Here is a 51,771-nt window from a genome sequence, read left to right on the forward strand (position 1 = left end):
TACGCCCGCGAAGCGCCTCGATTCGCCGGAGAAGGTCGACGGCACCGCGCAGTTCGGGCTCGACGTGCGCCTGCCCGGCATGCTGTACGCGGTGATCGTGAACAGCCCGGTGTTCGGCGGCACGGTCGCGAGCGTCGACGACACGGCCGCGAGGAAGATCCCCGGCGTGCGCCAGGTCGTGCGCGTCGACAACGCGGTGGCGGTGGTCGGCGATCACACGTGGGCCGCGAAGCGCGGTGCATCGGCGCTCGTCGTGAAGTGGAACGAGGGCGCGGGCGCGAAGGTGTCCACGAAGGACATCGTTGCCGACCTCGCGCAGGCGGCGGTGAGCGGCAAGGGCGCGGTCGCGCGCAAGGAAGGCGATGTCGGCCACGCGTTCGCAAACGCGAAGACGCGCGTCGACGCTGTCTACGAACAGCCGTTCCTCGCGCACGCGACGATGGAGCCGGTGAACTGCACGGTGCACGTGCGCGGCGACGGCTGCGAGATCTGGGTCGGCACCCAGGTGCCGACGCGCGCGGTTGACACCGTGCAGCAACTCACGGGCCTGTCGCCCGACAAGATCGTCGTGCACAACCACTTGCTCGGCGGCGGCTTCGGCCGGCGGCTCGAAACGGACATGATCGACCAGGCCGTGAAGGTCGGAAAACAGGTCAACGCGCCGGTGAAGGTGATCTGGACGCGCGAGGAAGACATCCAGCACGACATGTATCGGCCGTACTACTACGACAAGATTTCGGCCGGCCTCGACGCGAACGGCAAGCCGATCGCGTGGCAGCACCGGATCGTCGGCTCGTCGCTCATGGCGCGCTTCGCGCCGCCCGCGTTCCGAAATGGTATCGATCCTGACGCGGTCGAAGTCTCGGCTGATCTGCCGTACGACCTGCCGAACCAGCTCGTCGACTACGTGCGCCAGGAGCCGCGCCACGTGCCGACCGCGTTCTGGCGTGGCGTCGGGCCGACCCGGGGCACGTTCGTCGTCGAGAGCTTCATCGACGAACTGGCCGCGCAGACCAAGACCGACCCCGTGCAATACCGCCGTGCATTGCTCGGCAAGGCGCCGCGCGCGCTGAATGTGCTCGACGTCGCGACGAAGGCGGCCGGCTGGGGCCCGTCGCTGCCGAAGGGGCAGGGGCGCGGCGTGTCTGTGATGTATGCATTCGGCACTTTCTTCTCAATGGTAGTCGACGTCGCGGTGGATAACGGCGAGGTGCAGGTCAAGCGCGTCGTGTGCGCGGTCGATTGCGGCATGTCCGTCAACCCGAACACGATCGAGGCGCAAGTGCAGGGCGGCATCATCTTCGGGATCACGGGCGCGCTGTACGGCGAGATCACGATCGAGGACGGCCGTGTCGTGCAGAGCAATTTCACCGATTACCGGATGCTGCGGATCAACGAGACACCGCCGATCGAGGTGCATCTGGTGAAAAGCGGCGAAGCGCCGGGCGGGATCGGCGAACCGGGCACGGCCGCGACGGCCGCGGCATTGTCGAACGCGATCTTCGCGGCGACCGGCAAGCGGCTGCGCAAGCTGCCGGTCGGCGATCAGCTGAAGACGGCTTGAGGGGAGGCGACGATCATGCGAAACCTCGCCCTGAATACGTTCCGTGCATCGCTGCTCGCGCTGTCCGCCATGCTGGCCGGCCCGGCCGCGCAGGCCGCGCAGACGGCACCGGCCGACAGCGCGCTCGTCGCTCGCGGCGCATACCTCGCGAAAGCGGGCGACTGCGTCGCGTGCCACACCGCGCCGCGCGGCACGCCGTTCGCCGGCGGCCTGAAGATGGTCACGCCGATGGGCGCGATCTACACGACCAACATCACGCCCGATCCGGAAACGGGCATCGGCGGCTATACGGAAGCCGAGTTCGCCGGCGCGCTGCGCAAGGGCGTCGCGAAGGACGGTCACAACCTGTATCCGGCGATGCCGTATCCGTCGTACGCGAAGCTGAAGGACGAGGACGTCAAGGCGCTGTACGCGTACTTCATGCACGGCGTCGAACCGGTGAAGCAGGCGAACCGGCCGTCCGACATCCCGTGGCCGCTCAACATGCGCTGGCCGCTCGCGTTGTGGAACATGGTGTTCCTCGACACGACGCCTTACGCCGACAAGCCGGCCAAGGACGCGATGTGGAACCGCGGCGCGTACCTCGTGCAGGGGCTCGGGCACTGCGGGTCGTGCCACACGCCGCGCGGCGTCGGCTTCCAGGAGAAGGCGCTCGACGAAGGCGGCGCGGCGTTCCTGTCGGGTGCGCCGATCGACAACTGGTTCGCATCGAACCTGACCGGCGAGCCCAACACGGGGCTCGGCCGCTGGAACGAGGCCGAGGTCGCGCAGTTCCTGAAGACCGGCGCGAACCGCCATGCGACCGCGTTCGGTTCGATGGTGAGCGTGATCAACCACAGCACGCAGGCACTCACGGACGACGATCTGGCGGCAATCTCCCGTTACCTGAAATCGCTGCCGGCGGCAGGCGGCACGGGGGCGCCGCCGTACCGCTACGATCCGAAGGCGACGCAGGTCGCGCTGGGCCGGCCGGCAGCCGATCCGGGCGCGAAGGTGTATAACGCTTACTGCCTGCATTGCCACGGGGTGGACGGACGCGGTTATGCGCCGCTGCTCGCGCCGCTCGCCGGCAATCCGAACGTGCTCGAGGCCGATGCGTCGTCGCTGATCAACGTGACGCTGAACGGCAGCGACACGCTCGTGATCGGTGGCGTGCCGTCCGCGTATCCGATGCCGGCGTTCTCGAACCAGCTGAACGACCAGCAGATCGCCGACGTGCTGACCTTCATGCGCGCCGGCTGGAACAACGGTGCGCCGGCCGTGCAGGCGGCGGACGTGGCGAAACTCCGTAAGGAGACGGCGAACAACCACTGAATGGCTGAGTCACTGTAAGGCGCCCTGAAGTGATCGGTATTCCCGTTGACCGAGATCGACGGGGCCGGTCACGAGACATAGTAATCGTACGCAATGCTAATGGATTGCAGGAAGACGAGATCCTGTACGCAATTCAGCATGTCCGCTTCGTAGGCGGCGTCGGTCTCATGCGAGTCGGTGTGCCATGTCCGCACGCGGTTGCCCGCGAGCGAATTCGGGGATGCACAGTGCTTCTACTCTCCGGGGGGGCGATGGCGGCCGCGGGACTTCTACCATTCGCGGCAGCCGGGTGGGGTGATCACGTCGACCGCAGGTTGGCCCAATCACGGCCGAGAATATCGAATAGCCCGTCGTATATCGTTGAGCAGTTCGGCCGGACCGTTGCCATCAGCAACATCCTATACGCCGGTAGAATTCGAGTCGTTCTCTATAGGCTGATCAACGGGCGGCAGCCCCATTTCGGGTAGTACGGCTCGGTTGCCGTCAGCAATCTCGACCACGGATCGAGTTTTTACACCCGCCCGAGGAAACGCGGACACCGAGTCACACGTATTCCGTTTGCGCAAAAATTGGCTTGCCGTTTCGTCGTCGTGGGCATGTTCCGTAAAACATCTCCGACAACGCTCTCGGCTGCGTCGAGGATGACTATCAAGCTAGGCGAATCAGTGCTTCGTTAGTGTGGTGTTCTGTGGGCGTCGAGCGATTGTGCACCGAACGAATCGGGATTACTGATCTGATGCAGCATGTAGATTCCGGTGGACGCTTTGATTACCACGCCAACACACAGCACGCCAGCGAGGACGGGAGAGATCGTCGCCAAGCATGGCAGTGAAAAACCAACGGTAATGGCGCTGATTCCGCATGCGAATGCAAGGATTCGGATCGCAACTACATACCTGGAAAACGCGCCGATGATCAGCGCAAGCCAGATTGCGCGCGCGACAATCATGGGAGCGAGTTCACTCTCATTCTGCATATAGATCGCGTCGAGCAGAGATTCAACGCAGAAGAACAGCGTGAGTGCAATGAGTAACCAAATTTCGTATATGCGGAATACGGTCTTTGTGGTTTTCATTCCCATGCCTGACAAGATGTTGGGATATGGCAAGGTACCAATACGGATTGTGATTGACTATTGTGCAAATGTTCTGTTGAACATATCCTAAAGAATTGTGTGATATATACCATCGTATATCCGTGAGAGAGGATGGTTTGGGGCAATCGACCTCGACGCTGGTTTGGTTGTTGACGAATTGAGTTTTCGACGTGGACGTATATAAATCGTGAGCAACGAATCTTATGATTCACGTGGTCAGCGAGAAAGCACTAGGAAGCTCTAAGGCTGATTTGTCTATCCATTGTTGAAACTAGGGAACCAGCATGAAAAATACATTTACCTCAATTCTCGCGATCACTTGCCTGGCATTTTGCGTCAACGCATCTGCAGAGAGAGGTCCGGATACGGGCTACGTTCCGGCTGTCGTGACGGGCACTGCGCATGCGGCAAATCCTCGGAAAGAACAGCGCGCAGCGGATCGCCTATTGGCCAAGAAGGTGCGGCGCGCTCTGTCGGCTACGCCGCACCTTGCGTCGTCAGACATTACCGTGCTTGCTCGACACGGCATCGTGACGCTGATCGGCCACGTCGATGAGGAAGCTCAGATTCAGCTCGCAGAAGCGAGTGCGCGCCAAGTCGTCGGTGTCACGTCGGTAACCAACAATCTGAATATCGGCATCGAGACTCGGAATTGAACAACGTTTGCTTTTGCCAGTGATGTCGTTCAAAAACGACATCGTTGTATTCGAGACCGGGTCCGCGGGAGCGAACCCGGCTGCACGCCTGGCAGGTATTCAGTTCAACACAGGTTCATTTGGTTGCAGGAACCTGGAGCCGCTGCCCGGCGAAATGGCACCTGACGCACAGCCTCAAATTCGGGCTGGACTTGCTGTCCGCGGGCATCGCGAGCGAAGACCCGCTGTGGCTGTTTTCGACGTCGTGAGCGCGCGAGGATGTCGTCCGGCCGTCCACGCAGGTATTCGATAGATTTCGCTGCACGCAATTGTTCGCGCCACCACTCATTGCGCTCGTCTTACCTTGTCAAACTCCACGCCCGGGCAAGGTCTCGCGTCTCGCGATGGGTTGTGACGTGGTGCGGATACACGTCACGTTGGCAGACGGATGTCGGACCGAAGCCGGGTGGCGTTTTCGCGCGACAATGAATTAATGACTTAACACCATCGTATGTGACATTGACTCCCGCGAGGTAATGGAGTGAGCGGCCGCTGTTCCATAGACTGGATTCGTGTTTCTTCACTCACGAATCCAGGAGAAAAGTATGGACCGAATCCTGCAGGCAATGTCGATCTTCACTCACATCGCGCGCGTCGGCAGCTTTACAGCGGCGGCTGAAATTGCGGGTATGAGCGCTGGATCGGCCAGCACCCTTGTTCGCCAACTGGAAGCCCACCTCGGCGTGACATTAATGCAGCGCTCCACTCGCTGTATTCGATTGACGGCAGAAGGCAGTCAGTATTTCGAGCATTGTGAGAGGATACTGAGCGAAATTTGCGAAATGAAGGAGCAGCTCAGTGGGACGGGTAAGATTGCGCGCGGCCACCTGACTGTGGACGTCGACCAGGAAGTGGCCCATGCGATTCTGCCTTTTGTCCCGGAATTCAAGGCGGCATTCCCGGAGGTGGCGCTGCGCATCAACGTCGGAGGCGATCCGGACGGTTTGATTGCCAACGGCGTCGACTGCGCTGTCGTGGTTGGCCAACTCGCGGATTCGTCTCTCCGCAGTCGGCGCGTCGGTAGCTTTCACGCGCTGACGGTTGCGAGCCCTTCGTATCTCGCGCGGCATGGGATACCGCGGGATCCGGAAGGGCTGCGAGATCACGAGATAATTCATTACACGCCACGACGCTTCGGGCCGACGCGCGAATTTCGATACATGGTCGGAGGAGAGGAGGTGCGTCTGAAGTTCCCCGAGCGCATCTCTGTAAACGATGCCGGATCCGCGATTCGTTATGCGGTCGGCGGAGTCGGAGTCGTTCAAGTTTGCGAGCGAATGGTATCAGAAGAAATTTCCGCCGGTCGACTGGTAAGCATCCTCGAAGAGAACTCTCCTCCGCCGCAGCCGATCTCGGTTCTCTATAGCGATCGAAAGCATGTTCCCATGTCCGTCAGGGCGTTTCTTGATTGGATCCAGGAACAACTTCAGCGGCAGGGTGCGGAGGATTCGCGGGTGCAGATATCGGCGCAGGCTGAATCATTTGATGCGCCCCTTCGTAGGGTTGTCGGCATGAGCCATATGGGTGCGTTGCCCATTCGGCATGTTGGCCACGACGCATTGGTGCATCGTATGTGATGGACATGGGCAAGCGTTGAGGCCGGATGGATTGTGACGGGTGTTGATCTCGTGTGCCGTGAGAGGCTGACCGCCTTGCGGGCGGCCGTCGGCGGCTTCTGCGCCGCCTCATCGTTTCATCGGATAACGCCGAGGGTAGCGCTCATACATACGTATAGTTACCGTGATCTCGACCGCGAACTACCATTCGCATGGGGCATCGACGCTGGGCGCCGAATTTGCGCCATCCTTAAGGCATGGAGGTAAGGAACGTTGCTCTTATGGCAAATCAATCAGTAGTTTCAATTATCGACGACGATCAATCAGTTCGTAGAGCAACCGGCAGTCTTGTGCGTTCGCTCGGGTGGGAAGTCAGAACCTACGAATCGGGGGAAGAGTTCCTGAGTGCAGAACGAATCGCGGACGTTGCGTGTATCATTTCGGACGTGCAAATGCCCGGTATCTCGGGGTTGGAAATGTACGAGATGCTGCTTGAAAGAGGCGTAGCTCCTCCTGTCATTTTCATTACATCGTTTCCATCCGAAGCCACTCACAGGCAGGCGATGAAGCTTGGCGCGATTTGCGTTTTCAGCAAACCTGTTGATCCGGTTCAGATCGAACTTCGCCTCGACGACATCGCCTCACCGAGTGCATGAAGTTGATCCTCAGGATATCGTTTTGAAGCAAAAGGTCATATGGATGATGATCGTCGCAGGAGCGAAAGCAGCACCATAAGTGCGGGATTTGCGTCGCGCTCTGATGCGAACATGGGGGCCGCGAAATTCAGCGACAATGAGGAAGATGTCTTGGAGAGAAGACAGCGGGTCGTCTACCTCATTGCTACGCTCCTCGCCGTTTGTATCTTTATCGCCGATGCATTCACGCCAATCGATGTTGCGGTGGCTGTTCTTTACGTTGTCGTGATACTACTAGTCGCGTCGGTCGCGTCCCAGGCCGTGACCGTTGTAGTGGCATGGTCATGCGTTTCCATGACTGTCCTGGGTTTTCTGCTTGCACAAAGCGATCAAACGGCGATCAGTTCCCTGGCGCGTTGCGGGCTGAGCGTGCTAGCCATCGTAACGGTGTCTGCTTTGGCGCTGCGCAACCAGAGCAATCGACTCACCCTCCAGAAGCAGATCGATCTGCTCAACCTTACTCACGATGCGGTCGTCGTGTGCGGACTGGACGGTCTTATCAGTTTTTGGAGTCGCGGTGCCGAGCGTCTTTACGGCTGGAGCGCAGCCGAAGCAGCGGGCAAGGCGTTCCATGAACTCACTGCCACGGAATCGCAACTGCCGGCGGCCGATCTGTTAAGCAGAGCCATAGAGGATGGTAGCTGGCAGGGGGAGTTCACGCGAACCTGCAAGAACCGCGCGAGAATCATCATCTCCAGTCGCTGGACGATATCGAGAGATAAATCGGGCGAACCCGTTGCGGTTCTTTCAACTGACAGCGATGTCACTCAAGCGAGATTCCTGGAAGCCGAATTGCGGCAGCAGAAGGAAGAGTTGATCGCGACGATCGATGCTATTCCGAGCATGGTTTGGAGTACATCCAACGACGGTCGCATCGTTTATTTGAACCGTCGTTGGTCGGATTACGGCGTCAAGGTTGCCAGTGACAAGGACGTCTGGCGCGACATTATCCATGCCGAAGATATCGGCGTGCTGGAAGCCGCTTGGCGTCAAGGAATTTCCGCCGGAAGTAGCTTTGAAGTGACCGTGCGTGTGCGGTTGGGCAACGGTGACTATCGGTGCATGATGATCGGCGCGGCACCGATGCGTGACGCTAATGGCGAGATCGTTCGATGGTACGGCGTCAATACGGACATTGAAGAGCGCAGGCTCGCGGAGCAGGCTCTTGAGCGCTCTAGGGCGGAGCTTGCTCACGTGACTCGTCTGACGATGCTTGGTGAACTTGCCGCATCGATCGCACATGAGGTCACGCAGCCGCTTGCCGCAATCGTGACAGCGGGCGAGGCGGGCATGCGTTGGATCAAGCGCTCGCCTCCCGACTTCACCGAGGTTCAGTACGCGCTCGGGCAAATGACTCACGATGCGAGGCGTGCGACGCAGGTCATTCATCAGATCCGCTCGATGGCGCAACGGCGGGATCCGGATATGATGTCAATCGACCTCGTTGCCGTGATCGAACAGTCGGTGGATCTGGTGCGACGAGAACTGCAAAGTCACCAGGCCGAAGTGTCGCTGTCGTTTTCGCAGTCGGTGCTCTGGATTACTGGCGATCGAGTGCAAATTCAGCAAGTCGTCATCAACCTGCTGATGAATGCAATTCAAGCGATGGCCGTTGTGACGGATCGCACGCGAAGGCTGAGTGTTTCAGTTCAGCGATACGAGGGCGACAAGACGCTCATTGCGATCGAGGATTCCGGGCACGGCATTAGCGAAGCAGATGCGAGTATGTTGTTCACGCCATTTTTCACAACTAAAAAGGAGGGGATGGGAATGGGGCTGTCGATTTGCCGATCGATTGTCGAGGCGCATGGTGGCCGTATCTGGGCCGAATCCCGGGGGAATAACGGTGCGACCATGTGGTTTGTTTTGCCCATTAACGGTGGGGGTGTCCATGAGTGAGGCGACACCACAGGTAGTGAAGCAATCGATCGCTTATGTTGTCGACGACGACGATTCCATGCGGTCGGCGCTCGGCATGTTGCTTCGGTCTGTTGGGCTGCGAGTCGAGCTATTCAGTTCGGCGCAAGAATTCCTCGCCTTCGACAAGCCGGACGTATCCAGTTGCCTTATTCTCGATGTGCGGCTCAAGGGGCAGAGCGGGCTCGTGTTGCAGGAGCAGATCGTTGCCGGCGACATGGGGTTGCCTATCATCTTTATCACGGCGCATGGTGACGTTGCCATGTCGGTCAAGGCGATGAAGAATGGTGCGCTGGATTTTCTTTCGAAGCCGTTTCGCGATCAGGAAATGTTGGACGCAGTGGAGGGGGCGCTACTGAAACACGAGGCTCGTCGCAGGACGGATGGACGGGTTGCGGAGGTGAGACGTCGCTATGAATCGCTGACCCCGCGTGAGCGGGAAGTCATGGGCTTCGTCGTGCGGGGGTTATTGAACAAACAGATTGCTGCGGAAATGGATTTGAGCGAGATCACCGTCAAGATTCATCGCGGGAATGCGATGCGCAAGATGGAAGTTCGCTCGCTGGCCGAGTTGGTGCTCGGGGCAAAACTGCTGGGTATTGCTCCCGCTGACGACTAAGTCGACACGCCGCGTGCCGGATATCGCTTGTCGATCATTCACGCCGCTAGGCGGCATGATTCAAATGCACATAGGCGATGATAATGTGGAAACGTAGCGCGGTTGCGCGGTGTTTCGGAGTTGAGCCCGCCTGCGGAGCGGGCCTTATTTCCTAGCGATTGACCAAGTGCTTCGGTAATAAGAGTGTGAGAATTAGCCCGAATAGAAGGCATGCGATGATGCAATAGATCGCCGGTACGAAGCTGCCCGAGGACTGTTTCAATAAGCCCACGACATAGGGGCCGAAGAAGCCGCCTATATTGCCTATTGCGCTGATCCACGCGATGCCGCTCGCGGCATTGCGGGGGGAGAGGACGGCAGTTGGCATACCCCAGAATATTGGGGGGATGGACAATAATCCCGCGTTGGCAATACAGAGCGCCGCAATGCTCAGCCAAAGCGTGCCGTGCCAGACAAGTGCGAGAGTCAGACCTGCGGCGGCCATCAGGAATAATGCGGCGACGAGCAGCCTGCGCTCCCTGCGACTATCGGCCTTCCGACCGGCAATTATCATTACGATAACGGCAACCGCATTGGGCAGCGCGGCGAGGAGCCCGATCAAGGAATTACGCTCTACACCGAGCGATTTGATGATGGTTGGCGCCCAGAGTGTGTAGCCGTAAATTCCAAAAACATCGAGAAAATAAATAATTCCAAAAATCCAGAAAATCTTGCTTGAAAAGATATTGTTCTGATTTATTGATGCGGCTATTGACTTGTCCTCTTCAAGCGCGCTAATAAGGTAGTTACGATCTGATTCGGATCGGTGGTTTCCTTGGGTGACGTCGTCTTCCAGATATTTCCAGCACATGATAGCGGCGACGAAGGCTGGAATTGCCTCGATGATCAACATCCACTTCCAGCCGGCGAGGCTCAGAAGACTATCGAGATATTCCATGATGAATCCACTCATGGGGGATCCAATCAGGCCAGCCATTGGGAGTGCCGTATAGAATATGGACAAAATTCGTGCTCTGTGGAAGCGCGGGAACGACTGAGAAATATAATATACGACACCCGGAACGAGGCCGGCCTCCGTTACTCCGAGGAGGTAACGCATGACATAGAACTGCTTTGGTGTGGCAATCAATGTGGTTAGAGCCGAGACGATCGCCCACGCCAATATAATGCGTGTCAGCCATCGTTTTGCCCCGACCTTCTGCAATAGCATGTTGCTCGGAACTTCAAATAGTACATAGCCCAACGCGAATGTGCCCGCACCAAAACCGAAAACGGCATCGGTAAATCCCAGGTCCTGGCTAAGCTGAAGTTTAGCGAAACTTACGTTGACGCGATCAATATAGGACGCAAGATACGCAAACATAAAGATCGGCAGAACTCGCAGCGCGAGTCGCTTGAAAATGCGATCGGCTCTGGCTGCATCGACCGTGGTAATCACGGGCAAGGAATCGGATATTCCCGTAGCGTTCAATTCCAAGTGGTGCTCCCGAGGGTCGAATAAGATGTCGTATGTCAGTTGTTGCAACAGACTCGGTAACGCGGTATCGGCGTGCCTCGTGATCCGATCGAGAACGGATGTCTGTATGTGATCCTTGTCACCACATTCTCAGACTGAATCCGTGTTCAGAGAATCGAGGGCCTGATGGGCGATTGTCATGCGGGGATGTGCTGGGCCATACATAAGGTAGCGTCGCTGTCGGCTGATAGCACACCAATAAAGTATGTGCCATGGTGAACAATAGGGCATGACGTTCGAGTCCTTAAGGACGGCAACCAGACCGTGCAACAATCGTAAGGCTAGTGGATTTTACTGGATCTTGGTGCACATTGGTTTGCGATCTTTGCTGCTTAGTACGATTTTCCTTAGGGCGCTTTCGACCACATCAGCAACGCAGGCATCGTTCCAATCCTTGCCGTGTATTAATGTTGGCTTGATGGTCGAAATCACAGCGTGCTGCATGGCTTACTTGAATGTGTCGACGAGTCGCCGGCGATCGCTGACGGCTCAATTTGTGCGTCGGACTCCCGTACTGTTGGAACGACGGATGCAGGAGCGAAGGGTACAAGGCGTGGAATGTGTGGGGCTTGACGCGGAGTCGTGCCATCACATGGGCGGCAGGACGTCAGCTATGTTATGAGCGTGACGCATCCTTTTCGATTCTCGGATTGTACGTATCTGACGAGTACGACCCAACAAGCCGAATAACGACTGCGCGCCAGACATGGGTCGATGATCGAAGCGACTAGACTGAGGCCGGCCTGTGCGCTGCGGGGGTGGATCGAAGCGATCGCTGGCGGGCTTATACCTAGGTATGTACGATGCGAAACCAACGTAAACACTGGCTGCTTCCTTTCGACGATATATCAACCATGCGATTGGATATAGAGTATCGAAGGATGAAGATAAAGGAAATTGTAGTTCGTGATTTTATTCTGGTATCCAAAATAACTTACCGTCACGACTTGTGAGTGCGCGAGAGTTCCTCTTCGTGGACACCGATGTATGAGGTCATTTCGTTGATGGGGGGGCTCGTGCTTGCTTCGAGTCGCACACGATCAATCGGACGGGCAATTTTCGGAGTTGATAATGTCTGACGTAAAGCACTACGAATATCTCTTTCTCGGTGGCGGAAAGGGGGGGAAAACTCTCGCGATGGATATGGCGCGCCAGGGGAGGCGCGTAGCACTCATCGAGCGCGGAATGATCGGCGGGTCGTGCATCAATGTCGCCTGCATTCCAAGCAAAACGTTGATTCAAAACGCTCGGCAGGTTCACGGATGGCGCGAAGCGGCCGGTGATGCATCGATCATGGCCGATATGGCGAACGTGTCCGAAAATGTGCGCGGTGTCGTCGACGGCATGATAAAGATCAATCGTGCGGCCTTCGAAAAGTCTGGTCTGGATCTGATCACCGGCACCGGTCGCTTCATTGCACCTCGTACGATCAGCGTCCGCACAGAAGACGGAAGCGAAGCAATCTACGAGGGCGAGAACGTTTACATCAATACGGGTACGGTTGCTCAGATTCCGAACGTGCCCGGCTTGCGCGACGCGCAGCCGCTGACCCATGTCGAAGCACTCCGCCTCGACGAACTTCCTGAGCATATCGTAGTGATTGGTGGCGGTTACATCGGTCTGGAAATGTCGCAGGCCTTTCGTCGGCTCGGGAGCGCTGTCACGCTGATCCACGATGCGCCGCGTGTCGCGATGCGAGAAGACGAGGATGTCAGCCGCGAAATCCAGCAAGCGCTCGAGGCGGACGGAATCAAGCTCGAACTCCAATCCCGAATTGCGAACGTTCGCGGGACAAGTGGCCAGCAAGTTACCATCGAGCTTGCTGATGGCCGTGTCGTCGAGGGGTCACACTTGCTAGTCACTACCGGTCGCAAGCCACAGACTGATGCAATTGGTCTCGACCTTGCGGGTGTGGAGGTGGATGGGCGCGGGATCATCAAGGTCGACGAAAAGCTGGCGACGACAGCCCCGCGCACATGGGCAATTGGCGAGATCGCGGGTACGCCGATGTTCACTCATGCGTCGTTTGATGACTATCGGGTGCTGAAGGCCGGCATCGAGGGGCGTTCCGTCAGTACTGCTAATCGTACGATCCCGTATGCACTCTTCATTGATCCGGAACTGGGTCGTGTCGGCCTGAACGAGGCCGATGCCAGGGCCGAGGGGATCTTAGTACGTGTCGCGAAGCTGCCCATGGCGGCGGTTCCTCGGGCCCGTACGAACGGGAACACGCGCGGTTTCATGAAGGCGCTGATTCACCCTGAGACTGATCGAATCCTCGGTTTTACGATGGTCGGTGCAGGTGCTGGCGATGTGACGACCGCCGTCCAGATGGCGATGCTTGGAGGCCTATCCTACCGAGCGGTTCGTGACTCGATTATCGCGCATCCGCTTTTGTCTGAAGGCCTCAATCTATTGTTTGCCACGCTCGACTGAATTGGCGAACAAGTTTGAAATGCCTGCTTTGCGCCCCAGAGTTCGTAAGGAAAGAGATGAGCGATTTTTCGCCCGATCAATAAAGAGAAGTATCGGGATGGAATTTTCTAAACCTAAGAGTCTGGGGCGTGGAAATTCGACAGAAGGTTATATTGGGCGTGCACAGGATCTGTGCTGTCGGAGGTGTCTGATAAGAGTGGTCCACTCGAGACTGTGGCAAGGTCAATAGTTCACCGATTACCTTTTGCTGAGTCGGTGAGTTAGAGCCTCTTGGTCGGATCTATCTCGCAGGCAAGTACCTTCCTGATCCAATGATAGTGAGGGATCTCGATCCTCGAGTCATCGCAACATAAAGTTCTTTTGCATCAAGCGCATCGGCATCGAGGATGACTGCATGGTCGTATTCCAAACCCTTAACCAATAGTGTTGTCCCAATGAGCTTTGGATGATTAATAGGTCGCCCAGTGTGCCTCATTTCGCGCTGGTACAGGTTCACGGCCTCCAATAGGGTTGTCGCTTCTCCGTCAATGTGGATCTTCAGTACATTGAGGAAGCGGTACAGCAGATCGCGACGGTAAGCTGATGTCTCAGGATTGGCCATTAACGCCAAGAAGAGTGACTTGAGATGGCCGCTTGTTGGTGTGGTCAGGTACCGGCCTCGACCTGCAGGGTGTTGTCCCGAACGACACACCGCCCCCCGCTGTAAACCTCGATTGGCCACCCCACGATCTCGCGTCCCTCATACGGCGTATCCGCACTCAAGCCGGTTACCCTGTCCGACTTCGGAAAGGTTTGACGTATCGGCATACTTGAGAAGATTGTGATGAACACTGTCACGCCTGCCCTTCGAGTACATCGCTCGTAAATTAGTGGGCTCGTCTGAACTGGGCAGTTTCAAGCACCGACGAGTTTCTTGACATGAAACATCACCTTCGCTGCGACTTCAAATAGATCGTGTGCAGTAATCCGATTCTCTTCTGATATCTGGAATATCTTGTCGTGCTTGCCAATACCCTTCTGGCCCGGATCGGGATAGCGGCCCGCCCAATATACGAAGTGTGTGAGAAGTTCAAGTGTTGCTAGTTCTTTGGGGGAGAGGTCATCGATAAAATTCGCGAGACGATGAAGTTCGTGATGCTTGTGGTCACGCTCAGCTTCAGAGTACGCGGCAACTCCTGCGCGGAGGATGATCATCGCTTTCAGGCAGACTTCCAAGCTATAACCAACCAACATGAGGGCGACTGCGCAGTACTGAGAATCGCAAATTCCCCGCAGTTCGGTCGGCATGTTGTCGAAATTCGGTTGCTGTTTTACGAGCGTTACCGCTGCCTGAGCCATCGCCTCGGCTTGAGTCAGCCACAAAATCGGACTCTTTAGATCGTCGCTGCTGGGAGCATTGGTCGGATCGACGTCAGCACCATGGGCTGCGGCCAGCATCGCCCAACGGCTCCATCCGGAGAGGCTGTACCCGGCTGGGTCCTGGATGAACATCTCTCGATTCGGCAACATTGGATCGAACATTCCGGTTTCCTTTGTAATTTGTGGTGATACGGTAGAACACGCACTAAGCTATTGGCGCGTCCAGTTCAATCCTTTCGCTCGTTCAGTCAGAAAGTCGGCCGCGTCAGAGGGCGCATCCTCGGCATGTTCGATATGTCCAGGCGACACAAATCGAACCAAGAAGATGGCGAGGTCGAACTGGTCGGAGACGATCAGAGACTCTTCTGCTTCGAACGATGGGTGCCACACGCCTGCGGGCACCGTAACGATCCGGTCTCTCGCGGCATTTGCTTCTGCCAAGCGCTCGACTGACGCGGAGGGTACGGGTGCTCCTGGAGGCATGTAGCAGCCCAACTTCGATGCGCGGGCACTGGGGTAGCTCCAGCATATGAAATCATCCCGCGCAACCACGAGCATGGCTGCTTCGTCCGTGATGTCCAGCCACTTCAATGTGGTGGCGGTGAACGATGTGTCGTACCGAGAAGCGCAGTGGCCGAGCAGATCAACCGTAATCGGCTGTCCGGAAATTTGTTGCCGAAAATCGTCCGCTGGCATGAGCAGGAACGACGCAAATTTGTTGGCTTCCGATTCCTGCTTTTTCGACTCCCCTTCGTTGTAGCCCATCGTTTCGAGTTGGCCACACGTAAAGGTATCGCGCATCGCTCGATGCAAAAAGTAGTGGCCCAGTTCGTGCCCCAGCGTGAAATTGATACGTCCGGGGATGGTTACCGCCGCGTCATATGAGATGCACCAGTCGCCCTTGCTTTTTCTCTTTGAGAGCATGCCGTCGATGCCGGCAACACCGTGAGGCTTGATGACGCCAACCGGGTCCGAAAATTTGGCCTTGGTTACCTCAAGCGCGAGCACCTGTACGTCGACCGGGAAAGATTGACCACTTTGCGTCCACAATTTCGACAACTGGATACCCCACGCGGCTGGCGTCGTCGGCTCACTCATCGTCGTCTATCGCCTTGAGAAATTTTTCCAACTGGGCACGTTTAGTCGCATCAAGGCGACCGATACGCCTGAAAAAAGCCTCGTCTACATCCGATTGCGATGCTTCCTGCTTCTCATCGTCCAGCAAGAATTCCACTGTCACGCCCAACACCGCCGCAATCTTAGAGATCTTGTCTGCAGACGGGCGCACTACGGGGCGATTTTCTAACTCCCAAATGTAGCTCTTACTTGACTCTGTCTTCTCGGCAAGCGCATCCAGTGTCAATTTCAAACGTTTGCGCTCGGCTCGAATCTTTTCGCCCAAGGGGGTTGCCACTTCACTCTCCTGTATAGATCGCACGCTCGCTGGCGGCCGATGATGGGAACGCGTCACGCGAATGGGTAGGGGCCCCCCATTCTTGACTACCCGATGTTCAGAGTAGGCGCACTTTTCATGCTTGACAAGTGAATTCGAGGCGCCTATATTTTTTGTGCGCCTACTCCGAACATTTTGTTGGCGCGTTCCTCAATTTTTGAAGAGGTGCCAACCATGGCAAGGACTTTGAAGTGCGTAGCGAAACGGATGGGCGGCGGTGCAGGCCACGAACACATCACGCATCTGTGGTGGCAAGTGTGGGACGGCGATCGAGCTGTCGGTGAAAGCGGGGTTTTCACTCGCGATCAAATGGTCTCGTACATCGAGCGTCAGGGGAACAATTCCGTCTGGTGCCCGGATCGCAACCCTCAACGACAAGGAGCATGGGTACACGTCAACAACAACGGGAGGACCAAGTATGTGCAAACGGTCGCCGATGGGCGCTGGACCGACAACTTGCTTGCGCTTCCTGACCGGTAAGCAACTTCAATCAGCTACGGAGTAGACCAATGACCAACAAGATCTTTGTTGAGCGTCGCCTCGATGAAGGCGATTACGCAGTTCGTCGTCCGAATTCGCAACGGGCAAGTGCAACTGCCACGACGCAACGCGAAGCGATTGAACGTGCACGCGAACTCAACCCGAGCGGCCCTGTGCTGGTGGAGCGGGTGCGTACTACGAGTGCCGGGAAGCCGGACAAGTGGCGGAAGCCTTGACGGATTTGATGATGGTTCCGGTCAATGCTAGTCCCGCCGACTAGAGTTGTGAGCGGAGGTGGCGTGGGAGGCCACTTCCGCTATAGTGCTCGGCCTATCTTGACGAAAATCGATCGATAGACCGCCCCATCTTGGGAAGAATCAAGCCTATTAGCGAGTGCTCGTATTTCTTGTCAATTCAGCGGCTTTTGCTCACCTTGTATGGCAAAATGAAGCGAGCAATCATGGCAAAGTTTTTTGCAAGCCATTGATTTTATTCATGTACACCGCTCAACTTTATTGACAAACGATAGCACGCCGGCCCGGCGCGTGTCACGCGTTCGTGTCGACCCAGAGGCGGCCCCAGCGTGATGCGTAGGCGAGGGCGTGCTCTTCCTCGAAGAAGAAATCGATTGCGTCGAACGACACGGAGCGCGGCGACGGGCCGCCGCTCGCGCGTTCGATCGTCAGGTTGGCGGCGAACAGCCCGTTCGGCAACCGGGCGGCAGCGGGAGCGACTTCATAGCCCTTGTAGCGGATCGTACGGTTCATGGCGTGCGCGGAAAAAGTTCGGACTTTCAGCGTACGAAAACCTGCCGGCTGCGTGAACCAATCTTTCGGCCAATGCAAATCACGCGTCGGGCTGAATCGTTATCGGGGCGGTACGCGGAAACGGTATGTTCGAGAGGCGAGACGATGCGCCCGGCATATCGCCACGCGCTGGAAGACGCGCCGCGCGCCCCGTCGAATCGTGTCGATCGGAGGCGCGCGGCGGAATGCGGGGGTTACTGGTTGGCGACCTTCAGTACGGGCGCGAGCGCATCGACCGATGCCGCGTGCGAGGCCGCGCGATGCGACGCGAACGCGAGCGCGAATTCGGCGGCTTGCGTGCCGACCGTCTCGAGTTGCGCGACGACCTTCGGGTCCGAGCAGCTGTCGGCGCTTTCGAAGCGCGTTTCCAGCGTGTTGACGGTGGCGCCGAACGGCGTCGGCCAGCCGCGCAGCGCATGGACGATCGAGCGCAGCGACGTCAGCACGGTGCCGGCCGCCTGCCAGCCGTACGCGGTGACGATCAGGCCGACCGCGCGGCCGTCGAGATACGGGCGTTCGTCCGCGCGCAGCTCCTCGAGCGTGTCGAGCGCGTTCTTCACGAGACCGGACACGCCGCCGTGATAGCCGGGCGTCGCGATGATGATCGCGTCGGCCTGGCGCACGGCGTCGATCAGCTCGCGCTGCGCGTCGGTCAGCGTTTTGTGTTCGGGGGCGTAGTGCGGCAGCGTATGCAGGAACGGGCCGTCGAACAGGCGCGTGCGTGCGCCGGCGGCCTGCGCGCCGCGCAGTGCGAACGACAGCGCGCGTTCGGTGGACGATGCGGCTCGGGTGGTCCCGCCGATGCCGACGACGAACGGGCGGCGGTGTTGATCGAATGCAGTCAAGGGGCGCTCCTGGGATTGGCTTGCCCGGCTAAGCACAGGCTTAAAACCAGATGGTAACGACCCCGTCGCCACTCTGAAAACGACTTTTCGTTCTATCGATATGCCGCGTGGCGGGGGCAATCGTGTGCGCGGCCCCGCAGATCGATAGCAGAAATGCTTGGTTGAGACGGTGCGCCACGGTCGATAAGATGGGCTCGTCTCCTCCATGATGTCTCTACTGACATGGGTTGGCCCCGCCGCGCGGATGCAGGCGGGGCTTTTTTTCGTCCGCCGCTGGAAAACGGGGCGCGATGCGCGGCGACGCCGCCCGTTACTCGAACACCGGCCGGAAGAAGCTGCGCTCGTAGCTGACGATGCAGCGCGTTTCCTCCGCGTAGCGGAACGCGGCCTGGCAGGCCGGATCGTCCTTCGAGCGTTCGCGGTAGCGTTCGTATTCGGCGAGGCTCGGGAACGAGAACATCGCGAGCGCGATGTTGCTCGCGCCTTCGGACGGCAGGAAGTAGCCGTGATGCGTGCCGCCGAACTGCTTGACGAGCGGAATCCACATCTTGCCGTAGGTTTCGAATTCGACGAGTTTGTACGGATCGACGACGTAGCGAAGGAAGCAGGTGATCATGGGCGCTCGCGGGGCGGTGACGGAGCAGCGAGTCTGGAGCGCGGGGCGGTACGTGTCAACGGCATGCGCGCGGATGTGGACATCACCACGCGACTTCATTGCATGGCGCGTTGCTTGCGCGAACAACGATCGGTGCTTCGATGCGTTCGCCACGACGTGCACGCAGCATCGGAACGATGCCGTATTCGCGACCTCCGCCCGCCGTCTTCGCCCGGAATTTTTACGACATTTTTTCTTGCGACGGCAACCGGCGCGCTCCTAGACTTCGTGCATCTTCACCACGGAGCATGGCCATGTCGATACCCTGGAACGCGATCGCCGACCCCACCCCTGCCGCGCTGCCTTCACGGTGCGTCGATCGGGTGATCGTCCGGCGTTTCGATCCGGCAATCGACAGCTATGCACAACTGACGCCGATGCTGCACCGCGCGTTCGCGCGGCTCGGTGCGATGGGGCTCAACTGCACGTGCGTCGATCAGGACGAAGACGTCACGCGCCGCCGCGCGGAAGCGGGCGAGTGCTATGTCGCCGTGTGCGGCGGGCGTGTCGTCGGTACGGCCACGCTGTATGCGACCGATCCGTCGTCGGCCTGCTCGCTGTACCGGCGCGAAGGCGTCGCGAGCGTGCGCCAGGTGGCGGTGGACCCGGCTTGCCAGAGCCGCGGAATCGGCGCGTTGCTGATGTCGTTCGCCGAGCAGTGGGCCGCGTTGCGCGGCTATGCGCTGCTCGCGCTGGATACGCCGCATCCTGCTGCGCATCTGCTGGCGTTCTACGGCGCGCAGGGCTTCGAGGTGGTCGACGTGATGCGCTTCGCCGGCAAGCGCTACGACAGCGCGATCCTGTGCAAGCGGCCCGTTGCCCATGCTGTGCGCCGCGTGTCTCCGGTATCGCGGCTGGCCGCGCGCGTGGCGGCCGTGCGGCGTGTCGTGCTGGCGTGGGCGCCGCAGATCGTCGCGGTGGCGCGGCGCGAGTCGGGCGTGCGCCGCGCCGGACGTTTCGCGGCGCGCCGCGCGGCTGGCGCGGCCAGTTGCCGGTCGTCGCCGTGGCGACCGCGTCAGCACGGCCGCTTCATGGCTCGATAGCGGCTGACGGACTCCGGCTCGGGCCGCTGGCGCGTCGTGCGGCCTTCACGCAAAGGTGGAAGGCGAGCCACTCGATGAATCGGTGCGGTCACGCGTGGCGATGTCCCAAAGAACGTACCTGCTCGATGAACGTGAACGCCGCGTCAAGCGGCACGCAAATGCACGTCGACGTCACTCGTCGCGGCCGCGCGTGTCGCTGCCGGCTTTCGCGACGCGCCATGCGATCGCGCCGAGCACACCGACCGCCACCACCAGCGCGCCCCACAGCACGTAGCGGCGCCCGGCATCCGCATCGGCGGCTGCCGCCGGCGCGACGGCCGATGCCGGCAGCGCCGCGCCGACGCGGGCGGGCCGCACTTCGGGCGCCATGCCGACCAGCAGTGCGTCGCGGCTCACGGCCGACGACACGAGCGACGCGTCGCCCACGCCGAGCGTAAACGGCGGCGTGCCGCGCGCGACGAAGGTCAGCGCGGCCGGATGCCACCCGATCGCGATGGCCGGCTGGCCGCCGCCGAGCCCGCCGTTGCGCATGTCGACGACGATGCGCCACGCGCGATCCGTGTTCGCGATGAACTCGAGCGGCGGATTGCGCTGCTCGCCGCCCTTGCCCTGCAGCCGGAACAGCACGGCGCCAGCGACGTCGCGCCACGGCGCCTGCGCATCGGCGCGGCTTTGCAGCATCGCGCGGGCGACGGTGTTCGGCTGCGGCAGGTCGATGCGCACGCGATCGACCGGATACGCGCCGTCGGTGTCGAACAGATACTCGCCCGGCGCGGCGCCGGCGCGTATCCGTACGGCGTCGCGCCACTGGCGCGGCACGGACGCCGTATCGGTGCCGCGTGCGTCGCGCGGATGCGTCTCGACGTCGATCGACGCGATCGCGGGTGCGCCGTCGAGCCAGTCGAGTCGCAGGTAGCGCGGCGCCGCGCCGTCGAGCGCGATGCGTTCCTGCACCAGCATGTCGTTGCCGCGGCCGACCTTCAGCAACTGCGTGCTGCCGAGCGGCCGCCAACTGCGCAGGTCGTCGCTGGCTTCGACGGCTACGCGCCCCTGGTAGCTGTCGTCGTTCACGTGCACGAGCAGTGCTTCGGTGCTGCCGTCGGTATGCGACAGGTCGACGAGGTCCGCGCCGTGCCCTGGGCGCGAAGGCGTCGCGACGGCCGCGCGCAGCGCGCCGTCCGGGCCGACCGTCACGCCGAGCGGCGCGTTGCCGTGCTCGGCGCGCGCGGGCGGCAGCGGGAACCAGTGCACCGGCGTGCGGGACGGCGGCACGGCGGGCGCGGCCGCGGCGGGTGCGTCGAGCGAGTACGGCACCGGCTCGCCCGCGCCGTTGAAGATACGCACGTCGCCGAGATCGTCGCGCCGGCTCGCCGCATACACGGGCTGCGGCACGGTGAGCTGGTAATACGCGGCGCTGCCGTCGAGGTCGAGCGCGAAGCGCTGCGTGACGCGGCCGGCGTTCGGCGCGCCGTCGGCGGCCGCGAACGACGCGAGCAGGCTCAGACCGAGCAGGGCGGCGAGTCGTTTCATGGCCGGCCGTCCTGTTGCGCGGCTGCCTTCGGCGGCAGCGGCGAGAAATAGCCGATCAACAGCAGCAGTACGCCGATGCCGATGAACGATACGATCCGCTCGATGCCGGTGACGTGCGACAGGTCGAACAGGAACAGCTTGACGACCGTCAGCGCGAGCAGCGCGGCGCCGACGAACCACAGTGGCCGCAGCCCGCGGCGCGTGGCCCAGATCGTGATTGCGAGCGCACAGACTGTCCAGTACACGGACACCGATGCCTGCACGAGCGTCGATTCGGCCATCGCGCCGAATTCGTACGGCACGCCGGCCCAGTGATGCAGCGTGCGCAGCAGGATCGCGTTCAGCCACAGGAACCCGGTCGCGCCGGCCGCACCCAGCAGCTCGACACGATGTGTGCCGAAGGTCCAGCCGAGTTTGCGCGCGCGCACGAACCACGAAGCGGCGAGCGCATAGACGACCGCGAGCACGAGATCGAGCGGGTTGAACAGCGGCACGCGCGCCCAGCTTCCGCCGTCCTGCGTGAAGTTCGCGTAGAAGGTCCACGCCCACATCACGACGATCAGCGGCAGCGACGCGAATGCGCATAGGCGCGCGATGCCGTCGCGGCGCGTGAGCCACATCCCGGCGAACGCGAACAGGCTCCACCCGACCATGAACACTTGCTGGATACCGAACGACGACAGCACGGTGTCGATGTCGTAGCCCAGGTGGAAGCGCTGATGCAGCGTGCGCAGCAGCAGCGCGTTGAACCACAGGAACACGGTCGCGATCGCCAGATAGTCGACGACGCGTGGATGCCACGCGACGCCGAGCGTCTTCAGGCGACGCAGCCACACGGCGAACGCGACGAACACGAGACCTTGCGCGACGTCGAGCGGATTGAGCAGCGGCAGCCAGAAGAGCGGAGAGGCGTCGCCGTCGCTTGCCGTGCTGGCGAGGCTCCACAGCCACAGCAGCGCGGCGAGCGGCGCGGCCCCCCACACCTGGTAGGCGCGCGGGAACGCCGCGACGGGCCAGCGCAGGCGCGAGCCGGGGCCCGACACGAGCAGGAGCAGCGCGCCGAAGCCATACGCCCATGCGCTCCAGCTCCAGGCGCCTTCCGGGACGAACGCGCGCAGGCGCCAGAAACCTTCGAGCGACAGCAGCCCGCACAGGGTCCAGAACGCCAGCGTATGCAGCGGCGCGAGGATGCCTGCTGCAACGGAATGCGCCGCACCGTTCACGGCAGCGGCGCCGGTCGTGCCGCGCGACTGGCGCCACAGCAGTGCAAACCCGGCGCCGACGGCCACCGGCCATGCGAACGCGCCCATGCCCGACAGCGGCGCTTCGTGCGCATCGAACGCGCGCAGTGCGAGCAGCGCCAGCACCGGCGTGAGCGCGAGCGCGGGCCATTCGGCGAGCGGCCACGCGAGCCGGCGGCGCACGACGTGCGCGAGCCACGCGGTGCCGGCCGCGAACAGCGCGGTCGTATCCATGACGAAGCGGTCGGCATGCAGGTCGACGTGACGGCTCGCGTGGACGAGGATCTCGTGCAGCCCGCCGCTGACCCACCACAGCAGCCCCCACGCGGCGGCCGCGACGCCGATCTCGGGCATCCACGCGTGCCATGCGCGCGCTTCGCCGCGCCCGTGCAGCCACCAGCCGGTGAACAGGCCGGCGAGCGCGATCAGCAGCATCGCGATATACGGGCTGTTGAGCACGGGCAGCGCGGTCGCGTCGGCCGGGCTCAGCAGGCTCGTGAAGAACGCACCGGCCGCGGCGACCTGCATCAGCAGCCCGAAGCCGAACGCGAGCAGGCGCTTCTGGCGCACGCCGAGCCACACGACGGCCGCGCCTTCGATGGCCCACGCGGCGCTGGTCGTCGGCCCCGAGAACGCGAGCGGCACCGCGAGCGTCGCGAAGATCACCGCGAGCGCGAGCATCGATTCGAACAGCAGCCCGAGGCGATCGCGGCGCCGCGCGAGCCATGCGGCGACCGCGACGTAGAACGCCGACAGCGCGACCGCGCTCCACGCGAGCCCGAACGGCATGCCTTTCACGAGCGACGCCTGCAGCGCGGTCGCGACGATCGGCGTGCCGAACACGAGCGTGCCGTCCACGTAGTGTCGCAGCGCGAGTTCGCGCTTCACCGCATACAGCAGCGCGATGCCGACATACATCAGGAAGAACAGGATGAGGAACGGCTCGGTGCTCGCGAACAGCGCGGGGCGATAGGCCGTCACGCCCCACGCGGAGCCGATCGTGAACGTGAACACGAAGCCGAGCAGGTTCAGCGGGCGCCACGCCTTGAACCACGCGATCGCGAAGATGCCCGCGTTCAGCAGTGCGTAGTAGCTGAACAGCGCGACGTGGTTGCCCTGTCCGGTCGACAGCAGGATCGGTGCGAGGAAGCCGCCCGCGCTGCCCATGAACGCGAGCGGCAGCGCGTTCTGCCGCACCGCGAGGAACGCGCTCAGCGCGCAGACCGCGACCATCAGCGGGAACGCGGCGCCGACGGGCAGCAGCGCATACAGCTTGGTCGCGGCGAAGATCGTCAGGTACAGGATGCCGACGCCGCCGCCTTGCAGCACGAGGCCGTATGCGGCGCGGCGCGCCCGCACGCGCCAGCCGATCGCGAGCAGCGCGGCCGCGGCGAGCGCCGTGCCCGCGAGGCGGAATTCGATCGGCAGCATGTCGTTGTCGGCCGCGTACTTGAGCAGGAACGCGACGCCGAAGAACAGCACGATGATCCCGACACGCACGACCGTGTTGCCGCCGAGCAGCCAGTCGCGCGCGGCGCCGAATGCGCGTTCGACGAAGCCGGGTTCGCGCGGCGCGGGTGGTGCGGGCGGGGCAGGGCGGGTCGAGGTGGCGGGTGCGCTGGCGGTGGTATTGGCGTGAGCGGACGCAGTGGCGGTGCGTGCAGCGGTTGCCGGTGCCGCGGCAGGGGCCGGCGTCGAAATGGATGCCGGTGTGTCGGCCCGTGCGGCGACAGGTTGTGGCGTGGGCGTGGTCGGAACGTGGGCTGGCAGCGGCACGGCGGAGGCACCGGCCGAAGCCGTTTGCGCGATGTCGCCGGAGGTTGCCGCGCCGGCCTTCGCGCCTGCCAGTTGGGCGCGCAGCGCGTCGAGTTCGCGTGTGAGCGTGTCGACGGTTGCCTCGAGGCGCGCGACGCGCTCGGCGAGCGGTAATGGGGTGGGAGGCGGCGTCGCGGAGATCGCGAACGCGTCGGCCGCGGCTCGCTGGTTTTGCTGCTTGCGTTGGCGCAGCGCGTGCCCGATGCAGAATCCGACGGCGGCCCCGAGCAGCGAGCCGCTCCCGGCCGAGAAATCCCCGATCAACGCGGCGATGCCGCCCACGATGAAACCGATTACGGCGAATGCCCAGTTCAACGCCTTGCTCCCTCTCACTGTCGTTATCGTCCTTCGATCGCGGATCGCACCGGATCGAGGTGGTTTCAGCACGGCCGGCAGGCGAACCGGCATGTGCGCGTCGTGCGGTTGAGCCTGTGTGTGAAGGGCTCGCGGCAACGTCGCGATCGGCGTGTTTGCGGCGAATGTATCACAGCGTCCGTGCGCCGATTCCCGGGTTTGACGCGGTATCGCGGCGTGCGCCGTCCGGTGTCGCCATCCGGTTTTTTGCACGGTCATGCTTTTTATTGGCGAATGCGGCGCGCGCTTTCGTCTGAATAGATCGGCGCCGGAACGGACGTGAACTTGTCGTAAAGCGACGCGTGCCGGAGGCGGCCTGGCGCAAAACCTCATGTGCCGTTTGGCGCGTTGCTGCGCACAAGTCCGCCGGGTGATGCCCGTCGTTGCTGGCGGTGCGCGTATTGCGCCGCCGCAATCGGCTGCGCGGCCCGCCCGGCGGGGCTGCCGGCCGTGTCGTATTTGCGCAAGCGTTTGTCGTAATTCGTCGGCAGGCCGGGGTTTTTTCTGGCAACTATGTAGGCACGCTATGACAAGCGCGAGTCCCCGCTACACGAGGAGAAGGTTTCGATGGATGCCCCCAAGGTTGTGGTCGAAGGTCTGTGCAAGGTGTTTGGAAGCAATCCGCAGCAGGCGCTCGACATGCTCGCCGCCGGCGCGACGAAGGACGATGTGCTCAAGCGCACCGGCCAGGTCGTCGGCGTGCACAACGTCTCCTTCGATGTGCAGGAAGGCGAAATTTTCGTGCTGATGGGCCTGTCCGGCTCCGGCAAGTCCACGCTGATCCGCCTTGTGAACCGGCTGGTCGATCCGAGCGCCGGCAAGGTGCTGATCGACGGGCTCGACGTCGCGTCGGCGCGCCGCTCGGCGCTGACCGCGCTGCGCCGCAAGGACATGAGCATGGTGTTCCAGTCGTTCGCGCTGATGCCGCATCGCACCGTCGTGTCGAATGCCGCGTTCGGGCTCGAAGTCGGCGGCATGGGCAAGAAGGAGCGCGAGCGCCGTGCGATGGAAGTGCTCGAGCAAGTCGGCCTCGCGCCGTTCTCGCACAAGCTGCCGTCCGAGCTGTCGGGCGGCATGCAGCAGCGCGTCGGCCTCGCTCGCGCGCTGGCCGTGAATCCGTCGCTGATGATCATGGACGAGGCGTTCTCCGCGCTCGATCCGCTCAAGCGCCGCGAAATGCAGGACGTGCTGCTGCAACTGCAGAAGGAGCAGCGCCGCACGATCATGTTCGTGTCGCATGATCTCGAGGAAGCGCTGCGCATCGGCAACCGCATCGCGATCATGGAGGGCGGCCGCCTCGTGCAGGTCGGCACGCCGCAGGACATCATCGCGAACCCGGCCGACGATTACGTGCGCGCGTTCTTCGACGGCATCGACACCAGCCGCTACCTCACCGCCGGCGACCTGATGCAGACGGGCGCCGTGCCGCTCGTGTCGAAGTGCGATGCCGCGAACGTCGCGGCTTCGCTGAACGGCAGCGCCGAATACGCGTTCGTGCTCGACGCCGCACGCAAGATTCGCGGCTTCGTCACGCGCGAGGCGCTCGGCCAGGACACGCCGTCCGTGCGGCCGATCGAAAGCATCCGGCGCGATGCGTCGCTCGAACATGTCGTCGCGCGCGTGGTCGCGAGCCCGAATGCACTGCCCGTCGTCGACGACGACGGCTGCTACTGCGGCTCGGTCGATCGTGCGCTCATCCTGAAGGCCATCACGCGTTCGCGAGGCTCCCATGTCTGAAATGATTCCGCTCGGTACCTGGGTCGACCAGTCCGTTCACTACCTGCTCGACCACGACGCGAAGACGTTCGACGCGATCGGTCAAGCGATCGAAGGGCTCGCGGCATTCGTCGAGCATGGCCTGCAGGCGATCCCGATGTGGCTGATGATGGCGATCTTCATCGGCGTCGGGCTGTGGCGGGTGGGCTGGCGCTTCGCGCTGTTCACCACGCTGTCGCTGCTGCTGATCTTCGCGACGGGCTTCTGGGATCAGACGGTCATCACGCTCGGCCTCACGCTGTCGTCGACGATCATCAGCCTCGTGCTCGGCATCCCGCTCGGCATCTGGGCCGCGAAGAGCAAGTGGGTCGCCGCGATCGTGCGCCCGATCCTCGACCTGATGCAGACGATGCCCGCGTTCGTCTACCTGATTCCGGCCGCGATGCTGTTCGGTCTCGGCCGCGTGCCGGGGATCCTGTCGACGGTGATCTTCGCGATGCCGCCCGCGGTGCGTCTCACGAGCCTCGGCATCCGTCACGTGAACCGCGAGATCGTCGAAGCCGGCCAGGCGTTCGGCTGCACGCCGTGGCAGTTGCTGTACAAGGTGCAGTTCCCGAACGCGCTGCCGTCGATCATGCAGGGCGTGAACCAGACGATCATGATGGCGCTGTCGATGGTGATCATCGCGTCGATGGTCGGCGCGGGCGGCCTCGGCAACGACGTGCTCGCGAGTATCCAGCGCCTCGACATCGGTCTCGGCTTCGAAAGCGGTCTGTCGGTCGTGCTGCTCGCGATCATTCTCGACCGCATCACCGAGAGCTTCGGCCGCGCGCCGGGCACCGCGAAGGCGCCGCTGTTCTCGGGCCTCAAGCAGCTGTTCCGCGTGAAGGCCGCGCCCGCGCAGGCCTGAGCCCAGGCGGCCGGACCCCGGCCGCTCACCCTGTATATGGATAACGACTTCCGCGGCTTCGGCCGCGGAGTTGGCCCCCTGCAACCTCCTCGCCAGGAGACCGATGTGACGTCCGCCGTCGCTGTCGCGCCCGCCGCCTGCGTTTCACCGGTTTCGTCCCTCGCCCATTTCGGCTTCCTGACGCTGCCGAACTTCTCGATGATCGCGTTCTCGAGCGCGGTCGAAGTGCTTCGGATGGCGAATTACGTCGGGCGGGCGGATCACTACAAGTGGTCGATCTACTCGCTCGACGGCGCGCCCGCGCATGCCAGCAACGGCATCGCCGTGCGGCCCACGCAGGCGCTCGACTACGACAACCTGCCCGACGTGATGATCGTGTGCGGCGGCATCCGCATCCGCGACGTGGTCGACGAGGGCGCGCGCGATACGCTCGCGGCGCTCGCCGAACGCGGTCTGCCGCTCGGCGGCATCTGCACGGGTGCCTATGCGCTGATGTCGAGCGGGCTGCTCGACGGCTATCGCTGCACCGTGCACTGGGAGAACCTGTCCGCGCTGCATTCCGAATTTCCGCGAGTGGGCTTCGCCGACGAGCTGTTCGTCGTCGATCGCGACCGGCTGACCTGCACGGGCGGCACCGCGCCGCTCGACCTGATGCTGAACCTCGTCGGCATGCGGTTCGGCCAGCAACTGGCCGCGCAGGTATCCGAGCAGTTCATCCTGGAGCGCATTCGCAGCTCGACCGATACGCAGCCGATTCCGGTCGATGCGCGGGTCGGCTTCTCGCGCGCGGAGCTGATCGAGGTCGTACGGCTGATGGAGGCGAACATCGAGGAGCCGCTGTCGCTCGAGGAGCTCGCGCGGCTCGTGCGGCTGTCGCAGCGGCATCTGCAGCGCATGTTCAAGGTGTACCTGAACGTATCGCCGACCCACTATTACCTGACGCTGCGCCTGAAACGCGCCCGCGACCTGCTGCGCACGACCGATGCATCGATCGCACGCGTGACGACGGTCTGCGGCTTTCATTCGCCGTGTCATTTCAGCAAGGCATACCGCGCGCAGTTCGGCCACGCGCCGAGCTACGAGCGGCGGCTGCCCGGGCGCTGAGCCGCGGCAATCCGTCGGTCCGCGACGTCGCCGGGATCGCGGCGCGCGGCTTCAATAAACGATCCCGCATTCAAGCAAACGACATCACTTTGAGGAGAAGCAAGATGAAGCGCCTATTGATCGCAGCGGTGTGCGGGATCGGGGTGACCGCGCCGATGTCGGCCGTTTATGCGGCCGATCCGCCCGTGTGCAAGAACGTGCGCTTCGCGGATGTCGGCTGGTCCGACATCGCGGCGACCACGGGCCTCGCGTCGACGATGCTGCAGGGGCTCGGCTACAACCCGACGAAGACGATCGCCTCGGTGCCGATCACGTTCGCGGGGATCAAGAGCAAGCAGATCGATGTGTTCCTCGGCTACTGGTCGCCGACGATGGACCCGATCATCCAGCCGTTCACGAAGGCCGGCACGATCAAGGTGCTCGCGACGCCGAACCTGACCGGCGCGAAATACACGCTCGCGGTGCCCGACTACGTGTACCAGGGCGGCCTGAAGTCGTTCGCGGACATCCAGAAGTACGCGGACAAGCTGAACGGCAAGATCTACGGGATCGAGCCGGGCAACGACGGCAATGCGCTGATCAAGAAGATGATCGACGGCAACCAGTTCGGCCTCGGCAAGTTCAAGCTGGTCGAGTCGAGCGAGGCCGGGATGCTGGTCGAAGTGAATCGCGCGGCCCGCGACAAGCAGTGGATCGTGTTCCTTGGGTGGGAACCGCATCCGATGAATGTGCAGATGAAGATCGACTACCTGACCGGCGGCGACGATGTGTTCGGCCCGAACTACGGCGAAGCGAAGGTGCTGACCGCAACCCCGCCCGATTACGCGCAACGCTGCCCGAACGTCGCGAAGTTCGTGTCGAACCTGCAGTTCACGACGTCGATCGAGAACCACGTGATGGTGCCGATCATGAACAAGCAGGACCCGAACAAGGCCGCCGCCGACTGGCTGAAGGCGAACCCGCAAGCGCTCGACAAGTGGCTGGCCGGCGTGACGACGCTCGACGGCAAGCCCGGCCTGCCGGCGGTGAAGGCGTACCTCGGCGTGCATTGAGCGTGACGTGTCGGGCTGGGCGGATGCGGCGCGAAGCCTGACGTGAATATTGAGCCGGCGTAAGCGGGGTGACCTGCTTGCGCCGGCTTTTTGCTGCCCGCTTCACGCTTGGCCCGACGGTCGCCGGACGATGCGCTAGACTGCTCGATCCCCGATCGAGGAGACGACGATGACCCGTAACCCGCTTGATGCATCCGGACGGCGACACGCAGCCGGCACGCGGCTGAACGACCCGTCGGCTTCGATCGGTGTACGCGGTAACCGGACGATGCTTCACATCGGCCATTCACTCGCATGAAGCGCATCGAGCAAGTCGTGCTTGCCGCCGATCTCGCGGGCACGGCGGTGTTCGCGATCGAGGGCGCCAATGCGGCGATCGGCGCCGGTCTCGACCTGTTCGGGGTGATGGTGCTGTCGCTCGTCGTCGCGCTCGGCGGCGGCGTGATTCGCGACCTGTTGATCGGCGCGCGCCCGCCGAGCGCCGTGAGCGACTGGCGTTATCCGGCGCTCGCGTTCGCCGCCGGGCTGTTCGCCTTCGTGTTTCATGCGCGGGTCGCGTCGTTCTCGCCGTCGCTGCTGACGACGCTCGATGCGGCCGGCCTCGCGCTGTTCGCGGTCGCGGGCGCGGTGAAGGCGCTCGAATTCCGCGTCCACCCGTTCATCGCGACGCTGATGGGCGCCGTGACCGGCTGCGGAGGCGGCGTGGTGCGCGATCTGCTGCTCGCGCGGATTCCCGTCGTGCTGGTCACGGACATCTACGCGAGCGCGGCACTGCTCGGTGCGGTCGTCGTCGTGTCGTGCCGGCGACTCGGCTGCCCGCCCGTTGTCGCGGCCGTGCTCGGCGGCGTCGCGTGCTTTGCGCTGCGGATCGCGGCGGTGAGGTTCGGCTGGCAGTTGCCAAAAATTGCCGCGGGGGCATAGGCGCCCGGCTCACGACTGCTTCGTTGCCGCCGGCACGTCGAACACGCGGTCGAACGCCCACTGGAACACGAACGCGTAGCAGAAGAAGAACGCGAACAGCCCGATATCGACGACGAACGCATCGAACCACGAGATGTCGAGCCACCCCGACACGACCGGCACGAGGATGAAGATCAGCCCGCCCTCGAATCCGGTGGCGTGCAGTATGCGCCGCCCGAGCGTACGCGCCGGCTGCCGGCGCGACGCTTCCCAGCGCTCGAACAGCGCGTTGAAGATCAGGTTCCACAGCATCGCGATCGCCGACATCGTCGCCGACAGCGCGCCTGAATAGACGAGATCCTGCTTGAAGATCGCCGCGATCACGGGCGAGATGCAGGAAATGGCGATCGCTTCGTAGAGCACCGCCTGCGTGATCCTGCGCGGTAGGCCTTGCACGGGTTCCTCCTGTTCGAGGGCAACCGCCGCGGCGCCATGCCGCGACGTCCCGCAAGGCTAGCCGCGTTGCGCACCTGCTTCAATTCACCTAATCTCACCCCGATTGAATCGAATTCAACCCGGCCGCGTCCGGCCCGCGAGGCTCCGTGTTCTCGAAAATTCCCCTGACCGCATTGCGTGTATTCGAAGCGTCGGCACGGCTCGGCACGTTCAAGGCCGCAGCCGATGAACTGTCCGTGACGCCGGCCGCCGTGTCGCACCAGATCAAGTCGCTCGAGAGCCGCGTCGGCGTGCTGCTGTTCGAGCGCGGCGCGGGCGGCGTGCGGCTGACGGAAGAAGGCGAGCGGCTGTTTCGCGCGAGTCACGATGCGTTGCTGGCGTTGAGTCGCGGGCTCGACGCGCTGCGTCCGGATGCGGCCGACGAGCGTGCGCTCGTGCTGACCACCACGCCCGCCTTTGCGGCGATGTGGCTGATTCCGCGTCTCGGCGCGTTTCGTCGCGTCGATCCGCATCTGCACATCAAGGTCGAAACGGGCAACGCGCTCGTCGATCTCGAACGGGATGCACGGATCGATCTCGCGATTCGCGCGACGTCGCGAAAGTTTCCCGCGCTGCACGAGATTGCGTTGATCGACGAATATTTCGGTGCGTATGCGGCCGCCGGGTTCGACGCGCATCGCACCGACGAGCCGCTCGACCTGATCGAGACCGTGTGGGATACGCCGCTGCCCGTGTCGGTCGACTGGGCGTCGTGGTGCCGCGCGGCGGGCCGGGAAGCGTGGCTCGAACGCGCGGTGTTTCGCCATTACGACGACGAGCATTACGCGTTGCAGGCCGTGCTGCACGGGCAGGGTATCGCACTGCTCAGCTCCGTGCTGGCCGCCGAGCATGTCGAGCGCGGCGCGTTGGTGCCGATTGAGCCCGCGGTGCGGCTCGCCGGTGCGCGCTTCGTCGCGCTGTGCCGGCCGGGGCGGGAGCGCGAGCCGCAGGTCAGGCGGTTTCTCGACTGGCTCGAAGCGGAAATCGCACGGACGCGTGCGTCGGTCGGGCGGATAGCGCCGGCTGCGTGAAGCGCCGGTCGGTTACGCCGGCGCGCGAATTCCGTTCGGCAACGTGCGGATGGTTGCGTTTCGTTTGGTGTCCGCGCGTGATTAACCGAAGCGCACGCAATACACCGGCGGCAAATGCGCCGATACCTGTTGCCAGTGCTCGCCGCCATCGGCGGACGTCCATAACCCGCCGGTCGTCGACGCCATCGCGAGGCGCGTGCCGGAATCGTCCACCGCGAGCCCGTGCCGGTACACGAGGTCGTACGCGGGCGCGGCCGGCAACCCGTTCGACAGGCTCTCGAAACTGCGGCCGCCGTCGCGCGTGCGCGTGACGACGAACCGGCCGTTTACCGGAATCCGGCACGCGTCCTTCACGGCCGGCACGAACCACGCGGTATCCGGTTCGTGCGGATGCACGGCCACCGCGAAACCGAAGCTCGACGGCTCGGCTTCGATGCGCCGCCAGTGTTCGCCGCTATCCGTCGAGCGGAAGATCGCGCAGTGATGCTGCATCCATAGCACGTCCGGGTTGGCCGCGCACTGCACGACGCGGTGCGGGTCCTGCATGTTCGGCTCGCCGCGCCGCTCGGGCGGCATGTAGTCGGCCTCCATGCCTTCCGCGGTCACGCGCCACGTCGCGCCGCCGTCCGCGGTCTGCCAGACGCCGCCGCACGAGATGCCGACGGTGACGTGCCGGCTGTCGCGCGGATCGACCATCACCGAATGGATGCCCGGCGCGTCGTACCCGCCGCCGCCCCATTCGGCGCGTTCGGGGCGATTCCACAGCGCGCGGTTGAGTACCCACGAATCGCCGTGATCGTCGGAGCGGAACAGGCCGCCGGGAATCGTGCCGGCCCACAGCACGCCCGGTTCGTCCGCGCCGCCGGTTTCGAGCGACCAGATTTGCTGAAGGGTCCACGGCGGCTGCGGCGATCCGGTAGGCGCGTCGGCGGTGTCGACGCTGCCTGCGTGCGTGTCGGCGCGGGCGGGCGACGCGTCGGCGGGCTGGGGCGGATAAACCGGGACTGCGCATTCCTCCCAGTCGGTGGCGCCGGCTCGCAGGCGATGCAGTTTCACGCCGAAATGGCCGAGATTGAGTGCCGCATACAGCGTGCGGTCGCGCGGGTCGGCGAGCGCCATGCTGACTGGTTCGCCGATGAAATGCGGTTCGCCGGGCGTCCAGCCGCCATGACCGTCGGGTTGCAGGACGAACAGGCCCTTGCGGGTGGCGACGAGCAGTCGATCGTTCATGTTGCGATGTCTCCGGATGGTCCGCCTTGGTGAGACGGCACTTGGTATGGGGATGTGCTCGGGCATCCGGTCCCTTTATCCGCCGGTCAGCGCCTGTACGACATACACGCGGCTGGTGGCCCCGAGCGCATCGGACAGGCGCTGCCGGTCGCGGATCGGCTGGCCGTCGATGAACACCGACAGGTGCTTTCGCAGCGCACCCTGGTCGTCGACGATGTAGCCGCGCAGCCGCGGCTGCTCGTTGAAAATGGTGTCGAATGCCTCGCCGTCCGTATGCGCGTCGACGTCGCGCTCGGGCGTTTCGACATGCCGCTGGATCGACGCGGCGAAGAAGAGATGCGCCATGGCGGTAGCTGGCAGGAGCCGCACGAAGGGACGGCTTGTAGTGTAGGCGATCCGGCGGGTGTCGAAAGGCGGAACGGAGCGGCCGCAAGCGATGGCGTTTGCCATGGCGTCTGCGCGGGCTGGCGGCGGCTAAACCGGAATCGACCGCCCCCTGATCCGGATGCCGAGCCGCACGACCCCGATCACCGCATTCGACAGCCACATCAGCCAGCGCGGCATTCCGCGCCGACGGATATCGAGCAGCAGCACGATCCGCACGGCATCGCTGTCGTTCCACACCTCGTGCGTGAACGTGTCGTCCCACAGCAGGAAGCGGCCTTCGTCGAGCCGGTATTCGTGTCCGTCGACCTTCAGCACGGCGGCCGGCGTGCCGTCGGCGCGCTTCGGCATCGACAGCACGAGATAACCGCGCAGGATGCCGCGAAACGGCCCGCGATGCGGCGGGATGTGCTTGCCGGGCGCGAGGAACGACAGCGACGCGGACAGCACGTCCGGCGACGCCGCGACGAGCGACGCGACGGTCGGGCAGCGCGACAGATTGCGCGGAAACGGCTGGCCGTACGCCTGCATGATGAACATGCGCCAGTCGCGTGCATCGTTGGCCGAGATGTCGTACTGCTCGCGCATGATTTCGTGAAAGCGCGGGATGCGCGGCATGTCGCGTGCTACCTCCAGCGCCTCCGCGCGGATCGCCGGCCACGCGCGCACGAAACGCTCGGCATCCGGGAATGCGGACGCGTCGAGCACCGCACCGCTGTCGATATGGCGGTCGTACAGCGTGCGCAGCAGGGCGGCTGCATGGTCGTAAGCGGCGGACATGTCGATCGATGGGCGGCCCGGATGAAGTGGGGGTCAGTCTGCCCGAAGCACGGCGGGCATTGCGTTACGTCAGGTTACGCCGGCTGACGAATGAATGACAGTTCGATGAACGTTCGGCAGGCGCGCATGGAAAGGCGGGAATAAACCCGGCCCCTCCGTCGTCATACGGGTGTAGCACGTCGTCTCGTTGACTGATGAAGCTGATGAAGGAGTGGAACATGAACACGCACTGGCTGGTAGCCGCCACGGTGGCGGCGATGTCTCTCGCAGGTGTCGCGACGCAAGCGTCGGCACAGGCGCTCACGCGCGAACAGGTCCGGCAGGAACTGATCGATGCACAAAACAACGGGCTGCGCTTCGTGACCGATACGTCGTATCCGGACGTGAGCCCGCTGTTCCAGCAGCCGGCCGAGCGGATGCCGCAGCGGCAGGCCAGCACGGCGGTCGGCAGCGATCCGGCCGTGTCGTCCGACGCGGGCAAGCCGGCGGCGATGTCGCCGCGTCGAGGCGCCGCCGCATGCGTCGGCCCCGCGAGCTTCTGCACGGTCTATTTCGGAAGCTGAGCCGCGGGCCTGCATTCTCAGGTCACGCAAATCCCGTGGTTGATCGATACGTCACATTGAAGGAGTTCATGATGAAAACATATATCGCACTACTGACGATGATCGCTGCGATCGTCGGTCAGTCGGCATTCGCACAATCGGCCGCACCGTTGACGCGTGCGCAGGTTCGCGACGAACTGATTCGCCTCGAAGCGGCCGGGTACGACCCGGCGAAGGGCGACGACGGCGAGTATCCGGCCGATATCCAGGCCGCGGAAGCGAAGCTCGCCGAGCAGGATGGCGCGCGGATGGCGGCGTCGGCGACGCGGGCGGCCGAGCCCGGCATGCCGGCGCAGGTCGGCAACTAGGCGCCGTTATGTACCCGTGTTGCGCGCGACCGTCGGCATCGCGGCACAGCGAGGCACGTGCGCGGCGTGTCGCGCGGAGACGAATCGTGTGGAGCGGTGGTGCGGTGTTGTCCCGGCGTCGATGTGTACTTCAGGCAGGCGGCCGGGACGCAACGCGCGTCGCTCGATGTCGGGGAATCGGCCAGGCCACGTTCGGCCGGGCTGCACCGATGCGGCCCGACCCCGCGCAACTCAGCGCTGTTCGTCCGCGATATGGCTGCGGATCACGTCCACGAACGACGTGTCGCCCTTCAGCCCGAGCGCTTCCGCACGCGACGTATCCCAGCGGCCGGGCCAACTGCCGACGATCTTCTCGACGCGTTCGTCGGGCGCATGACGGATCAGCTTCACGACCTCGTCGCCCGCGACTTCGCGCAGCGCCGCGATCATCTCGTCGACCGATACCGACAGCCCCGGCAGGTTGATCACGCGCTTGTTGCCGAGCTTTGCGCCGTTGATCTCGCACCCGGCGACGAGCGCGTCGATCGCGCCGCGCGGCGACAGCAGCCACAGCCGCGTCGAGCCGGGCACCGGGCACACGCTTTCCTCGCCGTTCAGCGGCTCGCGGATGATGCCGCTCGCGAACGACGACGCGGCCGCGTTCGGGCGGCCGGGCCGTACGCTGATGGTCGGCAGCCGCAGCACGCGGCCGTCGACGAAGCCGCGCCGCGCGTAGTCGCACAGCAGCAGTTCGGCGATCGCCTTCTCGGCGCCGTACGACGATTGCGGGTTGAGCGCGGTGTCGTCCTGCACGACGTCGGGCAGCGCGCCGCCGTACACCGCGACGGAGCTCGTGAACACGACGCGCGGCTGGTGGCCGCGGGCGCGGCACACTTCGAGCAGGGTGCGCGATGCATCGAGGTTGATCCGCATGCCGAGATCGAAATCGGCTTCGGCCTGCCCGCTGACGATCGCCGCGAGGTGGAAGATCGCGCCCGTCTGCGTGTCGATCGCGCTGTCGAGCACCGCGCGATCGGCGATGTCGCCGACGATCGACGTCACGCGCGCATCGCCGAAATCGCTGCCCTTGACGACGTCGAGCAGCACCAGCTCGTCGATCTTCTCGATACGGCCGTCCGGGCCGGTCAGTTCGCCGCGCTCGAGCAGCTTGCGCGCGAGACGCTGGCCGAGAAAGCCGGCGCCGCCGGTGATCAGTACTTTCATGTTGTTGACCCTCTGGGAAATACGGGAATTACAGATATGTCTTGAGCCAGCCGAGGCCTTCCGACGTACCGGCCTTCGGCCGATACTCGCAACCGATCCAGCCGTCGTAGCCGAGCGCGTCGATCAGCGCGAACAGGTACGGGTAGTTGAGTTCGCCGACATCCGGCTCGTGGCGTTCCGGCACGCCCGCGATCTGGATATGGCCAATGCCCGCGAAATCGCGCTTGAGCTTCATCGCGAGATCGCCTTCGACGATCTGGCAGTGGTAGCAGTCGAACTGCACCTTCAGGTTCGGCGCGCCGACTTCCGCGCGGATCGCCTGCGCGTCGTCCTGGCGGCTCAGGAAGTAGCCGGGCATGTCGCGCTGGTTGATCGGCTCGATCAGGATCGTGATGCCGTGCGCGGCGGCCGCCTGCGCCGCATGACGCAGGTTCGCCAGATACGTGTCGCGATGGCGCGCGCGGTCGGCGCCCGGCGGCACCATGCCGGCCATCACGTGCAGCTTCTTGTTGCCGATCACGCGCGCATAGTCGAGCGCCAGGTCGATGCCGCGGCGGAATTCGTCCTCGCGGCCAGGCAGCGATGCGATGCCGCGTTCGCCCGCGGCCCAGTCGCCCGGCGGCGCGTTGAACAGCGCCTGTTCGAGGCCGTGCGCGTCGAGGCGCGCGCGGATGTCCTCGGCGGCGAAGTCGTACGGGAACAGGTACTCGACGGCCTTGAAGCCGTCATGGGCGGCAGCGGCGAAGCGTTCGAGAAACGCATGCTCGGTGTACATCATCGAGAGGTTGGCGGCGAAGCGTGGCATGGCGGCGGGTCCTGTGTATGAATGGGGCGGGGCGCCGTGCGCCCCGCGTCGAATGATGAATCGGCCAGCGGCGAATCAGCGGTTCACGAGTTTGGCGGGCGTGAGCCACACGGCGATCGCGCCGATCACGAGCATTGCGGCGAGCACGTACATGCCGGACGCGGTGCTGTGCGTGGCGTCCTTCAGGTAGCCGATCACGTACGGGCTCGCGAAACCGGCGAGGTTGCCGACCGAGTTGATGATCGCGATCCCGGCCGCGGCCGCGGAGCCCGCGAGGAACGCGGTCGGCAGCGACCAGAACAGCGGCGCGCAGGTCAGCACGCCGCCTGCCGCGAGCGACAGGAACACGATCGACACCGCCGTATTGTGCGAGTACGACGCGGCGACCGCAAATCCGATCGCGCCCATCAGCGCCGGCACGATCAGGTGCCAGCGGCGTTCGCGCCGCTTGTCCGCGCTGTGGCCGAACAGGTTCATCACGACGATCGCGACGACGAACGGAATCGCCGACAGCAGGCCGATCTGCAGCGTATCGGTAATGCCGGTCGATTTGACGAGCGTCGGCATCCAGAACGTGAGCCCGTACTGGCCGGTGACGAACGCGAAGTAGATCAGCGACATCCACCACATGCGCGGGTCCGAGAACACGGCCTTCAGCGAATGGCCGTGCTGCTGCTGTTCCTGCGGCTGCGCGGCGATTTCGTCCTCGAGCAGCTGCTTCTCGCGCTCGTCGAGCCACTTCGCGCCGCGGATGCTGTTGTCGAGATACAGGATCGTCGCAATGCCGATGAGCACGGCCGGCACGGCCTCGATCATGAACATCCATTGCCAGCCGTGAAAGCCCGAGCCGCCGTGGAAGCGCTCCATGATCCAGCCCGACAGCGGGTTGCCGAAGATGCCCGACACCGGAATCGCGGACATGAACACCGCGATGATCTTCGCGCGGCGATGCGACGGGAACCAGTACGTGAGGTACAGGATCACGCCCGGATAGAAGCCGGCTTCCGCGAGCCCGAGCAGAAAGCGCAGCACGTAGAACTGCGTCGGCGTCTGCACGAAGGCGAACAGCGCGGACAGCAGGCCCCACGTGATCATGATCCGCGCGATCCAGATGCGCGCGCCGAGGCGGTGCATCAGCAGGTTGCTTGGCAGTTCGAACAGAAAGTAGCCAAGGAAGAAGATGCCGGCGCCGAGTCCGAACACGGTTTCGCTGAACGCGAGATCCTGCGACATCTGCAGCTTGGCGAAGCCGACGTTCACGCGGTCGAGATATGCGACCACGTAGCAGAGCATCAGGAACGGCACGATGCGCCAGAACACTTTCTTGTAGGTGCGGTCGAGTTCGCCCGATTGGGCGGCCGCGGCGGGCGAGCGGCTTGCGGCCGCGTCGAGAGCAGTCATCGTCGTCTCCAGGACTATGGTGTGCCGGCGGCGCGTACGCCGCCGGATCGTGTGTGTGCTGACGGAAAGGCCCGCGCACACGGCGGGCATGAAAACCGGTACGGACTACTGGGCGATCAGGGCACGACGCGTTACCAGCGCGCGCCGAAGGTCTGGCGCAGTTCGTCGAGCGCCGCGTCGGTCAGCGGTTCGGGCTTCGGCTGGGTCATCAGCCACAGCCGCGCCGTTTCCTCGAGCTCCTCGAGCGCATACGACGCGTGCGATACCGACGGCCCCCACATCACGGGGCCGAGGCGATCGAGCAGCACGCCGCGCACCCGGTCGGCCAGCGCCGCGACTTCGGCCGCGACGGCCGGGTCGCCGGGGCGGCGGTAACGGATCAGCGGGATGTGGCCGACCTTCATCACGTAGTACGGCGTGATCGGCGGCAGCACGTCGGTGTCGCGCCACACGCCGGCGAGCGTCAACGCGACGAGATGCGTCGAATGCGTGTGGACGACGCCGTTCGCCTCCGCGTTGCGCGCGTAGATGCCGCGATGCAGCGCGAGCGTCTTCGACGGCTTGCCGCCCGAGACGGGTTGGCCGTCGGTGCCGACCTTCGCGATGTCGTTCGGGTCGAGCCGGCCGAGGCACGCGTCGGTCGGCGTGATCAGCCAGCCGTCATGCAGGCGCGCGCTGATGTTGCCGGCGCTGCCGACCGCATGGCCGCGCGCATACAGGCTCGCGCCGACGACGCAGATCTCTTCGCGCAGTTTCGCTTCGTCGCTCATCGTGCGGCTCCGTCCAGCGCGCGCAGCGCCTTGTCGAAAAAGTCCGTGGTGCCGAAGTTGCCGGATTTCAGCGCGAGGCCGAGCGGCTGCGCGTCGATGGTGGCCGTGGCCGGCACGCCCGGATCGATCTGCGCGCCGATCTGCAGCGACTTCACGTCGAGCGCCTGCACGACTGCGCCGGACGTCTCGCCGCCGGCGACGACGAACTTGCGCACGCCGAGTTCGCGCAGCCCGCGGGCGATCGCCGCGAGCGTGCTTTCGACGAGATGGCCGGCCGCGTCGACGCCGAGCGCCTGCTGCACGGCCTTCACTTCGTCGGGCGTGGCGGTCGCATAGATCAGGACGGGCTGGGGCAGGTGCGAGCGCGCAAACGCGAGCGCCTGATCGACGACGGGCTCGCCGCGCGAGGCCGCGAGCGGATCGATACGGAAACTCGGACGCGTCGCGCGCCATGCGGCGACCTGCGCGTTGGTGGCTTTCGACGCGCTGCCGGCGAGCACGGCCGACAGGCCGTCGATGCGCGGCAGCGACGCCGCGTTGTCGCGCTCGGGCAACTGCTCCGCGCGGCGGAAATTCGCCGGCAGGCCGAGCGCGATGCCCGAGCCGCCGGTGACGAGCGGCAGGCCCGCGCACGCTTCGCCGAGCACGTACAGATCGCGGTCCGACAGCGCGTCGGCGATTGCGAAACGGGCGCCTTCCGCGCGCAGCTGGTCGATCCGCGCGCGCACGGCCGCCGCGCCGAGCGCGATCGTGTCGTAGCGGATCAGGCCGACCGGCGACTTCGTCTGCCGTTGCAGCACGCGCATGAGGTTCGCGTCCTTCATCGGCGTGAGCGGATGATTTTCCATCCCCGATTCGTTCAGCAGCACGTCGCCGACGAACAGGTGGCCGCGGTAGATCGTGCGGCCGTTCTCGGGAAACGCCGGGCACGCGATCGTGAAGTCGCCGCCGGCCGCATCGAGCAGCGCGTCGGCCACCGGCCCGATGTTGCCCGCGTCGGTCGAGTCGAACGTCGAGCAGTACTTGAAGAAGAACTGGCGGCACCCTTGCGCGCGCAACCATGCGTACGCGGCGAGCGATTGCGCGACGGCGTCGGCGGCGGGGATCGTGCGCGACTTCAGCGCGACGACGATCGCGTCGGCGTCGACGATCGTGTCGGCAGCGGCGCCGTCGGCGGGCACGCCGATCGTCTGCACGGTGCGCATGCCGCTCTTGACGAGCATGTTCGCGAGGTCGGTCGCGCCGGTGAAATCGTCGGCGATGCAGCCGAGCAGGGGACGGGAAGCGGAAGCGGTCATGGCGGGAACGTCGTTCGAATCAGCGGGCGGGCGGCAGCGTGATGCCGGGGAAAGTCTTGATCACGGCGGAATCGTCCTCGCCGCCGTGGCCGGCGCTCGATGCGCTCATGAACATCTGGTGCGCGGTGGCCGACAGCGGCAGCGGGAATTTGCTGCGGCGCGCGGTATCGAGCACGAGGCCGAGATCCTTCACGAAGATGTCGACGGCCGATAGCGGCGTGTAGTCGCCGTTCAGGATGTGCGGCACACGGTTCTCGAACATCCACGAATTGCCCGCGCTGTGCGTGATCACGTCGTACAGCGCATCGGCATCGACGCCCTCGCGCAGGCCGAGCGCCATCGCTTCGGCGGCCGCCGCGATATGCACGCCGGCCAGCAGCTGGTTGATGATCTTCACCTTCGAGCCGATGCCGTGCGCGTCGCCGAGGCGGTACACCTTGCCCGCGATCGCGGCGAGCACGTCCTCGCAGCCCGCATACGCGGCGGCCGGGCCCGACGTCATCATCGTCATCTCGCCGGAGGCCGCGCGCGCGGCGCCGCCCGACACCGGCGCGTCGAGCATCTGCAGGCCGGCCGCTTCGATGCGTGCGCCGAGCGCGACCGCGAATTCGGGCGCGACGGTCGCGCTTGCGATCACGACGCCGCCCGGCTGCATCGCCGCGACCGCGCCGTGTTCACCGAACAGCACCGTTTCCGTTTGCGCGGCATTGACGACGAGCGTGACGACGACGTCGCATTGCGCGCCGAGTTCGGCTGGCGTCGCGCACGCGATGCCGCCTTCGGCGGCGAACGCCTGCAGCACGGTGTCGCGCACGTCGCATGCGTGCACGCGCAGACCGGCGCGCAGCAGCGAGCGTGCGACGCCGAGGCCCATCGCGCCGAGGCCGATGACTCCAATATTTCGTGACATGGTCAACCTTGATCGATTCGAGAGAGGTTCTGGACAACGGCGGCGGGCGCCGCCGGCTTCAGCAGATGCCGGCTTCCGCTAGACGGCGGGCGGCGTTGTACATGTGCGTGCGCGCCGCGTTGCGGGCGGCCATCGGGTCGCGTGCGCGGATCGCGTCGGCGATCGCCGCGTGCTCCTCGCGCACCTGCCGCGAGAAATCCTCGCGCGTCGCTTCGTTGCTGCGTGTGACCTTCACGCCGGCTTCGAGGTACTGGTTCAGGAACTGCAGCGTCTTCAGGAAATACGGGTTGCCGGTGACGGCCGCGATCGTGCGGTGGAACGCGACGTCTTCCGCGACGCCGTCGCGCCCTTCGGCCACCGCTGCGTCGATCTTGCGCAGCGCGTCGTCGATGTCGGCCATGTCGTCGGCGGTGTGGTGCAGCGCGGCCTCGGCCGCGACTTCGGCCTCGATCGCGCGGCGCACCGCGAGCAGGTGCGGCAGCGAGCTCGCCTCGACGGCTTCCGCGTAGTCGATCCGCAGCGGCCGGATCGCACCGTGCTGGTTCACGAATACGCCGCTGCCCTGGCGCGGCTCGACCACGCCCTCGTTCTTCAGCCGCGAGATCGCCTCGCGGATCACGGTGCGGCTCACGCCGAATTCCTGCGCGAGCACGGCTTCGGTCGGCAGCTTGCCGGTGGCCGAGAAGCTGCCCACTTCGATCTGCTTGAGCAGTTGCTGCGCGACATGGTCGCTCATCGCGCGGGCGGGAATTTTCTCGAACATGATGCTCAGGTTTGTAAGGTGATGTGGTCATCATACAAATTTGAGCGTGCATCAGCATCCGGGATAACCCTCGTTTACGGAAGTCAATGTCGGCTAAGTTGATTGGAACCGGTTCCAAAAGATTCGAAACCGATGCGAACGTGCGCCGTTCCTGCGGTTGGCCAAGAAAGGGGCGAGTGCCCTGGGGGCGTCAGTCGGCGATGTCCTCGACCGGGTCGGCCGACGCATCGAGCGCCGCATCGACTTCGGCCACGTCGCCGCCGCGCTCGCGATACGTCGCCGGCGGCACGCCGAACTGCTTGCGGAATTCGCGCCCGAGGTGCGACGCATCGGCGAATCCGCAACTCGACGCGATATCGGCGACCGTGCGGTCCGAACTCGTCAGCAGCCACGCGGCCGTGCGCAGCCGCACCTGTTTCGCGAAGGCCTGCGGACTCTTGCCGGTTTCCGCCTTGAACAGCCGCTCGAGCTGCCGTGTCGACAGGTCGAGCTTGCACGCCAGTTCCTCGAGCGGCAGCGCACGCCCGACGTGCTGTTCCATCAGAAGAATCGCGCGCTTGACCTTCGGATGCGTAGCCGGCTCGAGGCCCGGCGGATGCGGCTGCGGCGCGTTGCCTTTCTGCATCTCGCCGACCAGCAGGATGCGCAGCGCCTTCTGCACGGTCGCATGATCGAAATGGCGCAGCAGGATCGCGGCGGCGACGTCGATCGACGCGCGGCCGCCCGAGCACGTGATCCGGCGCCGGTCGATCACGAACAGCCGGTCGGCGATCAGCAGGTCGGGATCGGCCGACGGAAAGCGCTCGATGAAATCCCAGTAATGAAACCAGCTCACGCAGGTGCGGTAGCCGTCGAGTACGCCGGCGCGCATCAGCGTGAACACGCCGGTGCAGATGCCGACCACCGTCGCGCCGCCCGCCGCCGCGCGGCGGATGAAGTCGAGTGTTTCAGGGCCGGCCTGCGGCCCCGAATGCAGCAGCCCGCCGACTACCACCACATAGTCGAACGGCTCGGCCGCGTCGAACGTCTCCCACGGCGTGATCTGGATCCCGCAACTCGCGCGCACCGGCGCGAGCGTCTCGCCGATCACGCTCCATGCGCAGCGCACCGGCTTGCTGTAGTCGCCGTCGTCGGCCGACAGCCGCAGCATGTCGACGAAGCCGGAGAAGGCCGTCAGCGTGAAGTTCGGCAGCAGCACGATGCCGAAGCGGATGCGCCGCGGCGCGGGTTCTGCGAGGGGGGAAGCGGGTACGTCGGGGGTCATCGCGGCCAATCTCTTCACGCCGGGCAGGCGGTCTCACTCGTTTCACTCGGTTTGCGGGTTGCAGCGGCCGGAGGCGGCGCGGATGCAGCCAGCGTCGCCGATCGGCCGTGGCCGGACTTGTGGTTTTCCGTCGCGAACCATCGCCAAAACGCACTTTCGGGCCGGCCGGCGCGGCGCTTGGCGGCGCTATCCCACGCCGATGCCGTTTTTGTTCTATCGGCCGATTTTACGCTTTGATGTACTGGGGCCCAACGACATTTCACGCATGCAACCCAAAGGAAGCCAGATGAACGTCAGCGCGTTCGACCTGTTCAAGATCGGCATCGGCCCGTCCAGTTCGCATACGGTCGGCCCGATGATCGCCGCGTGCCGCTTCGCGTCGCACGTGGAGGACGCGAACCTGCTCGGCTTCGTGCGCCGCGTGCGGGTCGAGCTGTACGGCTCGCTCGGCGCGACCGGCAAGGGCCACGGCACCGACAAGGCGGTGCTGCTCGGCCTCGAGGGCCACCTGCCCGACACGATCGATCCGGACCTGATCGAGCCGCGGCTCGCCGCGATTCGCGCGGAGAAGTCGCTGTCGCTGCTCGGCAAGCAGACGGTGCGCTTCGACGAGAAGGAACACATCGGCTTCTATCGCAAGCTGATGAGCGGCACGAGCATCGTGCATCCGAACGGGATGCGCTTCCAGGCATTCGACGAACACGGCCAACTGCTCGTCGAGAAAGAGTATTACTCGGTCGGCGGCGGTTTCGTCGTGAACCGCGACGGCGATCGCGTGAACGGCGTGCGTGCGGCGGTCGAGGTGCCGTATCCGTTCCGCACCGGCGACGACCTGATGCGCCAGTGCCGCGAACACGGGCTGTCGATCGCCGAACTGATGCTGCGCAACGAATGCGCGCTGCGCCCCGCCGACGAAGTGCGCGCCGGGCTGCTCGCGATCTGGCGCACGATGGCCGCCTGCGTCGAGCGCGGCTGCAAGGTCGAGGGCGACCTGCCGGGGCCGATGCGCGTGAAGCGCCGCGCGGCCGAGCTGAACGGCCGCCTGCGTTCGCGTTCGGAAGAGTCGCTGCGCGACCCGCTGTCGATGCTCGACTGGGTCAACCTGTATGCGATGGCCGTCAACGAAGAGAACGCGGCCGGCGGCCGGGTCGTCACCGCGCCCACCAACGGCGCGGCCGGCGTGATTCCCGCGGTGCTGCACTACTACGTGAAGTTCGTGCCGGGCTCGAACGAAGCCGGCATCGTCGAATTCCTGCTGACGGCCGCGGCGATCGGGATCATCTACAAGGAAACCGCGTCGATCTCCGGCGCGGAAGTCGGCTGCCAGGGCGAAGTGGGCGTCGCGTGCTCGATGGCCGCGGCCGCGCTCGCCGCCGTGATGGGCGGCACGCCGGACCAGGTCGAGAACGCGGCCGAGATCGGCATGGAGCACAACCTCGGGATGACCTGCGACCCGGTCGGCGGGCTCGTGCAGATCCCGTGCATCGAGCGCAACGCGATGGGCGCGATCAAGGCGCTGAACGCGTCGCGCATGGCGCTCAAGGGCAACGGCCAGCACTACGTATCGCTCGATTCCGTGATCAAGACGATGCGCGAAACCGGCGCCGACATGAAGACGAAATACAAGGAAACGTCGCGCGGCGGTCTCGCCGTGAACGTCATCGAATGCTAACGAAGGATCCAAACATGAGCCGCTACTCGATATTCAGCCTGTTCCGCAACGGCCTCTCGTATCACGAGAACTGGGAAAAGCAGTGGAAGAGCCCGGAGCCGAAGAAGGAATACGACGTCGTGATCGTCGGCGGCGGCGGCCACGGCCTCGCGACCGCGTACTACCTCGCGAAGGAGCACGGGATCACGAACGTCGCGATCCTCGAGAAGGGCTGGATCGGCGGCGGCAACACCGCGCGCAACACGACGATCGTGCGCTCGAACTACCTGTGGGACGAATCGGCCGCGCTGTACGAGAAGGCGATGAAGCTGTGGGAAGGGCTGTCGCAGGATCTGAACTACAACGTGATGTTCAGCCAGCGCGGCGTGATGAACCTCGCGCACACGCTGCAGGACGTGCGTGACACCGAGCGTCGCGTGAACGCGAACCGCCTGAACGGTGTCGACGCCGAATTCCTGACGCCCGCGCAGATCAAGGAAATCGAGCCGACGATCAACCTGAACAGCCGCTACCCGGTGCTCGGCGCATCGATCCAGCGCCGTGCGGGCGTCGCGCGCCACGACGCGGTGGCCTGGGGCTTCGCACGCGGCGCGGATCGCGCCGGCGTCGACATCATCCAGAACTGCCAGGTGACGGGCATTCGCCGCGAAGGCGGCGCGGTGGTCGGCGTCGATACGGTGAAGGGTTTCATCAAGGCGAAGAAGGTCGCGGTGGTGGCCGCCGGCAACACGACCACGCTCGCCGACATGGCCGGCGTGCGTCTGCCGATCGAAAGCCATCCGCTGCAGGCGCTGGTGTCCGAGCCGATCAAGCCGGTCGTCAACTCGGTGATCATGTCGAACGCGGTGCACGCGTACATCAGCCAGTCCGACAAGGGCGACCTCGTGATCGGCGCCGGTATCGACCAGTACACGGGCTTTGGCCAGCGCGGCAGCTTCCACATCATCGAAAGCACGCTGCAGGCGATCGTCGAGATGTTCCCGGTGTTCTCGCGCGTGCGGATGAACCGCCAGTGGGGCGGCATCGTCGATGTGTCGCCGGACGCGTGCCCGATCATCACCAAGACCGACGTGAAGGGCCTGTATTTCAACTGCGGCTGGGGCACCGGTGGCTTCAAGGCGACGCCAGGCTCGGGCTGGGTGTTCGCGCACACGATCGCACGCGACGAACCGCATCCGCTGAACGCACCGTTCGCACTCGACCGCTTCTACACGGGCCACCTGATCGACGAGCACGGCGCCGCCGCCGTCGCGCACTAACCGCACTGAGGAGAAAGAAACATGTTGCTGATCGAATGTCCGTGGTGCGGGCCGCGCGCCGAATCCGAGTTCACGTGCGGCGGTGAGGCCGACATCGTGCGCCCGGTGGCGAACGAGACCATGACCGACCGCGAATGGGGCGAATACGTGTTCATGCGCGAGAACAAGCGCGGGCTGCACAAGGAGCAATGGCTGCACACGCAGGGCTGCCGCCGCTGGTTCAAGGTGACGCGCGATACGGTCACCTACGATATCAAGGGCTACGAAAAGTTCGGCGGAGCATCTGCCGGCAACGCACACGAAGAGGGCACGAGCAAATGAGCCAGAAAGACCGCCTCGGCACCGGTGGCCGCATCAATCGCGCGATTCCGCTGACGTTCACGTTCAACGGCCGCACGTACCAGGGCTTCCAGGGCGACACGCTCGCGTCCGCGCTGCTCGCGAACGGCGTGCATTTCGTCGCGCGCAGCTTCAAGTACCACCGTCCGCGCGGGATCGTGACGGCGGATGTGGCGGAACCGAATGCCGTCGTGCAGCTCGAAACCGGCCCGTACACGGTGCCGAACGCGCGCGCGACCGAGATCGAGCTGTATCAGGGGCTTGTCGCGACGAGCGTGAACGCCGAGCCGACGCTCGAGAACGACAAGTACGCGATCAACCAGAAGCTCTCGCGCTTCATGCCGGCCGGGTTCTACTACAAGACCTTCATGTGGCCGCGCAACATGTGGCCGAAGTACGAAGAGAAGATCCGTGAAGCGGCCGGCCTCGGCAAGGCGCCCGAAGTGCTCGACGCCGATCGCTACGACAAGTGCTACGCGCACTGCGACGTGCTCGTGGTCGGCGGTGGCCCGTCGGGCCTCGCCGCCGCGCATGCGGCAGCGACGGCCGGCGCGCGCGTGATCCTCGTCGACGACCAGCGCGAACTCGGCGGCAGCCTGCTGTCGTGCCGCGCGGAGATCGACGCGAAGCCCGCGTTGCAGTGGGTCGAGAAGATCGAAGCTGAACTGCGCAAGCTGCCCGACGTGACGATCCTGTCGCGCAGCACCGCGTTCGGCTACCAGGACCACAACCTCGTGACGGTCACGCAGCGCCTGACCGATCACCTGCCGGTGTCGATGCGCAAGGGCACGCGCGAACTGCTGTGGAAGGTCCGTGCGAAGCGCGTGATCCTCGCGACCGGCGCGCACGAACGGCCGATCGTGTTCGGCAACAACGACCTGCCGGGCGTGATGCTGGCGGGCGCGGTGTCCACCTACGTGCATCGCTTCGGCGTGCTGCCGGGCCGCAACGTGGTCGTGTTCACGAACAACGATCGTGCATACCAGACCGCGCTCGACCTGAAGGCGTGCGGCGCGAAGGTGACGGTCGTCGATTCCCGCGCATCGTCGAACGGCGCGCTGCCGGCCGCTGCGAAGCGGCAGGGCGTGACGGTGATGAGCGGTGCGGTCGTCACGGCCGCTTCGGGCAAGTGGCGCGTATCGTCGGTCGACGTCGCGTCCTACTCGAACGGCCAGACCGGCGGCAAGCTGCAGACGCTGCCGTGCGACCTCGTCGCGATGTCGGGCGGCTTCAGCCCGGTGCTGCACCTGTTCGCGCAGTCGGGCGGCAAGGCGTGCTGGAACGACGAGAAGGCGTGTTTCCTGCCGGGCAAGCCGGTGCAGGCGGAAGCGAGCATCGGTGCGGCGGCCGGCGAATTCGGGCTGGCTCGTGCGCTGCGGCTCGCGGTCGATGCGGGCGTGGAAGCGGCGAAGGCCGCGGGCTTCACGGCCGCGCAGCGTCCGGCCGCACCGCAGGTCGCCGAAGCCGTCGAAGGTGCGCTGCAGCCATTGTGGCTCGTCGGCAGCCGCGAGGCCGCGGCACGTGGACCGAAGCAGTTCGTCGATTTCCAGAACGACGTCGCGGCGGCCGACATCCTGCTCGCCGCGCGTGAAGGCTTCGAGTCGGTCGAGCACGTGAAGCGCTACACGGCGATGGGTTTCGGCACCGACCAGGGCAAGCTCGGCAACATCAACGGGATGGCGATCCTCGCGGGCGCGCTCGGCAAGACGATTCCGGAAACGGGCACGACGACGTTCCGCCCGAACTACACGCCCGTGTCGTTCGGCACGTTCGCGGGCCGCGAGACGGGCGACTTCCTCGACCCGATCCGCAAGACGGCCGTGCACGAATGGCACGTCGAGCACGGCGCGATGTTCGAGGACGTCGGCAACTGGAAGCGGCCGTGGTACTTCCCGAAGAACGGCGAGGATCTGCATGCGGCCGTGAAGCGCGAATGCCTCGCGGTGCGCAACGGCGTCGGCATTCTCGACGCGTCGACGCTCGGCAAGATCGACATCCAGGGCCCGGACGCGGTGAAGCTGCTGAACTGGATGTACACGAACCCGTGGAACAAGCTCGAAGTGGGCAAGTGCCGCTACGGGCTGATGCTCGACGAAAACGGGATGGTGTTCGACGACGGCGTGACCGTGCGCCTCGCCGACCAGCATTTCATGATGACGACCACCACCGGCGGCGCGGCGCGCGTGCTGACGTGGCTCGAGCGCTGGCTGCAGACCGAATGGCCCGACATGAAGGTGCGGCTCGCGTCCGTCACCGATCACTGGGCGACGTTCGCGGTGGTCGGCCCGAAGAGCCGCAAGGTCGTGCAGAAGGTGTGCCAGGACATCGACTTCGGCAATGAAGCGTTCCCGTTCATGAGCTACCGCAACGGCACGGTTGCCGGCGCGAAGGCGCGCGTGATGCGGATCAGCTTCTCGGGCGAGCTGGCCTACGAAGTGAACGTGCCGGCGAATGCGGGCCGCGCGGTGTGGGAAGCGCTGATGGCGGCCGGCGCCGAGTTCGACATCACGCCGTACGGCACCGAGACGATGCACGTGCTGCGCGCGGAGAAGGGCTACATCATCGTCGGCCAGGACACCGACGGCTCGATCACGCCGTTCGATCTCGGGATGGGCGGCGTCGTCGCGAAGTCGAAGGACTTTCTCGGCAAGCGTTCGCTGTCGCGTTCGGATACCGCGAAGGAAGGCCGCAAGCAGTTCGTCGGCCTGCTGACCGAAGACGAACAGTTCGTGCTGCCGGAAGGCGCGCAGATCATCGCGAAGGACACGCAGGTGTCGGCCACCGATCCGACGCCGATGATCGGCCACGTGACGTCGAGCTACTACAGCCCGATCCTGAAGCGCTCGATCGCGCTCGCGGTGGTGAAGGGCGGCCTGAACAAGATGGGCGAGAGCGTCGTGATTCCGCTGGCCAACGGCCGGCGCATCACCGCGAAGATCTCCAGCCCGGTTTTCTACGATACCGAAGGGGTGCGTCAGCATGTGGAATGAAACGAGAAACCAGACGCAGGTGGCGGGTGCGGGCGGCGTGACGCTTGAATCGCCGTTCGTCGGCGCGGCCGACGTGCTGAAGGCGCACCAGGCGCGCGCGTCGAAGAAGTTCACGCTGCGCGAGCGGCCGTTCCTCGATCTCGTCAACGTGCGCGGCGAGTTGAGCGATTCGGCCTTCGTCGCCGCGTTCGAGCGCGTGGTCGGCTGCTTGCCGCCCGCGGCGCCGAACACGGTGGCGCGCGGCGCCGAATACGACGTGCTGTGGCTCGGCCCCGACGAATGGCTCGTGCGGTCGAACGGGCCGGTCCAGGCCGGCGTGCTCGAAGCGAAGCTGGCCGAGGCCGTGCAGGGCTCGTATGCGGCGGCCGTCGACGTCGGCAGCGGCTACACGGTGGTCGAGATCAGCGGCGAACGCGTGCGCGACGTGATCGCGCGCGGCTGCCCGCTCGATCTGCATCCGCGCGTGTTCAAGCCGGGCCAGTGCGCGCAGTCGCACTACTTCAAGTCGCCGATCACGCTGATCCCGACCGGCGACGACACGTTCGAGATCGTCCTGCGTCGCAGCTTCGCCGATTATTTCGTGCGCATCATGCTCGACGCCGCGGCGCCGCTCGTCTCATGAAGCCGTTCGACGAACCGTTCGTGGCGATCGACGCGCCGCGCCTGCGCGGGCGCGGCTGGAGCGTGTTCGTCGACGAACTGAAGGTGCCCGCGCGGATCGGCATTCATGCGCACGAGCATGAAGCGCCGCAGCCGGTCGTGATCGACGCGCGGCTCGAGTATCGGTGCGAGCCGAGCGAGCAGGGCGAGTGGATCGACTACGACGGGTACTGCGCACGCGTGGCGTCGTTTCTGGCGCACAAGCCGCATACGCGGCTGCTGGAAACGCTCGTCGCCGATCTCGCGGTGCTGTCGTTCCGCGAATGGCCGGCGCTGGAATCGCTGACGCTGTCGATGTACAAGCCGAAGATCCGGCCGGGGACGAAGCGCGTCGGCGTGTCGCTCGACTGGACGCGCGGAGATTACCTGCGGTGGACGGGGGCGGCGGGGCAGCTTTGATCAAAGGGGGCTGGATCAAGGCACGAGGGAGGTGATCCGGCGATTCCATGGGGCGGCGGCGCGAATGCGCCGCCGTACTCGTTTACGTTCCTGCATGCACTTACTTCGTGTTGCGGTTCGCGGCCGGCGCCGGTGACGGATCGCTGACCGGCACCATGTGCGCCTTCGCGTTGTTCGCGTCGTTCGCGGTATTCGCGCTTTTCGCGTCGTCCTCGGGTTCGAGCACGAACCGGAACGAATCGACCCGCTGCATCACTTTCGCCGCATACGCACTCGATCCGCCGCTGTAGCTCTTCAGCCCGGCCTGCACGTTGCCGCCGGCCGCCTTCACGTAGCCCGACAGAATGCGCGAGCCGACTTCGACGTTCGCATTCGGCTCCGTCAAATCCTTCACGTTGCGCAGCATGCCGCGGTGCGCGGACGGCACGACCTGCATCAACCCGGTCGCGCCATGCTGGCCGCGTGCCTTTTCCTGGAAGCGCGATTCGATCGAAATAATCGCGTAAACGAGTGCCGGCGGCAGCGAATATTTCGTCG

47 protein-coding genes and 2 pseudogenes are annotated in these 51,771 nt (G+C 64.3%); 25 read left to right on the forward strand and 24 right to left on the reverse strand.

Features of this window, described 5'->3' with window-relative positions:
- Both AP428_RS16295 and AP428_RS16300 read left to right on the forward strand, forming a co-directional pair.
- The coding region (locus AP428_RS16295; RefSeq protein ID WP_054928336.1) for a xanthine dehydrogenase family protein molybdopterin-binding subunit at positions 1–1,564 on the forward strand (1,564 nt) is incomplete at its 5' end.
- 15 nt (positions 1,565–1,579) lie between these two features.
- Positions 1,580–2,878: a cytochrome c gene (locus AP428_RS16300; protein WP_011546997.1), complete on the forward strand. Its 1,299-nt coding sequence runs from the start codon at positions 1,580–1,582 to the stop codon at positions 2,876–2,878.
- Between the two features lie 439 nt (positions 2,879–3,317).
- Here the strand turns inward: AP428_RS16300 and AP428_RS37790 are convergent.
- Positions 3,318–3,476, reverse strand: a pseudogene (locus tag AP428_RS37790) (IS5/IS1182 family transposase); the annotation flags it as partial.
- 75 nt (positions 3,477–3,551) lie between these two features.
- A complete protein-coding gene (locus AP428_RS16305; RefSeq protein ID WP_226161389.1) occupies positions 3,552–3,953 on the reverse strand; it encodes a hypothetical protein in 402 nt (133 codons plus the stop codon).
- Positions 3,954–4,258: 305 nt separating this feature from the next.
- Between AP428_RS16305 and AP428_RS35280 the strand changes: the two genes are divergently transcribed.
- From AP428_RS35280 to AP428_RS16325, 5 genes are all read left to right on the forward strand, one after another.
- Positions 4,259–4,630 carry a BON domain-containing protein gene (locus tag AP428_RS35280; RefSeq protein WP_011546999.1) on the forward strand — a complete coding sequence of 124 codons (372 nt, stop codon included), beginning with the start codon at positions 4,259–4,261 and terminating at the stop codon, positions 4,628–4,630.
- Positions 4,631–5,214: 584 nt separating this feature from the next.
- A complete protein-coding gene (locus AP428_RS16310; protein WP_012339455.1) occupies positions 5,215–6,246 on the forward strand; it encodes a LysR family transcriptional regulator in 1,032 nt (343 codons plus the stop codon).
- Positions 6,247–6,506: 260 nt separating this feature from the next.
- On the forward strand, positions 6,507–6,881 hold the full coding sequence (locus AP428_RS16315; protein WP_012339456.1) for a response regulator transcription factor: 375 nt from the start codon (positions 6,507–6,509) through the stop codon (positions 6,879–6,881).
- A 39-nt stretch (positions 6,882–6,920) separates the two neighbouring features.
- Positions 6,921–8,819, forward strand: coding sequence for a PAS domain-containing sensor histidine kinase (locus AP428_RS16320; protein ID WP_011547002.1), 1,899 nt, complete (start codon positions 6,921–6,923; stop codon positions 8,817–8,819).
- Positions 8,812–9,456, forward strand: coding sequence for a response regulator transcription factor (locus AP428_RS16325; RefSeq protein WP_011547003.1), 645 nt, complete (start codon positions 8,812–8,814; stop codon positions 9,454–9,456). The genes AP428_RS16320 and AP428_RS16325 overlap by 8 nt, the downstream gene beginning before the upstream one ends.
- A 151-nt stretch (positions 9,457–9,607) precedes the next feature.
- Here the strand turns inward: AP428_RS16325 and AP428_RS16330 are convergent, their stop codons facing one another.
- Positions 9,608–10,933 carry an MFS transporter gene (locus AP428_RS16330; protein WP_011547004.1) on the reverse strand — a complete coding sequence of 442 codons (1,326 nt, stop codon included), beginning with the start codon at positions 10,931–10,933 and terminating at the stop codon, positions 9,608–9,610.
- Positions 10,934–12,043: 1,110 nt separating this feature from the next.
- Between AP428_RS16330 and AP428_RS16335 the strand changes: the two genes are divergently transcribed.
- A complete protein-coding gene (locus tag AP428_RS16335) occupies positions 12,044–13,408 on the forward strand; it encodes an FAD-dependent oxidoreductase (RefSeq protein WP_011694841.1) in 1,365 nt (454 codons plus the stop codon).
- Positions 13,409–14,302: 894 nt separating this feature from the next.
- Here AP428_RS16335 and AP428_RS16340 read toward each other — a convergent pair.
- From AP428_RS16340 to AP428_RS16350, 3 genes are read right to left on the reverse strand one after another with little or no spacing between them, the layout of a single operon-like run.
- Positions 14,303–14,929 (reverse strand): hypothetical protein, encoded by a 627-nt coding sequence (locus tag AP428_RS16340; RefSeq protein WP_011547007.1) that lies wholly within the window; start codon positions 14,927–14,929, stop codon positions 14,303–14,305.
- A gap of 48 nt (positions 14,930–14,977) precedes the next feature.
- Positions 14,978–15,865, reverse strand: a complete 888-nt coding sequence (locus AP428_RS16345; RefSeq protein WP_011547008.1) for an ImmA/IrrE family metallo-endopeptidase — start codon at positions 15,863–15,865, stop codon at positions 14,978–14,980.
- Positions 15,858–16,181 (reverse strand): helix-turn-helix domain-containing protein, encoded by a 324-nt coding sequence (locus AP428_RS16350; protein ID WP_011547009.1) that lies wholly within the window; start codon positions 16,179–16,181, stop codon positions 15,858–15,860. Before AP428_RS16350 ends, AP428_RS16345 begins: the two co-directional genes overlap by 8 nt.
- A gap of 246 nt (positions 16,182–16,427) precedes the next feature.
- On the opposite strand from AP428_RS16350, the gene AP428_RS35290 reads away from it, so the two are divergent.
- Together AP428_RS35290 and AP428_RS35295 are read left to right on the forward strand one after the other, a co-directional pair.
- Positions 16,428–16,700: a DUF3892 domain-containing protein gene (locus AP428_RS35290; RefSeq protein ID WP_226161399.1), complete on the forward strand. Its 273-nt coding sequence runs from the start codon at positions 16,428–16,430 to the stop codon at positions 16,698–16,700.
- A 29-nt stretch (positions 16,701–16,729) separates the two neighbouring features.
- On the forward strand, positions 16,730–16,936 hold the full coding sequence (locus AP428_RS35295) for a DUF2188 domain-containing protein (RefSeq protein WP_077179465.1): 207 nt from the start codon (positions 16,730–16,732) through the stop codon (positions 16,934–16,936).
- A gap of 312 nt (positions 16,937–17,248) precedes the next feature.
- Here AP428_RS35295 and AP428_RS16355 read toward each other — a convergent pair whose 3' ends face one another.
- The 3 genes from AP428_RS16355 to AP428_RS16365 all read right to left on the reverse strand — a co-directional run bounded on the left by AP428_RS16355 (position 17,249) and on the right by AP428_RS16365 (position 18,967).
- Entirely contained in the window at positions 17,249–17,467 is a 219-nt protein-coding gene (locus AP428_RS16355; RefSeq protein WP_006480563.1) for a hypothetical protein, read from the reverse strand.
- Between the two features lie 233 nt (positions 17,468–17,700).
- Entirely contained in the window at positions 17,701–18,351 is a 651-nt protein-coding gene (locus AP428_RS16360) for an NADPH-dependent FMN reductase (protein WP_012339459.1), read from the reverse strand.
- Positions 18,352–18,661: 310 nt separating this feature from the next.
- Positions 18,662–18,967, reverse strand: a complete 306-nt coding sequence (locus AP428_RS16365; RefSeq protein WP_011547011.1) for an NIPSNAP family protein — start codon at positions 18,965–18,967, stop codon at positions 18,662–18,664.
- Positions 18,968–19,260: 293 nt separating this feature from the next.
- On the opposite strand from AP428_RS16365, the gene AP428_RS16370 reads away from it, so the two are divergent.
- Positions 19,261–20,049, forward strand: coding sequence for a GNAT family N-acetyltransferase (locus AP428_RS16370; RefSeq protein ID WP_011694838.1), 789 nt, complete (start codon positions 19,261–19,263; stop codon positions 20,047–20,049).
- Between the two features lie 171 nt (positions 20,050–20,220).
- Here the strand turns inward: AP428_RS16370 and AP428_RS16375 are convergent, their stop codons facing one another.
- Together AP428_RS16375 and AP428_RS16380 are read right to left on the reverse strand one after the other, a co-directional pair.
- Positions 20,221–21,579, reverse strand: a complete 1,359-nt coding sequence (locus AP428_RS16375) for a DUF3999 domain-containing protein (protein WP_011694837.1) — start codon at positions 21,577–21,579, stop codon at positions 20,221–20,223.
- Complete coding sequence (locus tag AP428_RS16380; RefSeq protein WP_011694836.1) at positions 21,576–24,950, reverse strand: DUF2339 domain-containing protein; 3,375 nt, start codon at positions 24,948–24,950, stop codon at positions 21,576–21,578. The genes AP428_RS16375 and AP428_RS16380 overlap by 4 nt, the downstream gene beginning before the upstream one ends.
- Positions 24,951–25,326: 376 nt before the next feature.
- Between AP428_RS16380 and AP428_RS16385 the strand changes: the two are divergent.
- The 5 genes and pseudogenes from AP428_RS16385 to AP428_RS16405 all read left to right on the forward strand — a co-directional run.
- Positions 25,327–26,726, forward strand: a pseudogene (locus AP428_RS16385) (glycine betaine/L-proline ABC transporter ATP-binding protein); the annotation flags it as partial.
- Positions 26,719–27,615: a choline ABC transporter permease subunit gene (choW, locus tag AP428_RS16390; protein WP_011547015.1), complete on the forward strand. Its 897-nt coding sequence runs from the start codon at positions 26,719–26,721 to the stop codon at positions 27,613–27,615. The pseudogene AP428_RS16385 and the gene choW, both read left to right, overlap by 8 nt.
- Positions 27,616–27,720: 105 nt before the next feature.
- Positions 27,721–28,719, forward strand: coding sequence for a GlxA family transcriptional regulator (locus AP428_RS16395; protein ID WP_027808672.1), 999 nt, complete (start codon positions 27,721–27,723; stop codon positions 28,717–28,719).
- Positions 28,720–28,823: 104 nt separating this feature from the next.
- A complete protein-coding gene (locus AP428_RS16400) occupies positions 28,824–29,771 on the forward strand; it encodes a choline ABC transporter substrate-binding protein (RefSeq protein WP_006480573.1) in 948 nt (315 codons plus the stop codon).
- Positions 29,772–30,065: 294 nt separating this feature from the next.
- Positions 30,066–30,692: a trimeric intracellular cation channel family protein gene (locus AP428_RS16405; protein ID WP_011547018.1), complete on the forward strand. Its 627-nt coding sequence runs from the start codon at positions 30,066–30,068 to the stop codon at positions 30,690–30,692.
- 9 nt (positions 30,693–30,701) lie between these two features.
- Here AP428_RS16405 and AP428_RS16410 read toward each other — a convergent pair whose 3' ends face one another.
- The gene (locus AP428_RS16410; protein WP_011547019.1) at positions 30,702–31,127 is read right to left on the reverse strand and encodes a PACE efflux transporter; all 426 of its coding nucleotides are present in this window, start codon (positions 31,125–31,127) and stop codon (positions 30,702–30,704) included.
- 146 nt (positions 31,128–31,273) lie between these two features.
- Here AP428_RS16410 and AP428_RS16415 point away from each other — a divergent pair, with 146 nt between their 5' ends.
- On the forward strand, positions 31,274–32,197 hold the full coding sequence (locus AP428_RS16415) for a LysR substrate-binding domain-containing protein (RefSeq protein ID WP_011547020.1): 924 nt from the start codon (positions 31,274–31,276) through the stop codon (positions 32,195–32,197).
- An 81-nt stretch (positions 32,198–32,278) separates the two neighbouring features.
- Here the strand turns inward: AP428_RS16415 and AP428_RS16420 are convergent, their stop codons facing one another.
- The 3 genes from AP428_RS16420 to AP428_RS16430 all read right to left on the reverse strand — a co-directional run bounded on the left by AP428_RS16420 (position 32,279) and on the right by AP428_RS16430 (position 34,591).
- The gene (locus AP428_RS16420; protein WP_041489355.1) at positions 32,279–33,427 is read right to left on the reverse strand and encodes a hypothetical protein; all 1,149 of its coding nucleotides are present in this window, start codon (positions 33,425–33,427) and stop codon (positions 32,279–32,281) included.
- A 75-nt stretch (positions 33,428–33,502) separates the two neighbouring features.
- Positions 33,503–33,772: a MoaD/ThiS family protein gene (locus tag AP428_RS16425; protein ID WP_011547022.1), complete on the reverse strand. Its 270-nt coding sequence runs from the start codon at positions 33,770–33,772 to the stop codon at positions 33,503–33,505.
- A 129-nt stretch (positions 33,773–33,901) separates the two neighbouring features.
- The gene (locus AP428_RS16430) at positions 33,902–34,591 is read right to left on the reverse strand and encodes an aspartyl/asparaginyl beta-hydroxylase domain-containing protein (protein WP_011547023.1); all 690 of its coding nucleotides are present in this window, start codon (positions 34,589–34,591) and stop codon (positions 33,902–33,904) included.
- A gap of 218 nt (positions 34,592–34,809) precedes the next feature.
- On the opposite strand from AP428_RS16430, the gene AP428_RS16435 reads away from it, so the two are divergent.
- Both AP428_RS16435 and AP428_RS16440 read left to right on the forward strand, forming a co-directional pair.
- Complete coding sequence (locus tag AP428_RS16435; protein WP_041489464.1) at positions 34,810–35,154, forward strand: DUF4148 domain-containing protein; 345 nt, start codon at positions 34,810–34,812, stop codon at positions 35,152–35,154.
- Between the two features lie 71 nt (positions 35,155–35,225).
- Positions 35,226–35,501, forward strand: a complete 276-nt coding sequence (locus AP428_RS16440; RefSeq protein WP_011694835.1) for a DUF4148 domain-containing protein — start codon at positions 35,226–35,228, stop codon at positions 35,499–35,501.
- Positions 35,502–35,732: 231 nt separating this feature from the next.
- On the opposite strand, the gene denD is transcribed toward AP428_RS16440, so the two are convergent.
- The 8 genes from denD to AP428_RS16480 all read right to left on the reverse strand — a co-directional run bounded on the left by denD (position 35,733) and on the right by AP428_RS16480 (position 43,915).
- The gene (gene denD / locus AP428_RS16445) at positions 35,733–36,704 is read right to left on the reverse strand and encodes a D-erythronate dehydrogenase (RefSeq protein ID WP_011694834.1); all 972 of its coding nucleotides are present in this window, start codon (positions 36,702–36,704) and stop codon (positions 35,733–35,735) included.
- Between the two features lie 28 nt (positions 36,705–36,732).
- Entirely contained in the window at positions 36,733–37,509 is a 777-nt protein-coding gene (gene otnI, locus AP428_RS16450; RefSeq protein ID WP_011547027.1) for a 2-oxo-tetronate isomerase, read from the reverse strand.
- A 75-nt stretch (positions 37,510–37,584) separates the two neighbouring features.
- Positions 37,585–38,910 (reverse strand): MFS transporter, encoded by a 1,326-nt coding sequence (locus AP428_RS16455; RefSeq protein ID WP_011694833.1) that lies wholly within the window; start codon positions 38,908–38,910, stop codon positions 37,585–37,587.
- Between the two features lie 131 nt (positions 38,911–39,041).
- The gene (locus tag AP428_RS16460; RefSeq protein WP_011547029.1) at positions 39,042–39,680 is read right to left on the reverse strand and encodes an aldolase; all 639 of its coding nucleotides are present in this window, start codon (positions 39,678–39,680) and stop codon (positions 39,042–39,044) included.
- Positions 39,677–40,978 (reverse strand): 3-oxo-tetronate kinase, encoded by a 1,302-nt coding sequence (otnK, locus tag AP428_RS16465; protein WP_011547030.1) that lies wholly within the window; start codon positions 40,976–40,978, stop codon positions 39,677–39,679. The genes AP428_RS16460 and otnK overlap by 4 nt, the downstream gene beginning before the upstream one ends.
- 19 nt (positions 40,979–40,997) lie before the next feature.
- On the reverse strand, positions 40,998–41,888 hold the full coding sequence (ltnD, locus tag AP428_RS16470) for an L-threonate dehydrogenase (RefSeq protein WP_011547031.1): 891 nt from the start codon (positions 41,886–41,888) through the stop codon (positions 40,998–41,000).
- Positions 41,889–41,946: 58 nt separating this feature from the next.
- Complete coding sequence (locus AP428_RS16475; protein ID WP_006480587.1) at positions 41,947–42,651, reverse strand: FadR/GntR family transcriptional regulator; 705 nt, start codon at positions 42,649–42,651, stop codon at positions 41,947–41,949.
- Positions 42,652–42,841: 190 nt separating this feature from the next.
- Positions 42,842–43,915: a GlxA family transcriptional regulator gene (locus AP428_RS16480; RefSeq protein WP_041489669.1), complete on the reverse strand. Its 1,074-nt coding sequence runs from the start codon at positions 43,913–43,915 to the stop codon at positions 42,842–42,844.
- Positions 43,916–44,201: 286 nt separating this feature from the next.
- Here AP428_RS16480 and AP428_RS16485 point away from each other — a divergent pair, with 286 nt between their 5' ends.
- Genes AP428_RS16485 through AP428_RS16510 form a run of 6 tightly spaced genes read left to right on the forward strand, consistent with a single transcriptional unit; the run spans position 44,202 to position 51,234 of the window.
- Positions 44,202–45,587: an L-serine ammonia-lyase gene (locus AP428_RS16485; protein ID WP_011694831.1), complete on the forward strand. Its 1,386-nt coding sequence runs from the start codon at positions 44,202–44,204 to the stop codon at positions 45,585–45,587.
- A gap of 14 nt (positions 45,588–45,601) precedes the next feature.
- Positions 45,602–46,846: a sarcosine oxidase subunit beta family protein gene (locus AP428_RS16490; protein ID WP_006480591.1), complete on the forward strand. Its 1,245-nt coding sequence runs from the start codon at positions 45,602–45,604 to the stop codon at positions 46,844–46,846.
- A 21-nt stretch (positions 46,847–46,867) separates the two neighbouring features.
- Positions 46,868–47,167: a sarcosine oxidase subunit delta gene (locus tag AP428_RS16495; protein ID WP_011547035.1), complete on the forward strand. Its 300-nt coding sequence runs from the start codon at positions 46,868–46,870 to the stop codon at positions 47,165–47,167.
- On the forward strand, positions 47,164–50,175 hold the full coding sequence (locus AP428_RS16500) for a sarcosine oxidase subunit alpha family protein (protein WP_011547036.1): 3,012 nt from the start codon (positions 47,164–47,166) through the stop codon (positions 50,173–50,175). The genes AP428_RS16495 and AP428_RS16500 overlap by 4 nt, the downstream gene beginning before the upstream one ends.
- Entirely contained in the window at positions 50,165–50,797 is a 633-nt protein-coding gene (locus AP428_RS16505) for a sarcosine oxidase subunit gamma (protein WP_011547037.1), read from the forward strand. The genes AP428_RS16500 and AP428_RS16505 overlap by 11 nt, the downstream gene beginning before the upstream one ends.
- Entirely contained in the window at positions 50,794–51,234 is a 441-nt protein-coding gene (locus AP428_RS16510; protein WP_011547038.1) for a dihydroneopterin aldolase, read from the forward strand. Before AP428_RS16505 ends, AP428_RS16510 begins: the two co-directional genes overlap by 4 nt.
- A gap of 100 nt (positions 51,235–51,334) precedes the next feature.
- Here the strand turns inward: AP428_RS16510 and AP428_RS16515 are convergent.
- On the reverse strand, positions 51,335–51,771 hold a 437-nt coding region (locus AP428_RS16515), incomplete at its 5' end, for a lytic transglycosylase domain-containing protein (protein ID WP_156349325.1).

The sequence above is a fragment of the Burkholderia sp. E168m22 genome (genome assembly GCF_001319805.1).
Lineage (GTDB): Bacteria > Pseudomonadota > Gammaproteobacteria > Burkholderiales > Burkholderiaceae > Burkholderia > Burkholderia orbicola.

Coding starts and splice junctions, on each gene's coding strand:
- AP428_RS16375 (WP_011694837.1), bottom strand. CDS start 21,579: ATGAAACGACTCGCCGCCCTGCTCGGTCTGAGCCTGCTCGCGTCGTTC.
- AP428_RS35295 (WP_077179465.1), top strand. CDS start 16,730: ATGACCAACAAGATCTTTGTTGAGCGTCGCCTCGATGAAGGCGATTAC.
- AP428_RS16335 (WP_011694841.1), top strand. CDS start 12,044: ATGTCTGACGTAAAGCACTACGAATATCTCTTTCTCGGTGGCGGAAAG.
- AP428_RS16455 (WP_011694833.1), bottom strand. CDS start 38,910: ATGACTGCTCTCGACGCGGCCGCAAGCCGCTCGCCCGCCGCGGCCGCC.
- AP428_RS16355 (WP_006480563.1), bottom strand. CDS start 17,467: ATGAACCGTACGATCCGCTACAAGGGCTATGAAGTCGCTCCCGCTGCC.
- AP428_RS16365 (WP_011547011.1), bottom strand. CDS start 18,967: ATGATCACCTGCTTCCTTCGCTACGTCGTCGATCCGTACAAACTCGTC.
- AP428_RS16325 (WP_011547003.1), top strand. CDS start 8,812: ATGAGTGAGGCGACACCACAGGTAGTGAAGCAATCGATCGCTTATGTT.
- AP428_RS16420 (WP_041489355.1), bottom strand. CDS start 33,427: ATGAACGATCGACTGCTCGTCGCCACCCGCAAGGGCCTGTTCGTCCTG.
- AP428_RS16440 (WP_011694835.1), top strand. CDS start 35,226: ATGAAAACATATATCGCACTACTGACGATGATCGCTGCGATCGTCGGT.
- AP428_RS16480 (WP_041489669.1), bottom strand. CDS start 43,915: ATGACCCCCGACGTACCCGCTTCCCCCCTCGCAGAACCCGCGCCGCGG.
- AP428_RS35290 (WP_226161399.1), top strand. CDS start 16,428: ATGGGCGGCGGTGCAGGCCACGAACACATCACGCATCTGTGGTGGCAA.
- ltnD (WP_011547031.1), bottom strand. CDS start 41,888: ATGTCACGAAATATTGGAGTCATCGGCCTCGGCGCGATGGGCCTCGGC.
- AP428_RS16485 (WP_011694831.1), top strand. CDS start 44,202: ATGAACGTCAGCGCGTTCGACCTGTTCAAGATCGGCATCGGCCCGTCC.
- AP428_RS16300 (WP_011546997.1), top strand. CDS start 1,580: ATGCGAAACCTCGCCCTGAATACGTTCCGTGCATCGCTGCTCGCGCTG.
- denD (WP_011694834.1), bottom strand. CDS start 36,704: ATGAAAGTACTGATCACCGGCGGCGCCGGCTTTCTCGGCCAGCGTCTC.
- AP428_RS16435 (WP_041489464.1), top strand. CDS start 34,810: ATGAACACGCACTGGCTGGTAGCCGCCACGGTGGCGGCGATGTCTCTC.
- AP428_RS16345 (WP_011547008.1), bottom strand. CDS start 15,865: ATGAGTGAGCCGACGACGCCAGCCGCGTGGGGTATCCAGTTGTCGAAA.
- otnI (WP_011547027.1), bottom strand. CDS start 37,509: ATGCCACGCTTCGCCGCCAACCTCTCGATGATGTACACCGAGCATGCG.
- otnK (WP_011547030.1), bottom strand. CDS start 40,978: ATGACCGCTTCCGCTTCCCGTCCCCTGCTCGGCTGCATCGCCGACGAT.
- AP428_RS16460 (WP_011547029.1), bottom strand. CDS start 39,680: ATGAGCGACGAAGCGAAACTGCGCGAAGAGATCTGCGTCGTCGGCGCG.
- AP428_RS16400 (WP_006480573.1), top strand. CDS start 28,824: ATGAAGCGCCTATTGATCGCAGCGGTGTGCGGGATCGGGGTGACCGCG.
- AP428_RS16405 (WP_011547018.1), top strand. CDS start 30,066: ATGAAGCGCATCGAGCAAGTCGTGCTTGCCGCCGATCTCGCGGGCACG.
- AP428_RS16510 (WP_011547038.1), top strand. CDS start 50,794: ATGAAGCCGTTCGACGAACCGTTCGTGGCGATCGACGCGCCGCGCCTG.
- AP428_RS16500 (WP_011547036.1), top strand. CDS start 47,164: ATGAGCCAGAAAGACCGCCTCGGCACCGGTGGCCGCATCAATCGCGCG.
- AP428_RS35280 (WP_011546999.1), top strand. CDS start 4,259: ATGAAAAATACATTTACCTCAATTCTCGCGATCACTTGCCTGGCATTT.
- AP428_RS16430 (WP_011547023.1), bottom strand. CDS start 34,591: ATGTCCGCCGCTTACGACCATGCAGCCGCCCTGCTGCGCACGCTGTAC.
- AP428_RS16320 (WP_011547002.1), top strand. CDS start 6,921: ATGGATGATGATCGTCGCAGGAGCGAAAGCAGCACCATAAGTGCGGGA.
- AP428_RS16305 (WP_226161389.1), bottom strand. CDS start 3,953: ATGAAAACCACAAAGACCGTATTCCGCATATACGAAATTTGGTTACTC.
- AP428_RS16310 (WP_012339455.1), top strand. CDS start 5,215: ATGGACCGAATCCTGCAGGCAATGTCGATCTTCACTCACATCGCGCGC.
- choW (WP_011547015.1), top strand. CDS start 26,719: ATGTCTGAAATGATTCCGCTCGGTACCTGGGTCGACCAGTCCGTTCAC.
- AP428_RS16495 (WP_011547035.1), top strand. CDS start 46,868: ATGTTGCTGATCGAATGTCCGTGGTGCGGGCCGCGCGCCGAATCCGAG.
- AP428_RS16425 (WP_011547022.1), bottom strand. CDS start 33,772: ATGGCGCATCTCTTCTTCGCCGCGTCGATCCAGCGGCATGTCGAAACG.
- AP428_RS16370 (WP_011694838.1), top strand. CDS start 19,261: ATGTCGATACCCTGGAACGCGATCGCCGACCCCACCCCTGCCGCGCTG.
- AP428_RS16315 (WP_012339456.1), top strand. CDS start 6,507: ATGGCAAATCAATCAGTAGTTTCAATTATCGACGACGATCAATCAGTT.
- AP428_RS16505 (WP_011547037.1), top strand. CDS start 50,165: ATGTGGAATGAAACGAGAAACCAGACGCAGGTGGCGGGTGCGGGCGGC.
- AP428_RS16340 (WP_011547007.1), bottom strand. CDS start 14,929: ATGTTCGATCCAATGTTGCCGAATCGAGAGATGTTCATCCAGGACCCA.
- AP428_RS16475 (WP_006480587.1), bottom strand. CDS start 42,651: ATGTTCGAGAAAATTCCCGCCCGCGCGATGAGCGACCATGTCGCGCAG.
- AP428_RS16490 (WP_006480591.1), top strand. CDS start 45,602: ATGAGCCGCTACTCGATATTCAGCCTGTTCCGCAACGGCCTCTCGTAT.